The organism is Stenotrophomonas sp. YJH_SMC_43 (genome assembly GCF_059372535.1).
Genome location: NZ_JCAFVQ010000002.1, coordinates 896443 through 952054, shown reverse-complemented (window position 1 = coordinate 952054; position 55612 = coordinate 896443). Strand labels below are relative to the sequence as shown.

57 protein-coding genes (2 of these 57 running past the window's edge) are annotated in these 55612 nt (G+C 66.8%); 15 read left to right on the top strand and 42 right to left on the bottom strand.

The features are described 5' to 3' along the window. The 4 genes from AC5QAH_RS10900 to AC5QAH_RS10885 form a co-directional block, all read right to left on the bottom strand. Positions 1-1762 carry the 5' portion of an efflux RND transporter permease subunit gene (locus tag AC5QAH_RS10900; protein ID WP_019338348.1) on the bottom strand. The gene continues 1409 nt to the left of window position 1, outside the view, so the window shows 1762 of its 3171 coding nt (coding positions 1-1762); it begins with the start codon at positions 1760-1762; its stop codon lies beyond the left edge, outside the window. 112 nt (positions 1763-1874) lie between these two features. Further along, positions 1875-3098 (bottom strand): efflux RND transporter periplasmic adaptor subunit, encoded by a 1224-nt coding sequence (locus tag AC5QAH_RS10895; protein ID WP_005409110.1) that lies wholly within the window; start codon positions 3096-3098, stop codon positions 1875-1877. A 91-nt stretch (positions 3099-3189) separates the two neighbouring features. Beyond that, a complete protein-coding gene (locus AC5QAH_RS10890; protein WP_019338346.1) occupies positions 3190-3960 on the bottom strand; it encodes an SDR family NAD(P)-dependent oxidoreductase in 771 nt (256 codons plus the stop codon). Beyond that, on the bottom strand, positions 3957-4184 hold the full coding sequence (locus tag AC5QAH_RS10885; protein WP_010484401.1) for a hypothetical protein: 228 nt from the start codon (positions 4182-4184) through the stop codon (positions 3957-3959). Before AC5QAH_RS10885 ends, AC5QAH_RS10890 begins: the two co-directional genes overlap by 4 nt. Positions 4185-4331: 147 nt before the next feature. Here AC5QAH_RS10885 and AC5QAH_RS10880 point away from each other — a divergent pair, with 147 nt between their 5' ends. Then, complete coding sequence (locus tag AC5QAH_RS10880) at positions 4332-5363, top strand: LysR family transcriptional regulator (protein WP_005409107.1); 1032 nt, start codon at positions 4332-4334, stop codon at positions 5361-5363. A 330-nt stretch (positions 5364-5693) separates the two neighbouring features. Here the strand turns inward: AC5QAH_RS10880 and AC5QAH_RS10875 are convergent, their stop codons facing one another. The 6 genes from AC5QAH_RS10875 to AC5QAH_RS10850 form a co-directional block, all read right to left on the bottom strand. Next, positions 5694-6389 (bottom strand): YiaD family glycine zipper/OmpA-like lipoprotein, encoded by a 696-nt coding sequence (locus AC5QAH_RS10875; RefSeq protein WP_053442840.1) that lies wholly within the window; start codon positions 6387-6389, stop codon positions 5694-5696. A 139-nt stretch (positions 6390-6528) separates the two neighbouring features. After that, positions 6529-7944: a cryptochrome/photolyase family protein gene (locus tag AC5QAH_RS10870; RefSeq protein ID WP_043399254.1), complete on the bottom strand. Its 1416-nt coding sequence runs from the start codon at positions 7942-7944 to the stop codon at positions 6529-6531. An 89-nt stretch (positions 7945-8033) separates the two neighbouring features. Continuing rightward, the gene (locus AC5QAH_RS10865) at positions 8034-8648 is read right to left on the bottom strand and encodes an inorganic diphosphatase (RefSeq protein WP_043399251.1); all 615 of its coding nucleotides are present in this window, start codon (positions 8646-8648) and stop codon (positions 8034-8036) included. 10 nt (positions 8649-8658) lie between these two features. Beyond that, positions 8659-10008, bottom strand: coding sequence for a metallophosphoesterase (locus AC5QAH_RS10860; protein WP_241875284.1), 1350 nt, complete (start codon positions 10006-10008; stop codon positions 8659-8661). 14 nt (positions 10009-10022) lie between these two features. Then, a complete protein-coding gene (locus AC5QAH_RS10855) occupies positions 10023-11138 on the bottom strand; it encodes an NHL repeat-containing protein (protein ID WP_099560538.1) in 1116 nt (371 codons plus the stop codon). Next, a complete protein-coding gene (locus AC5QAH_RS10850; protein WP_495232370.1) occupies positions 11138-13651 on the bottom strand; it encodes a TonB-dependent receptor in 2514 nt (837 codons plus the stop codon). The genes AC5QAH_RS10855 and AC5QAH_RS10850 overlap by 1 nt, the downstream gene beginning before the upstream one ends. 215 nt (positions 13652-13866) lie before the next feature. Here AC5QAH_RS10850 and upp point away from each other — a divergent pair, with 215 nt between their 5' ends. Continuing rightward, on the top strand, positions 13867-14499 hold the full coding sequence (gene upp, locus AC5QAH_RS10845; RefSeq protein WP_004153184.1) for a uracil phosphoribosyltransferase: 633 nt from the start codon (positions 13867-13869) through the stop codon (positions 14497-14499). Positions 14500-14558: 59 nt separating this feature from the next. On the opposite strand, the gene AC5QAH_RS10840 is transcribed toward upp, so the two are convergent. Continuing rightward, positions 14559-15038 (bottom strand): SRPBCC family protein, encoded by a 480-nt coding sequence (locus AC5QAH_RS10840; RefSeq protein ID WP_495232338.1) that lies wholly within the window; start codon positions 15036-15038, stop codon positions 14559-14561. Next, the gene (locus AC5QAH_RS10835; RefSeq protein WP_224329208.1) at positions 15010-15444 is read right to left on the bottom strand and encodes an ArsR/SmtB family transcription factor; all 435 of its coding nucleotides are present in this window, start codon (positions 15442-15444) and stop codon (positions 15010-15012) included. The genes AC5QAH_RS10840 and AC5QAH_RS10835 overlap by 29 nt, the downstream gene beginning before the upstream one ends. 57 nt (positions 15445-15501) lie before the next feature. Here AC5QAH_RS10835 and AC5QAH_RS10830 point away from each other — a divergent pair, with 57 nt between their 5' ends. Further along, positions 15502-15795 (top strand): PsiF family protein, encoded by a 294-nt coding sequence (locus tag AC5QAH_RS10830; protein WP_019338338.1) that lies wholly within the window; start codon positions 15502-15504, stop codon positions 15793-15795. An 84-nt stretch (positions 15796-15879) separates the two neighbouring features. On the opposite strand, the gene AC5QAH_RS10825 is transcribed toward AC5QAH_RS10830, so the two are convergent. The 6 genes from AC5QAH_RS10825 to rsmD form a co-directional block, all read right to left on the bottom strand. Continuing rightward, positions 15880-16767, bottom strand: coding sequence for an MBL fold metallo-hydrolase (locus AC5QAH_RS10825; RefSeq protein WP_495232337.1), 888 nt, complete (start codon positions 16765-16767; stop codon positions 15880-15882). Between the two features lie 120 nt (positions 16768-16887). Beyond that, positions 16888-18618 (bottom strand): gamma-glutamyltransferase, encoded by a 1731-nt coding sequence (gene ggt / locus AC5QAH_RS10820; protein WP_495232336.1) that lies wholly within the window; start codon positions 18616-18618, stop codon positions 16888-16890. After that, positions 18615-18896 carry a YfhL family 4Fe-4S dicluster ferredoxin gene (locus AC5QAH_RS10815; protein WP_010484376.1) on the bottom strand — a complete coding sequence of 94 codons (282 nt, stop codon included), beginning with the start codon at positions 18894-18896 and terminating at the stop codon, positions 18615-18617. The genes ggt and AC5QAH_RS10815 overlap by 4 nt, the downstream gene beginning before the upstream one ends. A gap of 132 nt (positions 18897-19028) precedes the next feature. After that, positions 19029-19520, bottom strand: coding sequence for a hypothetical protein (locus tag AC5QAH_RS10810; RefSeq protein WP_010484374.1), 492 nt, complete (start codon positions 19518-19520; stop codon positions 19029-19031). A 60-nt stretch (positions 19521-19580) separates the two neighbouring features. Beyond that, positions 19581-20090, bottom strand: coding sequence for a pantetheine-phosphate adenylyltransferase (gene coaD / locus AC5QAH_RS10805; protein ID WP_010484372.1), 510 nt, complete (start codon positions 20088-20090; stop codon positions 19581-19583). Between the two features lie 26 nt (positions 20091-20116). After that, positions 20117-20725, bottom strand: coding sequence for a 16S rRNA (guanine(966)-N(2))-methyltransferase RsmD (rsmD, locus tag AC5QAH_RS10800; RefSeq protein ID WP_495232369.1), 609 nt, complete (start codon positions 20723-20725; stop codon positions 20117-20119). A gap of 626 nt (positions 20726-21351) precedes the next feature. Between rsmD and htpG the strand changes: the two genes are divergently transcribed. Beyond that, entirely contained in the window at positions 21352-23241 is a 1890-nt protein-coding gene (htpG, locus tag AC5QAH_RS10795) for a molecular chaperone HtpG (protein WP_495232335.1), read from the top strand. 168 nt (positions 23242-23409) lie between these two features. Here htpG and AC5QAH_RS10790 read toward each other — a convergent pair whose 3' ends face one another. Beyond that, on the bottom strand, positions 23410-23709 hold the full coding sequence (locus tag AC5QAH_RS10790) for a hypothetical protein (protein ID WP_043402581.1): 300 nt from the start codon (positions 23707-23709) through the stop codon (positions 23410-23412). 129 nt (positions 23710-23838) lie between these two features. Here AC5QAH_RS10790 and ftsY point away from each other — a divergent pair, with 129 nt between their 5' ends. The 3 genes from ftsY to AC5QAH_RS10775 all read left to right on the top strand — a co-directional run bounded on the left by ftsY (position 23839) and on the right by AC5QAH_RS10775 (position 26638). After that, positions 23839-25155: a signal recognition particle-docking protein FtsY gene (ftsY, locus tag AC5QAH_RS10785; RefSeq protein ID WP_043402579.1), complete on the top strand. Its 1317-nt coding sequence runs from the start codon at positions 23839-23841 to the stop codon at positions 25153-25155. 83 nt (positions 25156-25238) lie between these two features. Then, positions 25239-26363, top strand: coding sequence for an A/G-specific adenine glycosylase (gene mutY, locus AC5QAH_RS10780; protein ID WP_495232334.1), 1125 nt, complete (start codon positions 25239-25241; stop codon positions 26361-26363). Positions 26364-26368: 5 nt separating this feature from the next. Continuing rightward, a complete protein-coding gene (locus AC5QAH_RS10775; RefSeq protein WP_071305403.1) occupies positions 26369-26638 on the top strand; it encodes an oxidative damage protection protein in 270 nt (89 codons plus the stop codon). Between the two features lie 67 nt (positions 26639-26705). Here the strand turns inward: AC5QAH_RS10775 and AC5QAH_RS10770 are convergent, their stop codons facing one another. From AC5QAH_RS10770 to AC5QAH_RS10725, 10 genes are all read right to left on the bottom strand, one after another. Continuing rightward, on the bottom strand, positions 26706-27155 hold the full coding sequence (locus AC5QAH_RS10770; protein WP_019338334.1) for a DUF6491 family protein: 450 nt from the start codon (positions 27153-27155) through the stop codon (positions 26706-26708). A 221-nt stretch (positions 27156-27376) separates the two neighbouring features. After that, on the bottom strand, positions 27377-28090 hold the full coding sequence (lolD, locus tag AC5QAH_RS10765) for a lipoprotein-releasing ABC transporter ATP-binding protein LolD (protein ID WP_005409083.1): 714 nt from the start codon (positions 28088-28090) through the stop codon (positions 27377-27379). Continuing rightward, positions 28083-29324, bottom strand: a complete 1242-nt coding sequence (locus tag AC5QAH_RS10760; protein ID WP_159360021.1) for a lipoprotein-releasing ABC transporter permease subunit — start codon at positions 29322-29324, stop codon at positions 28083-28085. Before AC5QAH_RS10760 ends, lolD begins: the two co-directional genes overlap by 8 nt. A 23-nt stretch (positions 29325-29347) precedes the next feature. Further along, entirely contained in the window at positions 29348-29797 is a 450-nt protein-coding gene (locus tag AC5QAH_RS10755; protein WP_159360020.1) for a hypothetical protein, read from the bottom strand. Next, the gene (locus tag AC5QAH_RS10750) at positions 29748-29996 is read right to left on the bottom strand and encodes an FAD assembly factor SdhE (RefSeq protein ID WP_159360019.1); all 249 of its coding nucleotides are present in this window, start codon (positions 29994-29996) and stop codon (positions 29748-29750) included. Before AC5QAH_RS10750 ends, AC5QAH_RS10755 begins: the two co-directional genes overlap by 50 nt. Positions 29997-30069: 73 nt before the next feature. Beyond that, the gene (locus AC5QAH_RS10745; RefSeq protein WP_025878815.1) at positions 30070-30855 is read right to left on the bottom strand and encodes a succinate dehydrogenase iron-sulfur subunit; all 786 of its coding nucleotides are present in this window, start codon (positions 30853-30855) and stop codon (positions 30070-30072) included. Positions 30856-30921: 66 nt separating this feature from the next. Next, positions 30922-32712, bottom strand: coding sequence for a succinate dehydrogenase flavoprotein subunit (sdhA, locus tag AC5QAH_RS10740; protein WP_099559280.1), 1791 nt, complete (start codon positions 32710-32712; stop codon positions 30922-30924). 31 nt (positions 32713-32743) lie between these two features. Next, positions 32744-33130 (bottom strand): succinate dehydrogenase, hydrophobic membrane anchor protein, encoded by a 387-nt coding sequence (gene sdhD / locus AC5QAH_RS10735; RefSeq protein ID WP_005409077.1) that lies wholly within the window; start codon positions 33128-33130, stop codon positions 32744-32746. Beyond that, complete coding sequence (sdhC, locus tag AC5QAH_RS10730; RefSeq protein WP_005409076.1) at positions 33127-33519, bottom strand: succinate dehydrogenase, cytochrome b556 subunit; 393 nt, start codon at positions 33517-33519, stop codon at positions 33127-33129. The genes sdhD and sdhC overlap by 4 nt, the downstream gene beginning before the upstream one ends. Before the next feature lie 56 nt (positions 33520-33575). After that, complete coding sequence (locus AC5QAH_RS10725; protein WP_005409075.1) at positions 33576-33746, bottom strand: DUF1674 domain-containing protein; 171 nt, start codon at positions 33744-33746, stop codon at positions 33576-33578. Positions 33747-33785: 39 nt separating this feature from the next. Here AC5QAH_RS10725 and ygfZ point away from each other — a divergent pair, with 39 nt between their 5' ends. After that, positions 33786-34661, top strand: coding sequence for a CAF17-like 4Fe-4S cluster assembly/insertion protein YgfZ (gene ygfZ, locus AC5QAH_RS10720; protein WP_049453353.1), 876 nt, complete (start codon positions 33786-33788; stop codon positions 34659-34661). A gap of 103 nt (positions 34662-34764) precedes the next feature. Here the strand turns inward: ygfZ and AC5QAH_RS10715 are convergent, their stop codons facing one another. Then, positions 34765-35847 (bottom strand): ABC transporter ATP-binding protein, encoded by a 1083-nt coding sequence (locus AC5QAH_RS10715; protein WP_272774465.1) that lies wholly within the window; start codon positions 35845-35847, stop codon positions 34765-34767. A 352-nt stretch (positions 35848-36199) separates the two neighbouring features. Between AC5QAH_RS10715 and zwf the strand changes: the two genes are divergently transcribed. The 5 genes from zwf (at position 36200) to eda (ending at position 42199) form a co-directional block, all read left to right on the top strand. Then, the gene (gene zwf / locus AC5QAH_RS10710; RefSeq protein WP_010484333.1) at positions 36200-37636 is read left to right on the top strand and encodes a glucose-6-phosphate dehydrogenase; all 1437 of its coding nucleotides are present in this window, start codon (positions 36200-36202) and stop codon (positions 37634-37636) included. After that, positions 37633-38640, top strand: coding sequence for a glucokinase (glk, locus tag AC5QAH_RS10705; protein ID WP_010484331.1), 1008 nt, complete (start codon positions 37633-37635; stop codon positions 38638-38640). Before zwf ends, glk begins: the two co-directional genes overlap by 4 nt. Beyond that, a complete protein-coding gene (gene pgl, locus AC5QAH_RS10700) occupies positions 38637-39359 on the top strand; it encodes a 6-phosphogluconolactonase (RefSeq protein WP_100448311.1) in 723 nt (240 codons plus the stop codon). Before glk ends, pgl begins: the two co-directional genes overlap by 4 nt. A 58-nt stretch (positions 39360-39417) precedes the next feature. After that, on the top strand, positions 39418-41334 hold the full coding sequence (gene edd / locus AC5QAH_RS10695; protein WP_010484327.1) for a phosphogluconate dehydratase: 1917 nt from the start codon (positions 39418-39420) through the stop codon (positions 41332-41334). Between the two features lie 205 nt (positions 41335-41539). Beyond that, positions 41540-42199 (top strand): bifunctional 4-hydroxy-2-oxoglutarate aldolase/2-dehydro-3-deoxy-phosphogluconate aldolase, encoded by a 660-nt coding sequence (gene eda / locus AC5QAH_RS10690; protein ID WP_495232333.1) that lies wholly within the window; start codon positions 41540-41542, stop codon positions 42197-42199. Positions 42200-42494: 295 nt separating this feature from the next. Here the strand turns inward: eda and AC5QAH_RS10685 are convergent, their stop codons facing one another. The 3 genes from AC5QAH_RS10685 to ispG all read right to left on the bottom strand — a co-directional run bounded on the left by AC5QAH_RS10685 (position 42495) and on the right by ispG (position 45339). Continuing rightward, positions 42495-43142: a response regulator gene (locus tag AC5QAH_RS10685; protein ID WP_004153112.1), complete on the bottom strand. Its 648-nt coding sequence runs from the start codon at positions 43140-43142 to the stop codon at positions 42495-42497. Positions 43143-43343: 201 nt separating this feature from the next. Continuing rightward, positions 43344-44093: a phosphatase PAP2 family protein gene (locus AC5QAH_RS10680; RefSeq protein ID WP_010484323.1), complete on the bottom strand. Its 750-nt coding sequence runs from the start codon at positions 44091-44093 to the stop codon at positions 43344-43346. Beyond that, positions 44074-45339: a flavodoxin-dependent (E)-4-hydroxy-3-methylbut-2-enyl-diphosphate synthase gene (gene ispG, locus AC5QAH_RS10675; RefSeq protein ID WP_010484321.1), complete on the bottom strand. Its 1266-nt coding sequence runs from the start codon at positions 45337-45339 to the stop codon at positions 44074-44076. Before ispG ends, AC5QAH_RS10680 begins: the two co-directional genes overlap by 20 nt. A gap of 114 nt (positions 45340-45453) precedes the next feature. On the opposite strand from ispG, the gene AC5QAH_RS10670 reads away from it, so the two are divergent. Continuing rightward, positions 45454-46680, top strand: coding sequence for an ATP-binding protein (locus AC5QAH_RS10670; protein ID WP_049453348.1), 1227 nt, complete (start codon positions 45454-45456; stop codon positions 46678-46680). Continuing rightward, positions 46677-47240: a response regulator transcription factor gene (locus AC5QAH_RS10665; RefSeq protein ID WP_005409063.1), complete on the top strand. Its 564-nt coding sequence runs from the start codon at positions 46677-46679 to the stop codon at positions 47238-47240. The genes AC5QAH_RS10670 and AC5QAH_RS10665 overlap by 4 nt, the downstream gene beginning before the upstream one ends. Before the next feature lie 21 nt (positions 47241-47261). Here the strand turns inward: AC5QAH_RS10665 and AC5QAH_RS10660 are convergent, their stop codons facing one another. From AC5QAH_RS10660 to pcnB, 9 genes are all read right to left on the bottom strand, one after another. After that, positions 47262-50159 carry a type 2 lanthipeptide synthetase LanM gene (locus tag AC5QAH_RS10660; RefSeq protein WP_049453346.1) on the bottom strand — a complete coding sequence of 966 codons (2898 nt, stop codon included), beginning with the start codon at positions 50157-50159 and terminating at the stop codon, positions 47262-47264. 82 nt (positions 50160-50241) lie between these two features. Next, entirely contained in the window at positions 50242-50448 is a 207-nt protein-coding gene (locus AC5QAH_RS10655) for a DUF6229 family protein (RefSeq protein ID WP_010484314.1), read from the bottom strand. A 315-nt stretch (positions 50449-50763) separates the two neighbouring features. Then, the gene (pgi, locus tag AC5QAH_RS10650) at positions 50764-52278 is read right to left on the bottom strand and encodes a glucose-6-phosphate isomerase (RefSeq protein ID WP_495232332.1); all 1515 of its coding nucleotides are present in this window, start codon (positions 52276-52278) and stop codon (positions 50764-50766) included. Continuing rightward, positions 52275-52655: an aspartate 1-decarboxylase gene (gene panD, locus AC5QAH_RS10645; protein ID WP_005409061.1), complete on the bottom strand. Its 381-nt coding sequence runs from the start codon at positions 52653-52655 to the stop codon at positions 52275-52277. Before panD ends, pgi begins: the two co-directional genes overlap by 4 nt. Positions 52656-52742: 87 nt before the next feature. Next, positions 52743-53240: a hypothetical protein gene (locus AC5QAH_RS10640; protein ID WP_049453343.1), complete on the bottom strand. Its 498-nt coding sequence runs from the start codon at positions 53238-53240 to the stop codon at positions 52743-52745. Between the two features lie 66 nt (positions 53241-53306). Further along, the gene (panC, locus tag AC5QAH_RS10635) at positions 53307-54146 is read right to left on the bottom strand and encodes a pantoate--beta-alanine ligase (protein WP_010484306.1); all 840 of its coding nucleotides are present in this window, start codon (positions 54144-54146) and stop codon (positions 53307-53309) included. Then, entirely contained in the window at positions 54143-54958 is an 816-nt protein-coding gene (panB, locus tag AC5QAH_RS10630) for a 3-methyl-2-oxobutanoate hydroxymethyltransferase (RefSeq protein ID WP_019338322.1), read from the bottom strand. Before panB ends, panC begins: the two co-directional genes overlap by 4 nt. A gap of 34 nt (positions 54959-54992) precedes the next feature. Next, positions 54993-55478: a 2-amino-4-hydroxy-6-hydroxymethyldihydropteridine diphosphokinase gene (gene folK, locus AC5QAH_RS10625; protein WP_495232331.1), complete on the bottom strand. Its 486-nt coding sequence runs from the start codon at positions 55476-55478 to the stop codon at positions 54993-54995. A gap of 3 nt (positions 55479-55481) precedes the next feature. Beyond that, positions 55482-55612: the end of a polynucleotide adenylyltransferase PcnB gene (gene pcnB, locus AC5QAH_RS10620; RefSeq protein ID WP_029550838.1), read on the bottom strand. 1243 nt of this gene lie beyond the right edge of the window; only the last 131 of its 1374 coding nucleotides appear in the window; the start codon falls outside the window, past its right edge — the gene reads right to left on this strand; it ends in the stop codon at positions 55482-55484.

Below are 55612 nucleotides of genomic sequence, written 5' to 3'. Positions count from 1 at the left end.
CTTCCGGCAGCTTCACACCCGCGATCAGGTACAGCTTGTCCTGGGTCGGGATGAAGCCCGGCGGCACCAGCTTGAAGATCACGCCGGTACCGACCAGCAGGATCGCGTAGACCACGAACACCGCACCGCGACGGCCGAGGATGCGGGCCACGCCACGCTCGTACTTCTCCGAGCTGGACTTGAAGAAGCGGTTGAACGGACGGAACACCCAACCGAACAGGCGGTCGATCAGGCGGCTCGGGCCGTCCTTCGGGGCACCGTGGGCCTTCAGCAGGCGCGCGGCGAGGGCCGGCGACAGGGTCAGCGAGTTGATCGCCGAGATCACCGTGGAAATGGCGATGGTGACCGCGAACTGCTTGTAGAACTGGCCGGTGACACCGGACAGGAACGCCATCGGCACGAACACGGCGCACAGCACCAGCGCGATCGCCACGATCGGGCCGGAGACCTCGCGCATGGCCTGGTGGGCCGCTGCGGTGGGCGACAGCCCTTCCTCGATGTTGCGTTCGACGTTCTCCACCACCACGATCGCGTCGTCGACCACGATGCCGATCGCCAGCACCAGGCCGAACAGGCTCAGCGTGTTGATCGAGAAGCCCAGCAGGTACAGCGCGGCAAAGGTACCCACCACCGACACCGGCACCGCGATCAACGGGATGATCGAGGCACGCCAGGTCTGCAGGAACAGGATCACCACCAGCACTACCAGGGCGATGGCTTCCAGCAGCGTGGAGACCACGGCCTTGATCGAGTCACGCACGAAGATGGTGGTGTCATACACGGCTTCGTACTTCACGTCGGCCGGCATGGTCTTCTGCATCTCGTCCATCGTCGAGATGACCTGGTCGCGGATTTCCAGCGCGTTCGCACCCGGCGACTGGAAGATACCGATACCGACCGCGTTCTTGCCGTCCAGCTGCGAGCGCAGGGTGTAGTCGCCCGCACCCAGCTCCAGGCGGGCCACGTCGGACAGGCGCACGATCTCGCCATCGGTGCCGCTCTTGAGCACGATGTCGCCGAATTCCTTTTCGGTCTTCAGCCTGCCCTGGGCGTTGATCAGGGTCAGGAACTTGCTGTCCGGCAGCGGTTCGGCGCCAAGCTGGCCGGCCGACACCTGCACGTTCTGCTCGCGCATGGCGCGCACCACGTCGCTGGCGGTCAGGCCGCGCGAAGCCACCTTGTCCGGGTCCAGCCAGGCGCGCATGGCGTAGTCGCCGCCGCCGAAGATCTGCGCGTCACCCACGCCCGGAATACGCGCCAGCGCATCCTTGACGTGCAGGCGCGCGTAGTTGCGCAGGTACAGGGTGTCGTACTTGCCTTGCGGCGAGGTCAGGTGCACCACCATCAGGAAGGTCGGTGACTGCTTCTGCGTGGTCACGCCCTGCCGGCGCACGTCCTCGGGCAGGCGCGCCTGCGCCTGCGCCACGCGGTTCTGCACCTTCACCGCCGCTGCGTCCGGGTCGGTGCCCGGGCGGAAGGTGACGGTCATCTGCAGCACGCCGTCCGAGCCGGCCACCGACTTCAGGTACATCATGCCCTCGACGCCGTTGATCGCTTCTTCAAGCGGCGTGGCGACGGTCTCGGCAATGACCTTGGGGTTGGCGCCCGGATACACCGTGCGCACGACCACCGACGGCGGCACCACTTCCGGGTACTCGCTGATCGGCAGGATTGGAATCGTGATCAGGCCTGCGGCGAAGATCACGATCGACAGCACCGCCGCGAAGATCGGCCTGTCGATGAAGAAACGGGAAAAGTCCATGGAGGAATTCCTGGGAAAGGCATTCGGCGGGCAACAGCCGCCCTGCCCCTCGTCACGTTGACGAAGGCAGGAACGGCTGCCGCTGGCGCCGGCAGCTAAGCGGGGACGCGGATCAGTGCTTCAGGGCGGCGGTGGCATCGCGGCCCGGTGCCGGCGCCGGCTGTGGCTGCATCGCCACCGCCTTGGCCTGCACCGGCATGCCCGGCATGAAGACCTTCTGCACGCCGTCGATGATCACCTTGTCGCCCGCGGCCAGGCCGTGTTCGACAATGCGCAGGCCATCAGCGGTGCGACCGAGCTGGATGTCGCGGCGCTGGGCCTTGCCATCCTTGTCGACCACGTACACATACTTGCGGTCCTGGTCGGTCAGCACGGCCTTGTCGTCGATCAGCAGGGCCTGGAACTGGCCGCTGCCGAGCAGCTGCACGCGGGCGAACAGGCCCGGCGTGAACTGGCGGTCGGCGTTGTCCAGCAGTGCGCGGACGCGGATGGTGCCGGTGCTGCGCGCCACCTGGTTGTCGAGGAAATCGACCTTGCCCGAGTGCGGATAGCCCTCTTCCCCGGACAGGCCGACCTTCACCGGCAGCTCGCTGTCCCGCTCGCTCGGGCGCTCGCCCTTGCGCGCCATCTGGGCGTAGCGCAGGAAAGTGCTCTCATCGGCATCGAAGTAGACGAACACCGTGTCCAGCGAGACCAGCGTGGTCAGCACGCTGGCGCTGTCGCCGGCGGTGACCAGATTGCCAGCGGTGACCATCGCGCGGCCGGCACGGCCGTCGATCGGTGCCCGCACCTTGGTGAACTCCAGGTTGAGCCGGGCCGCGTCCAGCGCCGCCTGCGCGGCCTGCACCGCAGCACCGGACTGGTCGGCCGCCGCACGACGCTGTTCGGCGGTCTCGGTGGAGATCGCCTGCTGCTCGGACAGGCGCTTGGCACGCTCGGACTCGCTGCGGGCCAGCGTAGCCTGGGTGCGGGCACGGGCCAGTTCTGCGGCAGCGCGATCGTACTCGGCCTGGTAGCTGCGCGCGTCGATGGTGAAGAGCACTTCGCCCTTCTTCACTTCCTGGCCTTCGACGTAGTTGACCTTGTCGATGTAGCCGGACACGCGCGGACGCAGTTCAACGCTCTGTACCGCTTCGACGCGGCCGCTGAATTCGTCCCACTGGCTGACCTGCTTGACCAGCACCGGCGCTGCGCTGACCTGCGGCGGAGGCGGTGCGCCGGCTTCTTCGGCATGGCCGCCGCTGCAGGCCGCCAGCACGGCCGCGGCGAGGATCGACACGCCGACCATCGCGATGCGATGGCCGAAACGATGTGGGGTGGTATTGGGGGAAGTCATGGCATGCATCCGTACGGAGGGGTGGTACAGCTAGATGAGAACGTGTTGCAAAAATCGGCGCCGCATACTGCGACCTCAACCATGGTCGAGGTCAAGCGACGCCTGCGGTATCGCGCCACAAAGGGGGAACTTCCAAGTGCAGCAGGCCACGCGGCAGCTCGGCATCGCTGCTGTCACAGCGGACGATGGCGCGGTTGTCGCGGCAACCATCCAGCAGCGAGACCACGCGACGGCCGACCAGCAGCGAGCTGGGCCACTCGATGCAGGCATTGGCCGCGTTGGCCGGGGTACAGACGGGGCTGCAGACTTCCAGCATCTGCGCGCGCACGCCCAGCGCCTGCGCTTCCTGGTGCACCACCTGCGCGTACATGCGCAGCGCAGCGGTGGTAATCGAGGTCTCGCCGTAGCCCGCCCACGGCTTGGCGTTGGCCGGGCTGCCGATCATCACGTAGCGTCGTGCGTGCACGTTGTCCTGCAGCAGCGGCAGCAGGTGACGCACCGCGTGCACGTGCGGCATTAGGTCGGCCTGCATCGCGCCCAACAGTTCATCGCCGTTGCGGTCGGTCACCCGGCCGCGACGATAAGGACCACCCATTGCGGCGATCACGGCGGCCAGCGGACGCGGGCGATGCGCGATGCGTTCGGCCAGTGCGCGCGCCGAGCCGTCATCGCTGAGCGAACCCAGCAGCGTCTCCAGGCCCGGCTCGTCGGCGAACTGCTCATGCAGCGCCGCCAGCCGGCCCGGATCGCGACCGACCACCAGCACCGGGCTGCCGGCTTCCAGCAATGCGCCAACCACGCCCTGGCCGACGGCACCGGTGCCGCCGAGGACCAGGACTTCGGGCGTCAGCATCCCATTCACGGGACATTTCCTCCCAAATCCGGGATAGTCCCGATTCGACGCAGCCGGTCGCCCTTGTGCGGGACCAGACGGATGGCACCGCCACGCTGCTGACGCATGGGCGCGGTAAACTCACGAAAGTCCTTGTGTACCAAGGAACTCGGGCGGACTTCAACGGTCATTGCCAGGTCCAGGCTGCTCTGGCCGGCGTTCCGGAGACGGGCAAGAATGTTGCGCAGGCTCATGGCGGACGGGCTCCAATTAACGAATGGCGCCACGATAGACCTCAAACCTTTACTTGATTAGTCCTGATTAAGGGGAATAATCATCCCGCTCCCGGTCCAATCGTTCTGTCACGATTGTCCCATCCCCGACGTCCAGGATCCCAGACCATGTCCCACGATCTCAACGAGACGCTGATCTTCGTCAAAGTGGTCGAGCAAGGCAGCTTCATTGCCGCTGCCAAATCGCTCGGCCTGCCCAAGACCACGGTCAGCCGCAAGGTGCAGGAACTGGAGACGCGCCTGGGTGCGCGCCTGCTGCACCGGACCACGCGCCGCCTCGGCCTGACCGAAGCCGGTTCGATCTATCACGAACATTGCCAACGCATCGCACGCGAGCTTGAAGAAGCCGAGAGCGCAGTGAGCCAGTTGCAGTCCGGGCCGCGTGGCTGGCTGCGCTTCACTGTGCCTTACTCGATCGGCATCACCTGGATTGCGCCGCTGCTGGGCCAGTTCCATGCGCAGTATCCAGAGATCCGCCTGGACATGCATATGGGCAACGAGAAGCTGGACCTGATTGCCGGCGAAGCCGATCTGGCGCTGCGCGTGGGTGCCCTGCCCGATTCCAATCTGGTCGCGCGCAAGCTCGGCAGCCTGCGCACGCAGGTGTTCGCCAGCCCAGCCTACATCGAACGTTATGGCGAGCCGCTGCATCCGGAAGAATTGCAGTTCCATCGCATCCTGGCGATGCGCAAGCCGTACCACACCGGCAACTCGCCGCGCTTCACCTGGCAGCTGGGCGAGAACGGCGGCGAGCTGCGCGACTTCCCTGTTACCCCGCTGATGACCGCAAACGACATGTCTGCGCTCAATGGTGCGCTGGTGTGCGGCGAAGGCCTGCTGCTGACCGGCGACGTGATGGCCAAGCCGTTCGTTGAATCGGGCATGGTGCGCCGCGTGCTGGCCGGCTGGACCGGCCCGGAAGTGGACTTCAACGCCGTGTTCGCCGGTGGCCGCCTGGTCTCGCCGAAGGTGCGTGCGTTCGTCGACTTCCTGGTCGAGAAGCTCAACTTCGACGCCAACTACATGCTGGCGCAATGCCCGGGCGCGAAGCTGGCACAGCAGCAGAAAGAAAAGGAAGACGCTGCGCTGGAAAGCAGCGGCAAGCGGATCCTGGAGAAGGTGGCCGCTTCGGCGGCATGACCGAGGGTATCCACGCGTGGCGTGGATCTACCCGGGCGCGCGATGCCGCTTTCTGTAGCGTCGAAGGTAGCGGCAGGAGCCGCTACCAACGTCGCTTGCGACGGCCCGACGGGTGCCGGTCAGGACGACCGGCATAGCCATGCTCGACTGCCTTTCGAACGGCGCCGACCAAAGTTGGCATCTACCAGAAGAGGTAGCCGAGCGTGGCTCGGCTCTACAGGCGCTATCGGCGTGCCGAGCAATGCTCGGCACCCACAAAAATGCCGCCTGCAAGGGCGGCATTTTCGTTCCGGCCGATGGCCGGAACGGCTCAAGCAGTAACGCATAGCGTTACTGCTTGAGCGGAATCACACGGATTTCGACACGGCGGTTCTTGGCGCGGCCGGCGTCGGTGCTGTTGTCGGCAATCGGGTACGCCTTGCCGGCGCCCAGCGTTTCGATACGCACGCTCTGCACGCCCTGGCCGATCAGGTACTGCGCGACCGAGTCGGCACGTTCCTTCGACAGGCGGTTGTTGACCGCGTCGCTGCCGATGCTGTCGGTGTGGCCGACCACTTCGATCATGGTCTGGTTGTAGTCACGCAGGGTGCCTGCCACGCCGTTGAGCGAACCATAGAACTGCGGCTTCAGGGTCGACTTGCCGAAATCGAAGGTGATGCCGTCCGGCAGGTTGAGCATGATGTTGTCGCCCTGGCGCTGCACATCGATGCCGGTATTGGCGGTGCGCTCGCGCAGTGCGCGTTCCTGGCGATCCTGGTACTGGCCGACCGCGGCGCCGCTGAGCGCGCCGATACCAGCACCAATCAGGGCATGCTGGCGGCGCTCGGTGGCGCTGTCGCCGGTCAGCAGGCCGGCGGCCACGCCGATGGCGGTACCGATCAGGGCGTTGCGGCCGGTGCGGTTCTGCTGCTCGGTCGGGTTGCCGTACTGGTCACTCTGTACGTAGGAGCCGCCGGTGGCGCAGGCCGACAGGACGGCCGCACTCATCAGGGCCAATGCGACGTTGCGGGTGGTGTTGCGGATCATGAGGTTCTCCTTGGTTTCCGGTTGGCCGGCGGCCTGCGGGCGCAAAGAGAATAAACAGCCCGATGCGATGCCGGAATGATGATCGGGCACGTCGACAGGGCCGCGTTCAGCTAACTGACCGGATCACTCAACCCGCACTTTACCCCGCTCCTGACTGCCGGTAGGCAGCCAGCGCGGCATCGCGGCCAGCCGCCAGATCCACCAGCGGCGTACGCGGATAGCCCGGGGCATGCGCCGCCAGCAACTGTGGATGCTGCCACGGCGCGAAGCGCGCCTTCACCGGCAGCGCCGCCAGTTCGGGCACCCAGCGGCTGATGTAGCGGGCCTGCGGGTCGAACTTCTCGGCCTGGGTGACCGGGTTGAACACGCGGAAGTACGGTGCGGCATCGGCGCCGGTCCCGGCCACCCATTGCCAGCCCATCGTGTTGTTGGCCAGGTCGGCATCGACCAGGGTGTCCCAGAACCAGCGCGCGCCGTGAAGCCAGTGCGCACGCAGGTGCTTGCACAGGTAGCTGGCAACGATCATCCGCACCCGGTTGTGCATGTAGCCGGTGTGCCACAGCTCGCGCAGGCCTGCGTCGACGATCGGCACGCCGGTGTTGCCGCGCTGCCAGTCGTGCAGCTGCGCGTCACTGGGCGTTGCCCATGGGAAGCGATCGAAACGGGGGTTGAGATTGTCGGTGGGCGTCTTCGGGAAGTGATGCAGCAGGTGGTAGGCGAAGTCACGCCAGCCCAGCTGGCGCAGGTAGCCGTCGATGTCGGCGTCGGTGCCGGCACTACGCAGCCCTTCCAGCGCATGGGCAATCCGCCAGGGGGCGATTTCGCCGAAATGCAGGTGCGGTGACAGCCGCGAGGTACCGACACGGTCCGGCAGGTCCCGCTGCTCGCGATACCCGCGCAGGGCACCATCTTCAAAGACGGACAGTGCTTCCAGCGCACCGGCTTCACCCGGCTGCCAGTGTTCCCAGAAGCCGGTATCCCAGTCCAGCGTCGGTGCCAGCTGGAGATCATCCAGTGCGAGGCTGTCGACCGCGTGTGCCGCCAGTGCCTTCGCTGCGGCCTGCAGCGAAGGCAGGCGCCAATGACTGAGTACGTTGCGCCAGTACGGCGTAAATACCTTGTACGGCTGGCCCTGCTGGGTGGCGATGTCCCAAGGCTCGAACAACAGGCTGCCATTGCAGCTCTGCGTGTCGATGCCCTGCTCGCGCAGCATGCGCTTGATGGTGGCGTCGCGTGGCTGGGTGGCCGGTTCGTATTTGCGGTTCCAGTAGACCGCCCCGGCGCCGGTCTGCTCGATCAGCAACTGCAGGGCCGGCAGGCTGTCACCACTGCGCAGCACCAGCGAGGAACCCCGCGTGCGCAGGTCCGCATCCAGCGCGGCCAGTGAACGGTGGCGCCACGCATCGGAGGCGGCACCCGGCGCCCACCCGCCTTCTTCGTGCGGCGCATGGATGTAGACCGGCACCACGTCGTGACCGGCATCCAGCGCGGCCTGCAGGGCCGGATTGTCCTGCAGCCGCAGATCACGGCGGAACCATACCAACGCTACCGACACAGGCACTGCCTTCGTTGTGGAAGGCGCACATGATAGCCAGCGGTGGTGAAGGAGATGCGCGCGCCCGGCCATCCAGGCATGGCGTGGGTCTACTGCTTGAATCGCTCCATCGCTTCACTGATCAGCCCGCGCGCCTCGGCGGCGTTGCCCCAACCGTTGAGCTGCACCGGGTTGCGCCCGGCCGGCAGGTCCTTGTAGACCCGGAAGAAGGCCTCGATGCGCTGCCGTTCGATCTCCGGCAGATCGGCCAGATCGCGGATGTTGGCGTAGCTCGGATCAACCTTGTCGGTGGGCACCCCGATGATCTTCTCGTCGTGCTCGCCGCCGTCGATCATCTTCAGGTAGCCGATCGGCCGGAAGCGCACGATCACGCCCGGATGCAGCGGTTCGCGGGTCAGCACCAGTGCATCCAGCGGATCGTTGTCACCGGCCAGGGTGCGCGGCATCGAACCGTAGTTGGCCGGATAGGCGACCGGCATCGACTGGAAGCGGTCCACATGCACCAGGCCGTCTTCCTTGATCTCGTACTTGGTGAAGCTGCCGGCCGGAATCTCCACCGCCAGATTCACTTCCTGCGGGGCCTGCTTCGGCTGCGCCGCCAGGAACGGATGCAGCACGCTATCGGCGGCGGTCACCGCCGTCGCGAGCAGGAGCAGGGCCCCGCCGATGGCAGCCATGGGGACAAGACGGCGTACGGTTTTCATCTGGATTTCCTCATTCCCAGCAGCGATCAGCGCGGCCCTTGGCAGTCTGCGCGCGCGGGCAGTCACGCGGCGTGATGCGGCCTTCGGTCAGCTCCGTGCGCTGCTTGCCACCCTTGGCATCACGGCGCAGTTCGAAGGCATCGTAGAGACGGCCAGTCACGGTGCGTGCTTCATAGCGCAGGTGCTGCGGATCGATGTTCAACACCTGGAACAGCTGGGTGTCTTCGGCCACCGGGTCCATCGTCCTGCGCGCTTCGTCGGAAAGGCGATACTGCTTCGGCCCCGCCACGGTGACCACATACTGCGGCGTCGCGGCCTGCCCTTCACCACGGCGACCATAGGTGTGATCGTGGCCCTGCAGCACCAGGTCGACGTTATGGCGGCGTACCACCGGCAGCAGCACGTCACGCAACGCGGCGTTCTCGCGTCCTTCGCGCGGCGAGTAGAACGGCTGGTGCAGCAGCACGATGGTCCACGGCTGCGGATTTCCGCCCAGTACCTTGTCCAGCCACTGTGCCTGTGCCTTGGCGGTGCCCAGGTCGAGTGCCGAAGTGCCATCGACCACGGCCACGCGCACGCCCTGCGCATCGAACCAGTAGCTGGTCTGCTGCGCGGCGCTGGCGCCATTGCCCGGCAGCGCAAACGTCACCGGCCAATGCTTGCCCAGCACGCGGCGTTCCTGCGGGGTGTCCTCGAACTCCTCGAAATACTCGTGGTTGCCGATGGCCGGGGCCACCAGGGTTTCCTGCGCCAGCCAGCTGGTCGCAGCAAACCACTCGCCCCACTCACTGTCATCCATGTTGTCGCCGCCGCTGACCAGGTCGCCGGCAAACAGGCTCATGCGCGCCTGCGGTGCGACCTTCTGTGCGGCGCGCACTACCCGGCTGACATGGCTGACGTTCTTGTTCTGGGTATCACCGAAGTACAGCAGGGTCAGCGGCTGGTCGGCCGCGGCCAGTGTGCGCAACTGGTTCCAGGCGCTCCAGCTGCCGTTGCCCTGCACGCGGTAGACGTACTGGGTATCCGGCTGCAGGCCGCTGATGTCGGCGCGATGATGATGCGACAGACCATTCTCGGTCTGTAGCGAATGGGTCGTTGCGCGCACCTGGCGGATGCCCTCGATGGCCGGCGAATCTCCGGCGAGGGCAATCTCCAGCAGCGGTGCCTGCACGCTGCCGTCGGTACGCCAGGCGACAGCGAATCCATGGCTGGGATCGACCGCCGGCGAGGCGACGATGCGGTCAGGTACCGTCGTTGCTGCGTAGTGGCGGCTGCCCGCCGGCACCTGGGTATTCGGTTCGGCCGCTGCGAACGACAATGACGGCAACGCCAGCAGCAAGCTCAGCGCCAGCGTACGCATCACGCAGTGCCCGCTCATGCGCCACACTCCAGCGGCAGCGCCAACTGCTTGGCGATGCTCTCCCAGTCGAACGCAACCACGCCCTGGTCGTCGTGCACGGCATACAGCGCACCGTGCGGGAAGCGCGCGCTGGGTTGCTGCATCATCCAGATGCCATCGGTGTTGGCCACGGTATTGCCCTGGAACGCACCGACCGGCTTCAGCGTATGCCGGTCGAACAGGTGAAACACGCTGCGCTGCTTGCCCTGTTCGGTAGTGATCCACCAGCCGTCCTTGCCACAGGTGCGCAGGGTCACGCCTTCGGCCTGGGCCTTGAACACGTCGCGACCGAAGGTGGTACCGGTGAAGCGACCTGACAGGGTGTAGACCTTGAACTCGCTGGCGTAGCTCTCGTCCTCTTCGGCAATCAGCAGGCGGTCGTTTTCCGGGTCGCCCCAGATCGATTCGACTACGCGTAGTGCACCGGCTTCGCTGGTGTCACCGATGCTGGCGACGAGCTTCGCCTCGACCTTCGCATCGTCGCGGCTCACGTGGTATTGGCGCACGCGCTTGTCCAGTTCCGCCAGCGGCGGCAGGATGTCACGGCCCTGCGCATCCTCGCCGTTGTCCCAGGAATCGGTGACGTAGACGCTGTAGCCATCGGCAAGGCGGTCGACCCACAGCCCGTACGGCTTGCGCAGGTCCTCCGCAGCGAACGTCGCCAGCGGTGCGAAGTCCGGCAGGCTCAATACCTGCACGCGATGATTGTCGCGCTCCACGATCCACAGCAGATCGTCGATCACCGCGATGCCGTTTGGGCGGTCGAACTGCCCCGGTGCGGTGCCGCTGCTGCCCACGTCACGCAGGTGCTGGCCGGTGCTGCCGTCGTAGACCACCAGCTTGTCGGTGGCCTTTGCGGTGGCGATCAGCCACAGCCTGCCATCCGGAGCGCGCCAGGCCGCAGGCGAGTCGATGTTGTCAGCCGGGGTCATCGGCGAAAGGAAGGCCTCGGCGATGGTGGTCACCGCTCGCTCGCCGCTGGCCTTCGCTGACGTCGCGGCCATGGCGGGGTCATTGCCGGTGGCCGGCGTGCAGCCGGCAGCCAGCGCTACCGCCAGCGCGGTGGCCAAGGCAGTGATGCGACGCCCCATCACAGTGCCACCTTCAGGCCCAGCGCGTAGGTGCGGCCATACTCTTCCATCTGCAGGGTGCGCGAGCGCGTGCCCTGGTACAGCTCAAGCGGCTTGTCCAGCAGGTTCTGCGCTTCGAGGTACATGCTCACGCGCGGGGTGAACTTGTAGTCCAGCGAGAAGTCGAGCTGAGTGTTCGGCGCGACGTAGATGTCGAAGGCGCGGCCCTTGCCGATGCTGTCCAGGTACTCGCTGCGGTACACCGCCGCCAGCCGCGTACTCAGACCGTACTTCTCATAGCCGATGTGGGCACTGTAGACGTGCTTGGAGGCGCGCGGCAGGGTGAAGTCCTCGCCTGGGCGGTCCTTGATGCCGGCATCGAACTCGGTATCCAGCCACGTGCCACTGGCGCCGACCAGCAGGCCATCCAGGCCCTCCGGCAGGAAGGCCAGCTGCTGCTGCCAGTTGAACTCGGCACCGCGCACGGTGGCCTTGCGGCCGTTGATCGGCTGGGTCACGTCCAGGCCGCCGTAGGCCGGATCATTGGTGCGCACGGTCTCCACGATGTAGCCATCGATCGACTTGTGGAACAGGCCCAGCGAGACGATGCCGCTACTGCCGATGTACTTCTCTACCGACAGGTCGATGTTCTTCGACTCGTACGGGTCCAGTTCCGGATTGCCCAGGCGCACTTCCTCGTCACCGCGGCTGTAGCCCACGCGCGGTGAAATGTCACCGAACGAGGGGCGCGACACGGTCTTGTTGGCCGAGGCGCGCAGCACCCAGTCATCGGCCGCGTCATAGCGCAGGTGCAGGCCCGGCAGCACGTTGGTGTAGCTGCTGTTGGCCACGCGCGGGGTGACGGTGAAGCTGCGGCCGTTGGCGGCCACGTCCACCTGGTTGCCGACTGCCTTGAACTGGGTGTTTTCCACGCGAACACCGCCGATGATGCGCAGCGCGTCCACATCCCAGGTGCCCATCGCATAGCTGGCGAAGATGTCTTCGCTGGCCACGTAGTCCTCTTCCAGCGAGGTCATCGCGTTGCCACCGACGTCCTGCGGGCGGGCACTGTACTGGCCGCCATTGGCCGCCCAGAAGGCACGCATCGCGGCCGAATCCATGCCATCACCCAGGTTGCCGTGGCGGTGTTCGGGCGAGGAGGTGCTCCAGCTCGACAGCGCCACCTCCGGGCCGACACGCAGTTCGCGCTCATCCACATTGACGTCGCGGTCGCGCCAGCGGCCCAGCAGGCCGAATTTGATGCTGCTGCTGTCGCCGTCGAAGCGCACGTTGACCTGCGCGCTGTGCTCCTTGTCGTTCACCTGCTTGGGCGAAAGCACGAAGCGGTCGAACGCGTAGTTGCTGCTGTCCAGCCACTGCGGATTGTCGAAGCTGTAGCTGGGCAGGCGGCTGCTCTGGTCCAGGGTGCCGTTGAAGGCCTTGCCGTTGAGCTTGAAGCGCGCCTCCATCTCGTCATTCACCCGCTCTTCGGTACGGGTGTAGCCAACCCTGTAGTCGACCACGGCGTTGGTCAGCTTGTTCTCGCCCCCCAGGCTGGCCGCGAAGGTGTTTTCCTTCTTGGTTCGGTAGCGCATGCGCTTGTCGATGGAATCCTTCGGCATGCCATCCAGGCGGTACTGGTCGGTGCCGGTCTTGACCATCTTGGCGTCGTCGAAGTTGAAGATCACACGCTGGCGGGTTTCGGCATCGTCGAACTGGCTGTACAGCGTGCGCAGGTAGTACTTGCTGTCTTCGTTCGGGCGCCAGTCGAGGTTGAGGTTGGCGCCGATGCGCTTGCGCTCGATCTCGTACTTGCGGTGCTGCAGGTTGATCGCGGTGACGTCGCCAGGTGCGGCGTCATCCTCGCCGTCATACTCCACTTCGGTGTTGTCCGACTCGAACTTCCGCTTCTGGTAGTTCACGCCCAGGGCCACGCCGAAGGTGTCGTTGAACACTTCGCTGTAGTTGAAGGCGGCCTTGGGGCTGGTCTCGCCGGACAACTGCTGGTGGCTGCCTTCGATCTTGCCACGCAGGCTGCGACCGTCGCGGTCGAAGGCCGAGGCCGATTCCACCAGCACGGCGCCGCCGATGGCATCACCGGGCATGTCCGGGGTCGGCGACTTGACCACGCGCAGGCGTTCGGTGGAGTCGGACGGGATCACGTCCAGCGGCGCGGCGCGGCTGGAATCCTCCGGCGTGCCCACTGCGATACCATCCACGCTGACGCTGTTGAGATTGGCATCCAGGCCACGGATCACCACGAAGCGGCCCTCGCCCTGGTCGCGGGTGACGCTGATGCCCGGCAGCCGCTGCAGCGACTCGGCCACGTTCTTGTCCGGGTACTGGCCCAGCGCATCGGAGGACACCGCGTCTTCGATGGCGTCGCTGCTGCGCTTGAGGTCGACCGCGCGGATCTGCGATTCGAGCTGGGCGCGCACTTCGATGCGGTCCAGGTCGACCGCGTCCGACGCCACGGCGCCGGTGGCGGCTACCGCCTGCTGCCCGGCGGCATGCAGCGGTGCTGCGGCCCCCATTGCCAGGGTCAGCGTGATGGCAACGGCCAACGGAGTCTTGATATGCACTGGGAATCCCCATTCCTGTTAAGAATGGGTCTGCACGGTATGTCCGCAAGATTGCATGGCCGTGACATGCGCCTGCGCATTTCATGCTGGCCGTCTCCGGCCCCGGTTTGGGGTTGGCCGCCCAATCCGGCAAAATGGCGCCCTCTCTCCTTTTCCCCTTCCCGACCATGAAGATCGTCGAAGTGCGCCACCCGCTGGTGCAGCACAAGATCGGCCTGATGCGCAACGCTGCGCTCAGCACCAAGGATTTCCGCGAACTGGCCAACGAGCTGGGTACGCTGCTGGCCTATGAGGCCACCGCCGACCTGGAAACCGAGCCGCACACCCTGCCCGGCTGGGCCGGCCCGGTCACCGTGCAGCGCATTGCGGGCGCCAAGATCACCGTGGTGCCGATCCTGCGCGCCGGCCTGGGCATGCTCAGCGGCGTGCTGTCGCTGATCCCGGCCGCCCGCGTCAGCGTGGTGGGCCTGCAGCGCGATGAGGAAACCCTGCAGCCGGTGCCCTACTTCGAGCGCCTGACCGGCCGCCTGGAAGAGCGCGACGCGCTGATCCTGGACCCGATGCTGGCCACCGGCGGCACGCTGATCGCCACCATCGACATGCTCAAGCGTGCCGGCGCCCGCCGCATCAAGGGCATTTTCCTGGTGGCCGCGCCGGAAGGCATCGAGGCGGTCAAGGCCGTGCACCCGGACGTGGAGATCTACACCGCGGCCATCGACGCCCAGCTCAACGACAAGGGCTACATCCTGCCAGGCCTGGGCGATGCCGGTGACCGTATCTTCGGGACCCGCGTCGGCTGATCCGGCGAACCGGGGTCAGCGCCCTTTCACAGCGGAAGGGATCTGACCCCAAGCGCGGCCTACAGGCCGGCCGCGAAGGCTTCCAGCTGGCTGATGACCGTGTTCCAGCCGTCGAAGAAGCCCAGCCGCTCATGCTGGTCACGCAGGGCCTTGTCCGGGTGCATCACCCGCGCGGTATAGCGGCAGCCCTGCCCGTCATCCTCCATCGTGATGACGGCGGTGAAGCCCAGCCAGGGTGACTGCGGTCGCCAGCCTGCGCCCAGCATCGAGGTGAACACCAGGCGCTGCTGCGGCACGATCTCCAGGAAACTGCCCGGATTGTCGCTGCTGCCACCATCGGGGCCCTGCATGAAGGTGTGGAAGGCCCCGCCGGGGCGCAGGTCGAATGCGCGTACCTCGGTGGTCCACGGCTTCGGGCACCACCACTGGCGCAGCAGTTCCGGATCGGTCCAGGCCCGCCACAGGGCGGCACGCGGTGCATTCAACACACGGCTGATGACCAGGTCGGTGTCAGGGTTGTTGCCTGCGTCTACGGCCATGGGCCTGCTCCTGTCGGTGAAGGGTTTCAACGAAATCGACCATGCGGTCGGCGCGCGCTTCCCATACGGCACGTTGTTCGGCCAGCCACTGCTCGGCCTCGCCCAACCGCGCCGGCACCAGTTCGCAGGTGCGTACGCGCCCCCGCTTGTGGCTGCGCACCACGCCGCTGCGCTCCAGCACGGCCAGATGTTTCATCAGAGAAGGCAAAGCCATCTCGAAGGGCCCGGCCAGCATCGACACCGTGCGCGGCCCCTGCCCCAGCACAGCCACGATCGCGCACCGGGTCGGGTCGGCCAATGCCTGGAAGACGTCTTGAATGGCGGGATCATACTTACCCATATGGCTAAGTAATACGCCGATCTGAACGTTGCCGCAAGCAGGCGCGGCAATGGCGTGGTTCTTCACGTGGCCTTGCAGGCTGGAAGCGAATGCTCCGCGCACCCGCCCCCCTTGGAGCTCCCGATGAAAGCCTCTTTCCTGCTGGCCGCCGTCCTGCTGGTCGGCCTGCCCCTGGCTGCCAATGCCACCACGCCGCAGCAGCAGCGCATGGCCGAATGCTCAGCCAAGAACAAGGGCTTGAAGGGGGATGCCTACAAGACTGCACAGAGCTCCTGCCTCAGCGGCCATGCCGCCGAGACCAAGGCCGCGACAACGCCGCAGGAACGCATGCGCAAATGCAACGCCGATGCCGGCACGAAAAAATTGACCGGTGATGCGCGCAAGACCTTCATGAGCAGTTGCCTGAAGGCATCGTAACGGTCGCATCCGGATGAAACGCCATCCACGCATGGCGTGAACCTGCCGCCATCAGTGAAGGCCGGGCGTTGCCCGGCCTTTCCATTACCCCAGGGCGCGTGCCTTCAGCTCGCCCTGTTCGTGCAGGGTCACGAAACGCCCCTTGTCATCCCTGCCCAGCTGCGCCAACGCCACCTGCGGGTCGTGGGTGAAGAACAGCCGCACGTTGCGCGCCAGCTTGTCTTCAAGGAACTGCCGCTTTTCGTCGATCAGCAGCTCGGCATTTCGGTCGTAGCCCATGGTGATCGGCACGTGTACCCATGAGCGCCCCGGGATCAGGTCGGCACAGAACACCACGCCACCGTGCGCACTTTCGCCGGCATGCGCGTGACCGACGATCTCGGCCAGCATCAGCCCCGGCGTATGCCCGTCGCTGTAGCTGAAGCGCACGCTGCGGCCGAGCGCCTTCGAGTACTCCCCGTCCACCACTTCCAGCCGGCCACTGGCCTGCAGCAGGCCCGGCAGTTCCGGAATGAAGCTGGCGCGGTCGCGCGGGTGTGGCTGCACGGCGCGCTGCCAATGCTGCGCGCCGACCACAAAGGTTGCGTTGGGGAACAGCAGCTCGGGCTCACGCCCTTCGCTCCACGCCGCCAGCAGGCCGCCGGCATGATCGAAGTGCAGGTGGCTGAGCACCACCACGTCGATATCCTCGTGCTCGAAGCCGGCTTCGCGCAGCGAATCGATCAGCACATGCTGGCTTTCCTTCACGCCGTAGCGCTCGCGCATGCGCGGGTCGAAGAACGCGCCGATACCGGTTTCAAACAGCACGGTTTTGCCTTCCAGCGGGCTGGCAAGCAGCGCACGGCAGGCCAGCTCGATGCGATTGAGCTCGTCCGGTGCCGCCCATTTTTCCCACAACGCGCGCGGCGCGTTGCCGAACATCGCGCCGCCATCGAGGCGCTGCGAGTTTCCACGAATTGACCAGAGTTTCATGTGTCGATTATCGGCGCCGGCTCGTTAAATAATCGCTAGAAGGGAAACAGAAAACCCCGCCGGCAAAGGCGGGGTTTCGATAATCAGCCGGATTGCCGGCCAGCAGCCGGCACGACCGGATCAGCGCGCCGGGACGACCTGGGCACTGCCCACCGGATTGCGCGGGTCGCTGCCGCCGAACAGCTTGTTCGACTTGCGGTCCCATTCCACGGTCTGCAGGTTGCCCCACACATGGCTGGACCCGCGGCCGCCTGCGACCACATTGCCCGGCAGGTCGATCTTGTGCCCCATCGCCTGCAGCTGCTTCACCGTCGCCGCGTCGAACGCATCGTCCTCGGCTTCGATCAGGTCCGGCAGCCACTGGTGGTGGTAGCGCGGCAGCGCGGCAACCTGCTGTGCATCCAGGCCGTCGTCGTAGCCGAGGATGCCCAGCAGCACCATGGTGATGATGCGGCTGCCACCCGGGGTGCCCAGCACCACGACCTTGTCGGCGTTCTCCATGAAGGTCGGCGTCATCGAGCTGAGCATGCGCTTGCCCGGCTTCGGCGCATTGGCTTCATAGCCCATCACGCCAAACGCATTGGGCGTGCCCGGCTTCAGCGCGAAATCGTCCATCTCGTTGTTCAGCAGCACGCCGGTGCCCTTGGGAATCAACCCCGAGCCGTACAGCAGGTTGACGGTCTGGGTGGCGCCGACGCGGTTGCCGTCGCGGTCGATGATGGAGAAATGCGTGGTCTCGTCGTCTTCCAGCGGCGTCGGATTGCCCGACAGCAGGTCGCTGGGCGTGGCCTTCTCCGGATGGATGGTAGCGCGCAGGCCCTGTGCGTAATCCTTGCTGGTCAGCACCTTCTGCGGGATCTGCACGAAGTCCGGATCGCCGAGGAAGAAGGTGCGGTCGCGGTACGCGCGACGCATCGACTCCACCACCAGGTGGGTACGGTGCGCCGGGTCCATCTTCCTGATGTCCCAGCCTTCCAGGATCTGCAGCATGCTGGCCAGCGCGATGCCACCGGACGACGGCGGCGGCGCGGTGGTGATCTTCCAGCCGTTGTAATTGAAGACGATCGGCTCGCGCTGCTTCACGCGGTAGCCGGCCAACTCTTCGGCGCTCCATTTGCCGCCAGCCTGCTTCACGCCTGCCAGCAACAGCTTTCCGGTCTGGCCCTTGTAGAAGCCATCGAAGCCATCCGCGGCCAGGCGCTCCAGCGTCTGTGCCAGCTCCGGCTGCTTGAACAGGTCACCGGTGGCGATCGGCTTGCCGTTGCGCAGGTAGACCTCGCGCGTGCCGGGATAGCGCTCCATCACTTCTCGGCGCGACGCATAGCCCTTGGCCATGCGGTCGTACACCGGGAAGCCTTCGCGCGCGATGCGGATCGCCGGCTGCAGCGATGCAGACAGCGGCAGCTTGCCGTGCTTGGCCGACAGCTCGACGAGCGCTGCAGGCAGGCCCGGGATACCGGCCGACCAGGCGCCGTTGACCGAACGATCACGGTCCAGGTTGCCCTGCTTGTCGAGGAAGGCCTGCGGAGTTGCCGCGGCCGGTGCGGTCTCGCGTGCATCCAGCATCACATCCTTGCCGGTGGCCGCGTCGTGCAGCAGGAAGAAGCCGCCGCCGCCCAGCCCGGAACTGATCGGCTCGACCACCGCCAGCGTGGATGACACCGCGACCGCGGCATCGAAGGCGTTGCCGCCCTGCGCCAGGATATCGATACCTGCCTGGGTGGCCAGCGCGTGGCCGCTGGCAATGGCTGCGCCATCGGGGCGCTCGGCACGGGCCGGGCTGTCGGCCCAGGCCATCGGGCTCAGCAGCAGGCCGAGCAGCAACAGGGGGCGGACGATCAACGTCTTCATTCGGATGGGGGCTCCGCGTAGAGTTCGGGGTGATCGTGCTGCAGCTGGCGCAGCTTGGCCAGCAGCTGGTCTTCCGTTTCCACGATCTCCGGGTCCGGGTCGATGCACTCGACCGGGCAGACGACCACGCACTGTGGCTCGTCGAAATGACCGACGCATTCGGTACAGCGCGCAGGGTCGATCACGTAGATGGTTTCACCCATCGAAATGGCCTGGTTCGGGCAGGCCGGCTCGCAGACGTCGCAGTTGACGCAGAGCTCGTTGATTTTCAGCGACATGGCGATACTCCTCGCCCGCGCCTTGGGACAAAGGACCGGCCAGCGCGGGCGCGCGGGCCGGTCAGGTCATCAGCGGCACCCTTGCGGGGTGCCGCCCGGGCCATGCCGGAGCATGGCCGCCATGGCTCGGTATTACTTGGCTTCGACGAAAATGTACTCGGCGCCGGTCGGCTGGACCGCCGCCTGCACGCGGGCGTTGTCGGCCGACTGGCCGATGAAGACGACGCGCACGCCCTTCATCGAATCCGGCGCCACGTCCTTGAACACAGCCTGGATCATGTCAGCCATCTTGCCCGAGGCCGACGAACCGAAGGCCAGCATGTTGCCCGGCTGCACGCCACGGGCCACGGCCTGGGTCGCGCTCTCGGTCTGGCGCTCGTACTTGGCCTGGAAGTCCGGGTCCGATTCCGGCGAGAGGTAGTACAGGAACGGGCTGTTGCTGATGTTGCCCATGTTCTGGATGGCCACTTCCTGCAGGTACTTCTTCCAGCCTGCATCGTCGTCCTTGGACGGCGCGACCAGGGCCTGCTTGGCCTCGTCGACCGGAGCGGCCTCTTCCTTCTTGCAGGCGGTGAAGGCCAGGGCCAACGAAGCGATCAGCATCGCGCGCATGGTGGTGTTCATGGGTTTCCTCCCGGAATGGTGCGTGGTGTTGTACGTAATGGGGTGCGGGTACAGCGGGGCTTACGACTGTGCGGCCTTCGCTTCGCGGACCTTGCGCAGGGCTTCGAGCACCGCGGCCGGCACGAAACCGGACACGTCGCCGCCCAGGCGCGCGATCTCGCGGACCAGCGAGGACGAAATGAAGCTGTGCTGCTCGGCCGGGGTCAGGAACAAGGTCTCGACCTCCGGAATCAGGTGGCGGTTCATGCTGGCCATCTGGAACTCGTACTCGAAGTCGGACACCGCGCGCAGGCCGCGCAGCAGCACCCCGCCCTGGACCGAACGTACGAAATGGGCCAGCAGGGTATCGAAGCCGATGACCTCGACGTTGCTGTGGTGGCCGAGTGCGCCACGTGCCAGCTGCACGCGCTGCTCCAGCGGCAGCGCCGGGCCCTTGGACGGGCTCTGCGCCACGCCGACCACGACCTTTTCGAACAGCGGCGCGGCCCGGCTCACCAGGTCGATATGACCGTTGGTGATGGGGTCGAACGTGCCGGGATAAACGGCAATGCGGCGGTTGGCCACGGTCATGGGCGGTTGCAGATGTTCAGATGAGGTCAAAGTGTAGCAGTGGCGCGACGGTACAGGGCAAAGCGCACCTCGCGGGTACCGCCCTCGCGGTGCAGCAGCCAGTCCGGCGGCAGCGCCGGCGCGTGACCGGCCGGCGACTCCAGGTACAGCCAGGCGTCGGCAGCCAGGTGCCGGGGCAGCTGCGCCAGCACGTCCTGCCACAGGCCATCGGCGAACGGCGGGTCGATGAAGACCAGGTCGGCCTGCTGCGCCGGCGCGCCCTGCAGCCAGCGCAAGGCATCGGCCTGCACCACGGTGATCTGGTCGCTGGCCTGCAGCTTGGCCACGGCCGCGGTCAGATTGCGTCCCAGCTGCGCGTCGCGCTCGACCAGAGTGGCGTGGGCGGCGCCGCGCGAGACCGCCTCCAGGCCCAACGCGCCACTGCCGGCGAACAGGTCCAGCACCCGCGCGCCGCCCAGTCTGGGCATCAACCAGTTGAAAAGGGTCTCGCGCACGCGGTCGCTGCTGGGCCGAAGCCCTGGCAGGGTCGGCACCGGCAGGCGGGTATTGCGCCAGCGCCCGCCGATGATGCGGACCTGACCGTCATTGCCCCCACGGCCGCTCACCGGCGCCCCCGGCGGGAGGTATTCGAGAATTTCAGCATGAGCGGGATTGTAGTTCGGCCGGGCGGCGCCCGGCACCCGCAGAAGCCACAGCAACGGCCGAAGCAACTTCAAAAGCTGGTTCCCTGGGGGTTGGCGGGGTGGGTCAGGTTGTGGGGGACGCCGTGAACCCGTCCATGGGGGCTTGGCCGCGGCATCCATGCCGCGGACACCCCCACAACCTGACCCACCCCGCCTTCGACAGTTTCCTGCAATCTGCCGAAGGGCTCTTGGGGTCAGATCCGTTTTCCGTGGGAAAACGGATCTGACCCTGGATTGGATTTCGATATCTGAGAGATTTCATCCACGCATGGCGTGGATCTACTGGCTGCCAGCCAACTGTCGAAGGCGGGGCACTGTGGGATTGCGGGGTGTGAGCGGCATGGATGCCGCGCCCAAGCCCCCATGGATGGGTTTACGGCGTCCCCGCAAACCCACAGTGCCCCGCCATCCCACGGAATGCCCGCTCTTGCCGTTGCTGTTGCAGTTGCGGTTGCTTCGGCTTCTGCAGGTGCAGGGCTGCAAGCCCTGCCGAACAACCCCTTGATTTCGGGACAATCAGCCATACCCCTTGGCGAGGCCGCACGCGCTGGCGCGGCATTGCACATGGAGCCCTATCGATGACCGACACCATCCAGACCGAAACCCTTGGCTTCCAGACCGAAGTCAAGCAGCTGCTGCAGCTGATGATCCACTCGCTGTATTCCAACAAGGAGATCTTCCTGCGCGAACTGGTCTCCAACGCCGCCGACGCCGCCGACAAGCTGCGCTTCGAGGCCCTGACCCAGCCGGCTCTGCTGGAAGGCGACAGCGAACTGCGCGTGCGCGTCAGCTTCGACCCCGCCGCCCACACCATCACCATCGAAGACAACGGCATCGGCATGAGCCGCGCCGAAGCCATCGCCCACCTCGGCACGATCGCCAAGTCCGGCACCGGCGACTTCCTGCGCCAGTTGTCGGGCGACCAGAAGAAGGATTCGCAGCTGATCGGCCAGTTCGGCGTCGGCTTCTACAGCGCCTTCATCGTCGCCGACGAAGTGGAAGTGACCTCGCGCCGCGCCGGCCTGGCTGCAGGCGAAGGCGTGCGCTGGACCTCGCGTGGCGAAGGCGATTTCGAAGTGGCCACCGTGGACAAGGCCGAGCGCGGCACCCGCATCGTGCTGCACCTGAAGGACGGCGAGCATGACTTCGCCGATGGCTGGCGCCTGCGCAGCATCCTCAAGAAGTACTCGGACCATATCGGCCTGCCGATCCAGATGCCAAAGGAAGGCGAAGAAGGCGCCGCGCTGGAATGGGAAACCGTCAACCGCGCCAGCGCGCTGTGGACCCGCCCGCGCACCGAGATCAGCGACGCCGAGTACACCGAGTTCTACAAGCACGTGGCACATGACCACAGCGACCCGCTGGCGTGGAGCCACAACAAGGTTGAAGGCAAGCTGGAGTACACCTCGCTGCTGTACGTGCCCGGCCGCGCGCCGTTCGACCTGTACCACCGTGACGCGCCCAAGGGCCTGAAGCTGTACGTGCAGCGCGTGTTCGTGATGGACCAGGCCGAGCAGTTCCTGCCGCTGTACCTGCGCTTCATCAAGGGCGTGGTCGATTCCAACGACCTGTCGCTGAATGTCTCGCGCGAGATCCTGCAGTCCGGCCCGGTCATCGATTCGATGAAGGCGGCGCTGACCAAGCGCTCGCTGGACATGCTGGAAAAGCTGGCCACCGACAAGCCGGAGCAGTACGCCACGTTCTGGAAGGAATTCGGCCAGGTGCTGAAGGAAGGCCCGGCCGAGGACTACAACAACCGCGAGAAGGTGGCCGGCCTGCTGCGCTTCGCCTCCACCCGTGGCGAGGCCGATGCGCAGACCGTGTCGCTGGCCGACTACATCGGCCGCATGACCGAAGGCCAGGACAAGATCTATTACCTGACCGGCGAGAGCTACAGCCAGGTGCGCAACAGCCCACACCTTGAAGTGTTCCGCAAGAAGGGCGTGGAAGTACTGCTGCTGACCGACCGCATCGACGAGTGGCTGATGGGCTACCTGACCGATTTCGACGGCAAGGGCTTCGTCGACATCGCCCGTGGCGACCTCGACCTGGGCGCGCTGGAAACCGAAGCGGACAAGCAGGAGCAGGAAGCGGCAGCGAAGGACAAGCAGGGCCTGGTCGAGCGCCTGAAGACGGTGCTGGGCGATGACGTGGCCGAAGTGCGCGTGTCGCACCGCCTGACCGATTCGCCGGCGGTGCTGGCCATCGGCGAACAGGACCTGGGCCTGCAGATGCGCCAGATCCTGGAAGCCAGTGGGCAGAAGGTGCCGGACAGCAAGCCGGTACTGGAGATCAACCCGGGTCATCCGCTGATCGCCAAGCTGGATGCCGAAGCCGACGGCGCACGTTTCGACGACCTGGGCCGGGTGCTGTTCGACCAGGCCGCACTGGCCGCCGGCGACAGCCTGAAGGACCCGGGCGCCTATGTGGCGCGCCTGAACAAGCTGCTGCTGGAGCTGTCGGCCTGATCGAGGCGGTGGTCGCCGGGCATGGCCCGGCGGTGCCTTGGTAGAGGCCCACCTTGGTTGGCGCCCCAATAGCGTGCCAACCAAGGTTGGCACCTACCAGGGCGGGTCAAGCATGCCAACCAGGGGTGGCAGCCACCAGGGGCGGCGGTTCGCGCCTGCCGAGGGGGTTCAGGCTTCGCGATCCAGCAGCGAGCCCAGCATCTGGTCCTGGCGGCGGATCACCGTGGCATTGGCGGCGAAGGCCACCACCTCGGCTTTCGCTGCCAGAAGATCACCCAGCGGCGCGGCGGCATCGGTGCCGGTGGGAATCACCGAGGCCTGCACCCCACCCTGCTCGGCGGCACTGCGCTGCAACTGGAGGCGCCGGGCATCGGGGGTCGCCAGGTTGGCCACGTTGTGCGCGGCCACCTGCACGCCCTGCTGGGCCGCACGCATCCCGCCGAGGGCGATTCCCATCACGTTGTTCATGGCGGTCTCCGGGCCGCACTGCGCAGCCCTCCGGACCGGTTAACGGCCGGCAGGCCGCGACCTTGAGTCCACATCGGCCCGACAGGCCCGAGTGGTAGCATATCCCTCTGATTTCAGCGCCTTTTGCCAATGCTCAGTTTTTTCCGCCGCAAGAAGCCCCAGGATGCCCCCGCAGCGGAGGCACCCAAGACCCAGCACTACTCGGCTGAAGAGCTGGCGGCGGCGTTCCCGTCGGCCGCACCGGTCGAGGACAAAGAGCCTGCACCGGTAGCCGTACCGGCCGCGCCTGCGCCGGTCGAGCCGCCGCCGGTAGCCGTCGTTCCGGTCGCTGTCGAGCCTACCCCTGTGGTTCCGGCGCCGGTCGTTCCCGCTCCGAGCGCTCCGCAACCGGCTGCCCGGATCGACGTCGCCCCGGTGGCGGCCCCGGCCATCGAACCGGCACCCGCACCACTGCCTGAGCCCACCCCGGCACCGGTCACCGACGACCTGCCTGCCGCCGCCTCGGTTGACGCCGTTCCGGCGCCTGCCGGCAAGCCCGGCTGGCGCGAACGCCTGCGCAACAGCGTCATCGCGCGCAGCTTCGGTGGCCTGTTCTCGCGCAACCCCAAGCTCGACGACGACCTGCTGGACGAGCTGGAAACCGCACTGATCACCGCCGACGTCGGCGTGGGTGCCACCACCGACCTGGTCGAGGGCCTGCGCAAGCGCATGAAGTCGCGCGAGTTCGCCGACGCCAATGCACTGCTGGCCGCGCTGCGCGCCGAGCTGATCGCAATCCTGCAGCCGGTGGCCAAGCCGCTGGTGATCGACCGCAACGCCAAGCCCTTCGTGGTGCTAACCGTCGGCGTGAACGGCGTTGGCAAGACCACCACCATCGGCAAGCTGGCCAAGCGCTTCAAGGACGATGGCCACAGCCTGATGCTGGCCGCCGGTGACACCTTCCGTGCCGCCGCCGTGGCCCAGCTGCAGGCCTGGGGCGAGCGCAACGGCGTGGCCGTGGTCGCGCAGGGGCAGAACGCCGATGCCGCTTCGGTGGCGTTCGACGCGCTGCAGGCCGGCAAGGCCCGTGGTACCTCGGTGCTGATCGCCGACACCGCCGGCCGCCTGCACACCCAGTCCGGCCTGATGAACGAGCTGGGCAAGATCCGCCGCGTGCTGGGCAAGATTGATCCCACAGCACCACACGAAGTGCTGATGGTGATCGACGGCACCACCGGCCAGAATGCGCTGTCGCAGCTGCGCCAGTTCAATGCCGCGGTGAACGTGACCGGCCTGGTAGTGACCAAGCTGGACGGCACCGCCAAGGGCGGTGTGGTGTTCGCGCTGGCCCGCGAGTTCGGCATTCCGATCCGCTTCGCCGGCATCGGCGAGCGTCCGGAAGACCTGCGCGTGTTCGACCCGGAAGCCTTCGTCGACGCCCTGCTGCCCGAAGCGCTGGGCGCCTGATACACCCGTGCAGCCACCCATGGGGCGACTCTACTGCAGCCAGGTAGAGCCACCCCACGGGTGGTTGCCTCTCTGGAACACCGATGCCCCGCCAGCCGCACGCCAGCGCCGGAACCACGCAGACCGACGACTTCGTCGCCCGCCTGCTGCACTGGTTCGACGACCACGGCCGCCACGACCTGCCCTGGCAGCACCCGCGCAGCCCTTATCGGGTCTGGCTGTCGGAAATCATGCTGCAGCAGACCCAGGTGGCCACGGTCATCCCGTACTTCCAGCGGTTCCTGCAGCACTTCCCGACCCTGCCCGACCTCGCCGCCGCCAGCAACGACGCGGTGATGGCGCAGTGGGCCGGGCTCGGCTACTACGCCCGTGCACGCAACCTGCATGCCGCTGCAAAGCGCTGCGTGGAACTGCACGACGGCGACCTGCCGCGCGATTTCGATGCATTGCATGCCCTGCCCGGCATCGGCTGCAGCACCGCTGGTGCGATCCTCAGCCAGGCCTGGAACGACCCGTTCGCGATCCTCGACGGCAACGTCAAGCGCGTGCTCAGCCGCTACCACGGCATCGAGGGCTTCCCCGGCCTGCCGACCGTCGAGAAGCAGTTGTGGGCCATTGCCGAGGCGCACGTGGCGCAGGTGCCGGCCGGGCGCATGGCCGATTACACCCAGGCACAGATGGATCTGGGCGCGACCGTATGCAGCCGCGCCAAACCGGCCTGCGTGATCTGTCCGCTGCAGGACGCGTGCTTGGCGCGCCGCGAAGGCCGCACTGCTGAACTACCCACGCCCAAGCCCAGCAAGACCCTGCCCGAGCGCGAAGCAGTGGCCCTGCTGCTGCGCGACGCCCAGCAGCGCGTGCTGCTGCAGAAGCGGCCGGACACCGGCATCTGGGCGCAGCTGTGGACGCTGCCGCAGGCCGACGCCGGCAGTGTGCTGCAGGACTGGTTCGATGCGCATGTTGAAGGTTCGCTGGAAGACGCCGAGGAGCTGCCCGTGCTGCAGCACACCTTCAGCCACTACAGGCTGCATCTGCAGGTACTGTCGCGGCAGGTGCACGGCCTGCGCGTGGAAGAACCCACGCTGCGCTGGGTCGCGAGCGATGAACTTCCCGCGCTGGGCCTGCCTGCGCCGATCCGCAAACTGCTCGACGGCGCCACGATCAAGACGTCGAAACGAACCTCCAAGAAATCCCGCAACCACGAGTGAGTGCCATGCCCCGAACCGTCTTCTGCCAGTACGAACAACGCGATGCCGAAGGTTTGGACTTCGTGCCCTACCCCGGCGAGCTGGGCCAGCGCATCTTCAACAACATCGGCAGGCAGGCCTGGGCCGCCTGGCTGGCCCACCAGACCATGCTGATCAACGAGAACCGGCTGTCACCGCGCACGCCGGAGCATCGCGCGTTCCTTGAAGGCGAACTGGTCAAGTTCCTGTTCGAGAAGGACGCGGAGAAGCCCGCAGGCTTCGTTCCGGAAGCCTGACCTGCCGGTAGCGCCGGGCCATGCCCGGCGTCCAGGCATCCGCCGGGCATGGCCCGGCGCTACCCGTTTATTTCCCGGATTCCTCGCGCTCCTGCACCTGCGCCTGGCGCAGCTCCTGTTCGGAAGCACGCAGCGCCTTCACGTCCAGCTTGCGGATGCTGTTGATGAAGCACGGCATGCGCGGGCCGCCGGTGGGGTCGCGCACCAGCACCTTGTCAAAGCGCGCCGAGACACGGTTCATCTGGCTGGTCAGGCCGATGGCGGTGGCATACGGCAGGTCCTGGCAGGGGCCTCTCAGCTCCAGCAGGTAGGCCTCGCTGGGTCGCGTCCACACCGCCAGCGCGCTGTCACCCAGCTCGGTCCAGCCATTGAGGGTGCCGAAGAACTGCATGTCGTTCTGCGGCGCACCGGCGTGGGCACGGTAAAGGTCAAGCTTCTCGGCGCTGCTGAGCCGGCCGGTGGTGGCACAGGCGGCCAGGGCCAGGCAGAGGCCGGCCAGCAGAAGCGGGGTCTTCATGGCGATCTCCTCGGGGAACTGTCGCCATCATGCGCCTGGCCTGGCAATGCCGGCGCGACGGCCGACGGCCCCATTCAGGCGCCGGTCGGCGGTCGACCAGGGTCGACCTCTGCCAAAGCGGGTCCAGAACGTCGGATTCCGGTAGTCGCCAACCTTGGTTGGCGCTTGCCCTGCAGGATCAGCCGACCAAGGTCGGCTTCTACCAGAGTCCGTCCGACCGCTCAGACGTCGGCGTGGGCCAGTGCATGCAGGCGCCCTTCGCGCAGTTCCAGCACCCGGTCCAGGCGACGCGCCAGGCTGCGGTCATGGGTTACCAGCACCAGGCTGGTGTGACGTGCACGATTCAGCTCCAGCATCAGCTCGAACACCGTTGCAGCCGTGCGGTCATCCAGGTTGCCGGTCGGCTCGTCACCGAGCACGCAGGCCGGATGATTGACCAGTGCCCGCGCCACCGCAGCACGCTGGCGCTCACCACCGGACAGCTCGCCCGGCTTGTGGTCCAGGCGATGGCCGAGGCCGACCGCTTCCAGCAGCGTGGTGGCCCGGCTGCTCGCTTCTGCGACCGCAGTGCCAGCCAGCAGTACCGGCATCATCACGTTTTCCAGCGCGGTGAACTCCGGCAGCAGGTGATGGAACTGGTAGACGAAGCCCAGCGCCTGGTTGCGCAGCAGGCCGCGCGCGGTGTCCGACAGCGCCGACATGCGCTGGCCGGTCACATAGACCTCGCCGGCGGTGGGAATGTCCAGGCCACCCAGCAGGTGCAGCAGCGTGCTCTTGCCGGCGCCGGAGGCACCGATGATCGCCACCGTCTCGCCGGCGGTCACGGTCAGGTCCAGGCCATCGAACACCGGGGTCTGCATGCGCCCTTCGGCGTAGGTCTTGCCCAGTGCTTCGGCGCGGATCACTTCATCGCCGCGGTTGAAGACCTTATTCATAACGCAGGGCCTCCGCCGGCTGGGTGCGTGCTGCCCGCCAAGCGGGGTACAGGGTGGCCAGGAAGCTCATCAGCAGCGCGACCACGGTGATCGCCACCACGTCGCCGGTCTGCATGTCGGTCGGCAGGCCGGTGATGTAGTACACATCCTCCGGCAGCAGCTTGACGTTGAAGACGCTCTCGATGGCGCCGAGGATGCGCTCCAGGTTGAGGGTCAGGGTAATGCCGCCGATCAGGCCGGCCAGCGTGCCGAAGATACCGATCAGCGAACCCTGCACCATGAACACCTGCATCACCCCGCCAGGAGTCAGGCCAAGGGTGCGCAGGATGGCGATGTCGGCCTGCTTGTCGGTCACCAGCATGACCTGCGAGGACACCAGGTTGAAGGCACCCATGGCGATGATCAGCGACAGCAGGATGCCCATCACCACCTTCTCCATGCGCAGCGAGTGGTAGAGGTTGGCGTTCTGCTGGGTCCAGTCACTCACGCGGTAAGCACCGCCGAGGCTCTGCGCCAGGTCCACGCCCACTTCCAGCGAGCGGTCCATGTCGTGCAGTTTCAGCCGCACGCCGGTGGCACCATCGCTGCGCAGCACGCGCTCCAGGTCCTGCATGTTGGCAAAGCCGACGCCACGATCGACCTCGTTGTAGCCGGCCTCGAAGATGCCGCTGACGGTGAAGCGTTTCATCCGTGGCACCGCGCCGGCGGGCGTGCCCTGCACTTCGGCAAAGGTCACCAGTACCTGGTCGCCGACGTCCACGTCCAGCCAGATCGCCAGCTCCTTGCCCAGCAGCAGGTTGAAGCTGCCCGGCGTGAGGCTGTCATAGCTGCCCTTGGTGACCTTCTTGTCGATCACCGACACCTTCGGCTCCAGCGCCGGGTCGATGCCCTGGATGATCGCGCCCTGCACGCGCGGGCCGCTGATCATCGATTGGATCTCGATGTACGGCGCGGCACCGGCCACGCGCGGGTCCTTGCTGGCCACATCGACCACCCGCATCCAGTCCGGCATCGGCTCGCCGTCACGGCTGATGGTGGTGTGGGCGGTCATCTGCAGCAGGCGGCTGCGGATTTCCTTCTGGAAACCGCTCATCACCGCCAGGGTGGTGATCAGCACCGTGACGCCGAGCGCGATGCCCAGGATCGATGCCATCGAGATGAAGGAGATGAAGCCGTTGCGGCGCTTGGCGCGCAGGTAGCGCAGGCCAATGGCCACGGGAATGGGTTTGAACATGCAGGCACGCCGGTCAATTCAGCTTATGGTGCCATCGACCGGGGCCGACGGGAAACGCTACGTGCGGCCACGGCCAGTCGCAGTTCACGTCGCTGCCCGGAATCGAGCACATCCGGCCAGAACAGCAGGCGCCGGCGGCGCCGATCCTCACGCCAGAGCAACAGCAGCCAGGGGCCGCGCACGACCAGTTGTGGCGCATCGACGTCCTGCCCGGCCACCTGCAGCGGCTCGGACGGTACCGGCAGAAGCACCTGCACGCGTGGCCTGCGCTGGCGCCAGGCCAGTTCGGCCAACCCGATGCCCCAGGCCAGCAACACCGCGGGAATCAACAGCCGCGGCGGCAGATCCGATGCGCGCAGCAGCCAGGGTGCGGCCAGCAGCACCGCCAGCTGGGCGGCGGCCTGCAGCCGCGAGGGGCGCCACTCAAGGCTTGAGGGCGAGGATCTTCTGTATGAGGGGGATCGCGTGCGCATGTGGGCAGGCCTCATAACCCATGAACCAGCGCCACAACTTATCGTCCTCGCAGTCGAGCAGGAACAGGAAAACCTCGCGCTCTTCGGTCGGCGCAGTGCTCCATTCGTGGTCGAGGTAACGGCCGAACAGCTGGTCCAGCTCGCGCATGCCGCGGCGGCAGCGCCAGCGCAGCTTCTTCAGCAGAACGTCTTCTTCCATCGTGCTTCTCCAGACACAGCAAAGCCACGCATGGCGTGGCTCTACTGGGGTCATGCAACTACCCTGCGCCGTATCAGGCGCGGCGTTCCATCATCAGCTTCTTGATCTCGGCGATCGCCAGCGCCGGGTTCAGGCCCTTCGGGCAGGTCCGGGCGCAGTTCATGATGGTGTGGCAGCGGTACAGCTTGAACGGATCTTCCAGGTCGTCCAGGCGCGCACCGGTGTCCTCATCGCGCGAATCGATGATCCAGCGGTAGGCCTGCAGCAGGATCGCCGGGCCCAGGTAACGCTCGCCGTTCCACCAGTAGCTCGGGCAGCTGGTCGAGCAGCACGCGCACAGGATGCACTCGTACAGACCGTCCAGCTTCTTGCGGTCTTCCGGCGACTGCAGGCGCTCACGGTCCGGCGGTGCCGGGGTCTGGGTACGGATCCACGGCTTGATCGAGGCGTACTGCGCATAGAAGTGGGTCAGGTCCGGAACCAGATCCTTGACCACGTTCATGTGCGGCAGCGGGTAGATCGGCACTTCCTTCTTGCCGCAGTCCGAGATGGCTCGGGTGCAGGCCAAGGTGTTGGTGCCGTCGATGTTCATCGCGCACGAACCACAGATACCTTCGCGGCACGAGCGGCGGAAGGTCAGGGTCGGGTCGATCTCGTTCTTGATCTTGATCAGCGCGTCCAGGACCATCGGGCCGCAGGCGTCCAGATCGACATCATAGGTATCGGTGCGCGGATTGCTGTCGTCGTCCGGACTCCAGCGGTAGATCTTGAAGGTGCGCACGTTCTTGCCGCCGGTCTTGGCGGGGAAGTGCTTGCCCTTCGTGATCTTGGAATTCTTGGGGAGTGAAAACTCGGCCATGGCTGCTCTCGTTGGCTCAGGCGGCCCGCGCCCGAAGGCGCGGATTGCATGTTAGGCGGGGTCGGATCAGTACACGCGCGGCTTCGGCGGCACCACGGACACGTCATCGGTCAACGTGTACATGTGCACCGGACGGTAGTCGAAGCTGCACTTGCCCTTCTCGTCGACGCTGACCAGGGTGTGCTTCTGCCAGTTGACGTCGTCGCGGTCCGGGAAGTCCTCGTGCGCATGCGCGCCGCGGCTTTCCTTGCGCTGTTCGGCCGAGTTGATCGTCGCCACCGCGTTGAGCAGCAGGTTGTTCAGCTCGTAGGTCTCGATCAGGTCCGAGTTCCACACCAGCGAACGGTCGGAGACCTTCACGTCCTGGAACGAATCGAAGATCTTGTCCATCTTCTCGCAGCCTTCCTTCAGCGTCTGGCTGGTACGGAAGACGGCGGCGTCGGCCTGCATGGTGCGCTGCATGCGATCGCGGATGACCGAGGTCGGGGTATCGCCGTTGGCGTGGCGCAGCTTGTCCAGCAAGCCCAGCGCCTTGTCGCAGGCATCGGCCGGCAGCGGCTTGTGCGATGCGCCCGGCTTGATGGTCTCGGCGCAGCGGTTGGCCACCGCACGACCGAACACCACCAGGTCCAGCAGCGAGTTCGAGCCCAGGCGGTTGGCGCCGTGCACGGACACACAGGCCGCTTCGCCGATGGCGTACAGGCCCGGCACCACGGCATTGTCGTTGTCGCCGACCTTCTGCACCACTTCGCCGTGGTAGTTGGTCGGGATGCCGCCCATGTTGTAGTGCACGGTCGGGATGACCGGGATCGGCTGCTTGTGCACGTCGACGCCGGCGAAGATGCGGGCGCTCTCGGCGATGCCCGGCAGCTTCTCGTCGATCACGCCCGGGCCGAGGTGGGTCAGGTCGAGCAGGATGTGATCCTTGTGCTCGCCGACGCCGCGGCCTTCGCGGATCTCGATGGTCATCGAACGGCTGACCACGTCGCGCGAGGCCAGGTCCTTGTAATGCGGTGCGTAGCGCTCCATGAAGCGCTCGCCGCTGCTGTTGCGCAGGATGCCACCTTCACCGCGGACACCCTCGGTGATCAGGCAACCGGCGCCGTAGATGCCGGTCGGGTGGAACTGCACGAACTCCATGTCCTGCATGGCGATGCCGGCGCGCATGGCCAGGCCGCCACCGTCGCCGGTGCAGGTGTGCGCCGAGGTGGCGCTGAAGTAGGCACGGCCGTAGCCGCCGGTGGCCAGCACCACGCCCTGGGCGCGGAACAGGTGCAGCGTGCCGTCGGACATGTCCAGGGCCAGCACGCCGCGGCAGGCGCCTTCGGCGTCGAAGATCAGGTCGAGCGCGAAGTACTCGATCATGAAGCGCGCGTCGTGCTTCAGCGACTGCTGGTACAGGGTGTGCAGCATCGCGTGGCCGGTACGGTCGGCCGCCGCGCAGGTACGCTGCGCCGCCGGGCCTTCGCCGTACTTGGTGGTCATGCCACCGAACGGGCGCTGGTAGATCTTGCCTTCGGCGGTGCGCGAGAACGGCACGCCGTAGTGTTCGAGTTCGATGATGGCGGGGATGGCCTCACGGCACATGTACTCGATCGCGTCCTGGTCACCCAGCCAGTCCGACCCCTTGATGGTGTCGAAGAAGTGGTAGCGCCAGTCGTCCTCGCCCATGTTGCCGAGTGCGGCCGAGATACCGCCCTGGGCGGCAACGGTGTGCGAACGGGTCGGGAAGACCTTGGTCAGGCACACGGTCTGCAGGCCCTTGGCGGCCAGGCCGAACGTGGCGCGCAGGCCGGCGCCGCCGGCGCCGACCACGACCATGTCGTACTTGTGTTCGGTGATCTTGTAAGCGGACATCTAATCTGGATTCCTGTGTTGGTGCCTGGGCTCAGGCAACGCCGAGGGCGATGCGGCCCACCGCAAACACACTGACGATCATGCCGAGCACGGCGACGAACTTCACCGCGGTCTGCAGCACCAGGGCCAGCAGCGATTCGTGGATGTAGTCTTCCAGCACGACCTGCATGCCGAGCTGCGCGTGCCAGAACATGGCGATCAGCAGGCCGATCAGCGGCACTGCGTTCCACGGCTTGGCCACGGCGGCGGCGGCGGTCGCGTAGTCCGAGCCCAGCAGGCCCAGCACGAAGACCAGGAACCAGATGCCCAGCACCACCAGCGCGGCGGCGGTCAGGCGCTGGTGCACGAAGTGCTCGGTGCCGGTCTTGGCCGAGCCAAGGCCGCGCACGTTCTTCAGCGGGGTACGGAACTTGCTCACGCGGCACCTCCGAACATCACATAGGCCCACACCAGCAGGGTGATCACCAGGCTGCCGGTGACCGACAGCCAGCTGCTGCGGATGAAGGCGGGGATGCTGAAGCCGATGGCGAAGTCCTGCACCACGTGGCGGATGCCATTGCACAGGTGATAGGCGAACGACCATGTCCACGCGAACAGGAACACGCGGCCATACCAGGCCCCGGCATGGCCGGTGAAGCAGTTCCAGGACTCGGGCCCCATCATCAGGGCCAGCAGGCCGGCAGCGATGATGAGGGCACCAACAGACAGAAAGACGCCAGTGGCTCGATGCAGGATCGAGGTGGCCATCTGAATCTGCCAGCGATACACCTGAAGGTGCGGGGAAAGTGGGCGTTGTCTGGTCGCCATTCGCTGGGCTCGTTGTCTCGGCTGGGCGGCACACGGCCGCGTTGGCTCAATGCTGATCAGAAATCGATGCAGCGTCCGTTTTTCTCCCAATCGCCATACCGCACCGGATCAAGTCCGCCGCGGCCGCCGAATTCCTCTGCTTTTTCCTGTTCCACGGGCACGGGTGCCGCGGGGACCAGCGGGGCTTCAGATTCGTCGTCGGGAGTGGGGGTTGTTTGGCCTATCATGTTCGGTCTCGCAACGCACAAATTTTAGACCTCGTTCACGTGCCTGACAACCTGCCCCCTGCTTTCGTCGGATATCCGCGCCTGCCCGGCCACCAGTTGCTGAGCCTGCAGGGCACGGATGCGGCCGTTTTCGCCCACGCCCAGTTCAGCGGCGACGTCACTGCCCTGCCCCTGCTGCACTGGCAGTGGAGCGCCTGGCTGAGCGCAAAAGGCCGCACCCTGGCGGTGTTCCAGCTGCTTCGGCTGGCCGACGACCACGTGATGCTGGTGCTGGCCGACGGCGATGCCGATGCGATTGCGTCGCAACTGCAGCGCTTCGTGTTCCGTCGCAAGGTGAAGGTGCAGGTGCGCAGCGATCTGGCGGTGGCCGGCGCCTTCACCGCGCCCGAAGCCGCCAGCAACGCCGCGATTGCGCACGCCGCAGCGGACGGCTGGGAACTTGACCTGGGCAGCGATGCGCTGCCGCGCACCCTGCGCATTGGCGCAGCTGATGCATTTGCCGCCGGCAGCGAAACCGATGAGGCCGCTTTCGCCCTGGCCTGGCGCCAGGCCGACCTGCGCTACGGGTTGCCGCGACTGGAAGAAAGCCAGCGCGAAGTGTGGACCCCCCAGCAGCTGGGCCTGGACCGCCTGAACGGCTACAGCGTGAAGAAGGGCTGCTATCCCGGCCAGGAAATCGTCGCGCGCACCCACTTCCTCGGCAAGGCCAAGCGCGCGGTGCAGCTGCTGCATGCCGCAGCACCGGCGCAGGCCGGCGATGGCGTGCAACAGGACGGCGCAGCGCTGGGCACGATTGCCAGCGTGGCCGGTGAACTGGCGCTGGCGGTGCTGCCGCTGGAGGTTAGCGACGCCGAGCTGCAGGTGGGTGGTGCGGTGGCGCAGCGTGTGCCGCTACTGGATGGATTGGCGCGCTGAGATTCACGCCGGGCACGGCCCGGCGCTACCGCCGCCATGGTGGGTGCGGACCGTTGGTCCGCACCGCAACGAAGCAGCCGAGCGTGGGTTCGGCTCTACAGAGTCAGAGCCGCTCGCCGGTTTCCGGGTTGAAGAAATGCAACCCCTGCGGGTGGATCGCCACGCGGATCTGCTCGCCCACCGCCGGCAGCGCCTGCGGCGCCACGCGCATGGTCAGCGCATGCTGGCCACTGCTGAGGTTGACGAAGATCTCGTTGCCGACCGGCTCAATGCCTTCGATGCGCGCAGTGAACGCATGCGCATCATCGGCGGCCGCCGGCTGCAGGTGCTCCGGCCGCACACCCACCGCGATCGGCTTCTGCAACCACGCCGGATCGATCGTGGCCTGACCCAGCGGTACACGCCATTCGCCGTCGACCACGGTCACGCCACCGGCATCGCCCTGCAGCGTGCCACGCAGCACGTTCATCGCCGGGCTGCCGAGGAAACCAGCCACGAACAGGTTGGCCGGGCGGTCGTACAGCGCCATCGGCGTATCGATCTGCTGGATGATGCCGTCCTTCAGCACCACGATGCGCTGGCCCAGGGTCATCGCTTCAACCTGGTCGTGCGTCACGTAGATCATGGTGGTGCCCAGCTTGCGATGCAGCTGCGCGATTTCGGTGCGCACGCTGTGGCGCAGCTTGGCATCCAGATTGGACAGCGGTTCGTCGAGCAGGAACACCGCCGGCTCGCGCACCAGCGCCCGGCCCAGCGCAACACGCTGGCGCTGGCCGCCGGACATCGCCTTGGGCAGCTTGTCCATCATCTCGGTCAGGCCCAGCGTCTGCGCCGCTTCGGCGATGCGCTTGTCGATGGTCGCCTTGTCATGCCCGCGCAGCTTCAGGCCGAAGGCCAGGTTCTCGGCCACGGTCATGTGCGGATACAGCGCGTAGCTCTGGAACACCATCGCGATGTCGCGATCCTTCGGCGCCACGTCGTTGACCACGCGATCACCGATGGTCAGCGTGCCGCCGCTGATTTCTTCAAGGCCAGCCACCATCCGCAGCAGGGTCGACTTGCCACAGCCGGACGGACCGACCAGCACCATCAGCTCGCCATCGGCGACCTCGAAACTGGCGTCCTTCACCGCGACCTGGCCGTTGTCATAGACCTTGCGCACACCCTGCAACTGCACTTTTGCCATATCACCTATCCGGTCCGCCCGAAGCCGGGCTGTCTTTTGGGACTGCCTCGGCCCTCCCGATGGCAGTGATGATTGCGCGCTTGCGGCATGACGGCGAGCACTGCAATCGAATACAGTTGCCCATTCTGCCATGTAAACGTTTTCACGTGGCACTATCCGATAATCGGTGCGCACCGATCTGCGTCGGCGGTGGAACGAAGCTTCCGCCGGAGCAGTGGTTTCGAATGGAACGGTCTCCCGCTACCCCGGAGATCGCCCCTGACGAACCTCGGACAGGCAGTTGCGCGGATGTCCCCCGAACCCAGCCATGAAGCGATTGACAACGATGTCACCCGGATCTGAAACTCGAGCGATGCACGACACCCTCTTCCTGTTCGGTGCCACAGGTGATCTGGCCCAGCGCTACCTGTTCCCTTCGCTGCTTCGCCTGCTTGGCGACGGCCTGCTGCCGGAGGACTTCCGTATCCGTGCGCTGGCCCTGTCCGGGCATGACACCGAAGCCTTCCATGACATCCTGCGCCCGCGCCTGCAGCAGGCCATGCCGATGGCCACGCAGGACGACATCAGTGCCCTGCTGCGCCGCATCGACTACCGTTCGGTCGACCTGCGCGACGTCGACTCGGTTGCCGCCGCGGTCTCCGACCTGGTGCACCGCAAGTGCGTCAGCTACCTGGCCATCCCGCCGGGTCTGTACATCTCCACCTGCGAAGGCCTGGCCAAGGGCGGCGCACTTGCCGCACCGGCACGCCTGATGCTGGAGAAGCCGATCGGCAGCGACAGCGAGAGCGCCGAGGAGATCATCTCTACCATCGGCCAGTGGATCGACGAGGACCGCGTGTTCCGCCTCGACCACTACCTGGGCAAGGCGGCAGTGCAGAACCTGATCGCGCTGCGCTTCGGCAATACGCTGCTGGAGGCAGTGTGGAACCGCAACTACATCGAATCGGTGCACATCCTGGTGGCCGAGAGCGAAGGCGTGGATGGCCGCGACGCCTACTACGCCCGCTCCGGCGCGCTGCGCGACATGGTGCAGAGCCACATCCTGCAGCTGCTGTGCATGGTGGCGATGGAACCGCCGGCGTCGCTGGAAGCCGACCGCATCCGCGACGAGAAGGTCAAGGTGCTGCGCGCCCTGCGTCCGCTTGATGCCAAGCACGCCGCGCGTGACAGCATCCGCGGCCGCTACACCGCCGGCACCATCAACGGCCAGCCGGCACAGGCCTACCAGCCGCCGGAAGGCAGCGACGTGGAGACCTTCGCCGGTGTCACTGCGCACATCGACAACTGGCGCTGGAGCGGCGTGCCGTTCCACCTGGTCACCGGCAAGCGCCTGCCCGAGCGCACCACCCGCGTGGTGGTCACGCTGAAGCCGGTCACCCACTGGCTGTTCGAGCGCCCGCAGCGCGCGCAGGCCGCACCAAACCGCCTGGTGTTCCAGCTGCAGCCGCAGGAAAACATCGAACTGGGCCTGATGAGCAGCCTGGCCGGCCCGGAATGGGGCGCGCTGGAACTGCACCCGCTGGAGCTGGAGCTGTCGGTGCCGACCGGCCTGCACCGCCGCATCGCGTACGAGCGCCTGTTCCTGGATGCGTTCAACGGCAACCACACGCTGTTCGTGCGCGATGACGAAGTGCGCGCCGCCTGGGCGTGGATCGACAGCGTGGCCGATGCCTGGAAGGACGCCAAGCTGCCGCTGGAGCCCTACCCCGCCGGCCAATGGGGCCCGAGCAATGCGGGCGAGTTCCTGCCGCAGGGCGTGGACGCGCCGGACAGCGGAGCCTCGGCATGAGTGCCAGCTCGCAGCCGGTGCTGGTCGCCGACATCGGCGGCACCAACGCCCGCTTCGCCCTGGCCGACACCTCGCAGGACGCACCGCTGCAGAAGGACAGCATCCGCGAGTACGCGGTGGCGGAGTTCCCATCGCTGGGTGATGCCGCGCGCCACCATCTGGAACAGATCGGCGCCACCGCCAGCCGCGGCGTGTTCGCAGTGGCCGGTCGCGTTGATGGTGACGAAGCGCGCATCACCAACCATCCGTGGGTGATCTCGCGCAGCCGCACCGCAGCGATGCTCGGGTTCGACGAACTGCACCTGATCAACGATTTCGCCGCACAGGCGATGGCGATTTCACTGCTGCAGCCCGATGACGTGGTCCAGGTCGGTGGTGCCGCCTGGGTGCCGGGCAAGCCGGGCCAGCCGCGCAACTACGCGGTGATCGGTCCGGGCACCGGCCTGGGTGTCGGTGGCCTGATCCTGCGCCACGGACGCTGCTATCCGCTGGAAACCGAAGGCGGCCATGTCAGCTTCCCGCCGGGAACCCCGGAGGAGATCCGCATCCTGGAAATCCTGTCCGAGCAGTTCGGCCGCGTCTCCAACGAGCGACTGATCTGCGGCCCCGGCCTGGTCAACATCCATCGCGCGGTGTGCGAGATGGCCGGTATCGATCCCGGCCAGCTGCAGCCGGTGGACGTGACCGCCCGTGCCCTGCATGGCGATCCGCAGGCAATGCGCACCGTGGACGTGTTCTGCGCCGTGTTCGGCGCCATTGCCGGCGACCTGGTACTGACCCAGGGTGCCTGGGATGGCGTGTTCCTGACCGGTGGTCTGACTCCGAAGATGCTCGATTCGCTGCAGCACTCTGGTTTCCGCCAGCGCTTCGAACACAAGGGGCGGTTCTCTTCGATCATGGCGCGCGTTCCCTCGTTGGCCGTGATGCATCCCCACGCCGGATTGCTGGGCGCCGCCGCCTATGCCGCCGACGCCGAACGTGACGCACCTGGAGTTGCCGCATGAGTCCCACCTTCCACGACGACCGCATCGAGTTCATCAGCCACGGCGATGCCGATGGCTGGATCGAGGCAGTGGCCGCCGAGATGGCGCAGACCCTCAACCACGACATCAACGAAGTGGGCCGCGCCCGCATCCTGTTGTCCGGCGGCACCACGCCGGCGCCGGTCTACCAGGCGCTGGCCGAGTTGGACGTGCACTGGGACCGGGTGGAAGTGAGCCTGGCCGACGAGCGCTGGCTGTCGCCGCAGGATCGCGACAGCAACGCCTGGCTGGTGCGCGAGCACCTGCTCAAGCGCGCCGAAGGTGCGCATTTCGATCCGCTGGTACGGATCGGAAAGCCGCTGCCGGAATGCGTCTACACCGCCAACCTGCAGGCCCAGCACAGCCAGCCGCCGAGCCTGGTGGCACTGGGCATGGGCAACGACGGCCACACCGCCTCGCTGTTCCCGGGCTCGAAGGACCTGGCCCGCGCACTGGAAAGCCCCCTGCCCTACGCGGCACTGGACGCCACCGGCTGCCCGGGCGCGAACCAGTGGCCGCTGCGCATCACGCTGACCCCGCACGGGCTGGGCCAGTGCCGCCAGCGCCTGCTGCTGCTGCGCGGCAAGCAGAAGCTGCAGGTGCTGCGCCAGGCGCTGGACAGCAACGACGCCCAGCAGTACCCGATCCTCAATGCAATCAACCTGGACGGCGCGCGCCTGCGCGTGCACTGGGCTGATTGATGTCGGCGGCGGCGCCGCGCCGCCGCTTGCCTCTCGCCACCACGAACGCCGGTAGCCAATGAGCCTCCATCCGCAACTGCAAGCCATCACTGAGCGTGTCATCCGCCGCAGCGCCGCCTCGCGTGCCGCCTATCTGGCCGCGATCGATGCCTCCCTGCGTGAGGGCCCGTTCCGCAGCCGCCTGAGCTGCGGCAACCTCGCCCACGGATTCGCCGCCTGTGGCGGCACCGACAAGAGCCGCCTGCGCGGTGGCGTGACGCCGAACCTGGGCATCATCACCGCCTACAACGACATGCTGTCGGCGCACCAGCCGTTCGAGACCTATCCCGAGCAGATCCGCGAGATCGCCCGCGAGCTGGGCGCCACCGCACAGGTGGCCGGCGGCGTGCCGGCGATGTGCGACGGCGTCACCCAGGGCCGAGGCGGCATGGAACTGTCGCTGTTCTCGCGCGATGTGATCGCACAGGCGACCGCCATCGGGCTCAGCCACGACATGTTCGACACCACCGTCTACCTCGGTGTGTGCGACAAGATCGTGCCGGGCCTGCTGATCGGCGCACTGGCCTTCGGCCACCTGCCGGCGGTGTTCGTGCCGGCCGGCCCGATGACCCCGGGCATTCCGAACAAGCAGAAGGCCGAAGTGCGCGAACGCTACGCCGCCGGCGAAGCCACCCGCGAAGAGCTTCTGGAAGCCGAGTCCGCGTCGTACCACGGCGCTGGCACCTGCACCTTCTACGGCACCGCCAATTCCAACCAGGTGCTGCTGGAAGCGATGGGCGTGCAGCTGCCGGGTGCGTCGTTCGTCAACCCGGGCACGCCGCTGCGTGATGCACTGACCCGCGAAGCCACCGAACGTGCGCTGGACATCACCGCGCTGGGCGATGACTTCCGTCCACTGGGCCGGATCATCGACGAGCGCGCGATCATCAACGCGGTCATCGCGCTGATGGCAACCGGTGGGTCGACCAATCACACCATCCATTGGATCGCCGTGGCACGCGCCGCCGGCATCGTGCTGACCTGGGACGACTTCGACGAGCTGTCGCAGCTGATCCCGCTGCTGGCCCGCGTCTATCCGAACGGCGACGCCGACGTGAACCGCTTCGCTGCGGCCGGCGGCCCGGCGTTCGTGTTCGGCGAGCTGATCAAGGCGGGCCTGATGCACGGCGACCTCGTGAGCGTCGCGCGTGGCGGCATGGCCGACTATGCGCGCGAGCCGCAGCTGCGCGACGGCCAGCTGGTCTATCTGCCGGGCCTGGAACGCAGCGCCGATGACGAAGTAGTGCGCGGTGTCGACAACCCGTTCGAACACCAGGGCGGCCTGCGCCTGCTGCGCGGCAACCTGGGCAAGTCGCTGATCAAGCTGTCGGCGGTGAAGCCGCAGTACCGCACGATCGAAGCACCGGCGGTGGTGGTGGATGCACCACAGGTTTTGAACAAGCTGCACGCCGGTGGCCTGCTGCCGCAGGATTTTGTGGCGGTGGTGCGATACCAGGGCCCGCGTGCGAACGGCATGCCCGAACTGCATTCGCTGGCGCCGCTGCTGGGCCTGCTGCAGAACCAGGGCCGGCGTGTGGCACTGGTCACCGACGGCCGCCTGTCCGGCGCCTCGGGCAAGATTCCGGCGGCGATCCACGTGACGCCGGAAGCGGCGCGCGGTGGCCCGCTGGCCAAAGTGCGCGAAGGCGACATGATCCGCCTGGATGGCGAGGCCGGCACGCTGGAAGTGCTGGTGGATGCGGCGGAATGGGCAGCACGTCCGCTGGCGCCGAACACCGCGCCGGCCGCGCATGACCTGGGCCGCAATCTGTTTGCGATCAACCGTCGCATGGTGGGTCCGGCGGACCAGGGGGCGATTTCGATTTCGTGTGGGCCGGCGGCGGCCGATGGTGGGCCGTGGGATTACGACGCGGAGTACGAGCTGGGACATGATGCCGCGGCGGCGGCGGCACCGCATGAGGCGAAGGACGCCTGAAGCGAAAAGCCGCGGCAGGCTTCCCGGCCTGGGCAGTAGAGCGCCCTGGCCGGGACACGCCGTAAACCCATCCATGGGGGCTCGATCGCGGCATCCATGCCGCTCACGGTCCCCGCCAGGGCGCTCTACTGCCCTTGGACAATTCCCGGCGCGTCATCTGCGCTGCGGCCACTGAATCAAGAAGAGCAAAGGCAAGGGCAAAAGCATGGGTATCGAACAACATCAGGTGAAGGCGGCGGAGCTGTTGCATACGGCGGGCATCCTGCCGGTGGTGACGATTCATACGCTGGACCAGGCGCGGGCGGTCAGTGCGGCGCTGCTGGAAGGTGGCCTGCCGGCCATCGAGCTGACGCTGCGGACACCGGTGGCGATGGAAGCGCTGGCGATGCTCAAGCGCGAGCTGCCGGATGTGGTGGTGGGCGCGGGCACGGTGCTGACCGTGGATCAGATGCAGCAGTCGATCGATGCGGGCGCGGACTTCCTGGTGACGCCGGGTACGCCGCCGGCGCTGGCCGATGCATTGGCCGCTGCGCCGCTACCGGTGGTGCCGGGTGCGGCCACGCCGACCGAGCTTCTGTCGCTCTATGCGCGCGGCTTCCGCGTGTGCAAGCTGTTCCCGGCCACGGCCGTGGGTGGCCTGGCGATGATCAAGGGCCTGGCCGGCCCGGTCGCCGACCTGAAGCTGTGCCCGACCGGCGGCATCACCGAAAACACCGCCGCCGAGTACCTCGAGCAGAAGAACGTGGTCTGCATCGGCGGTTCGTGGATGGTGCCGGGCAACTGGATCGCCAATGGCGAATGGGACAAGGTGCGCGCCAGCGCCACCGACGCCGCCAAGATCATCAAGCGCGTGCGCGGCCACTGACAAGAGGATCGGGGTCAGAGCCCTTTCCCGTCGGGAAAGGGCTCCGACTCCAAGCTACGAGCGCGCAAAGCGCGCGACCCGCTCCCGCTCTTCCTTCTTCATTCCGCGGTGGACGCGCACGGAAACTGTCCGTGGCCGGGCGGATGGGTTGTGCAGGGGCGTGAGCCGCATGGATGCGGCGACCGAGCTTACAGGGACGTACTTGCAGCGTCCCCTGCTCAACCCATCCGCCCGGCCATCCCCCAGAATCCAACCGAACCACCACCGCGAGGGGCTCAGCCGTTGGCCGAATCCCTTACAGCGGCCGTGCCGGATCCACCAGCCCGTATTGGCTGGCCATCCGCGCCAACGCGATGTTGTCGTGGATCCCCATCTTCTCGAACAACCGCGCCTTATGCGTGTTCACCGTCTTCGCGCTCAGGCTCAGACGGCGGGCGATGTCTTCCTGGCGCAGGCCCTGGGTCAGCAGCAACGCCACTTCCAGCTCGCGCGGCGACAGGCTGTCGAACGGCGAACCGTTGCCTTCCACCGTCGATAGCGCCAGGTTCTGCGCGATGCTGGTACCCAGGTAGCGACGGCCACCGGCCACGTCGCGCACCGCGCGCAGCAGTTCCTGCGCATCGCAGCCCTTGCCGATGTAGCCGGCAGCACCAGCTTCGAGCAGCCGCTTCGGCAGCGGGCCATCTTCCAGCACCGACACGATCACCACGCGGGTATTGCGGTGGCTGCGCACGATGCGCTCAGTCACTTCCATGCCGCTCACACCCGGCAGATGCAGGTCGCACAGCACTACGTCCGGCAGCAGCTGGCGGACCTCGCGCAGCGCGTCCTCGCCGGTCTCGGCTTCGCCCACCACCTCGATGTCGGTTTCCCCCGACAGAATCATCTTCATCCCGGTGCGGACCAGCGCGTGGTCATCCACCAGGTAGACTCGAATCGTCATTCACGTACCTCTTCGAATGCGGCCATTGCAGGTCAAGCTAGGTGGGGTGCCGATACCCCTGCAAGCGCGTTCGGAATGCGACCCCGGCAATCTGCCTTGCGCATCACAGTACCGCGCGTTGTGCTTGCCCCCTGTCTTGCAGAACCTGCTGCAACGAAACAACTGATCTATCACGTAGACGTCCCTCAAGGGCCATCCACGTCAATCCCCCTGTGATGATGCTTCGCTGGCCTTCGCTGGCGGCGGGCCGTGACGTCGCCAGGGGTGCCGGCGACTGAACATGACCAGATAGCACCCTACCACCCAAACCAGCGCGGCACACCACCCGGCCAGGATATCGGAGGGGTAATGCACCCCCAGATAGACCCGGGACACGCTGACCAGCAGGCTGAATGCCGGCGCCAGCAGCAGCACCGGCCAGCGCCAGCGGGTGTTCCAGGCCAGCAGTACCAGGGTCACCGCCAGGGTCATCGAGCCCATCGCGTGGCCGCTGGGGAAGCTGAACGTCGATTCCGGCGCGATCGATTCCCAGAGGCTGGGGCGCTGGCGCTGGAAGAAGTGCTTGCTGCCCATGTTCAGTAGCGCCGAGCCGACGAAGCTGACCGCCACGAAGGTGGCCTCGCGCCAACGCCGGTAGCCCAGCAGCGCGCCGATGATCAGCACGTCGGCCGGGATCAGGAACCATTCGTAGCCCAGTTTGGAGATGAGCACGAAGAAGCGGTCCAGCAGCGGCGAATGCAGGCCATGCATCTGCCACAGCAGCGGCGCGTCGAAATGGAACGATTCAAACTCGTGCACCTCGTCAGCCAGGGCGACGAAGCCGGCCAGCGGCAGCAACACACCGCCGAACAGCAGGACCAGGCGCCAGGCGTTGCGCGCCATCCAGTGGCGGAAGCCGGAGGCGGACTCCGGTGCAGCGAGGATCGCAGGCTTATCCGGCGCTTCGGACATACGTGTGTTCGACGTAATCGTCGATCAGGGCGACGAACTCCTGGGCGATGTTGTCGCCACGCAGGGTCACCTTCTTCTCGCCATCGACGAACACCGGCGCTGCAGGCGTTTCACCCGTGCCCGGCAGCGAGATGCCGATGTTGGCATGGCGCGACTCACCCGGCCCGTTGACGATGCAGCCCATCACCGCCAGGGTCATGTTCTCTGCACCCGGGTGCTGGATCTTCCACAGCGGCATCTTCTCGCGCACGTGGTTCTGCACCACCTTGGCCAGCTCCTGGAAGAACTCGGAGGTGGTGCGGCCGCAGCCCGGGCAGGCCGTGACCAGCGGCGTGAAGGCACGCTGGCCGGTGGTCTGCAGCAGTTCCTGGGCGACGATCACTTCCTGCGTGCGCGACTGGCCCGGTTCCGGGGTCAGCGAGATGCGGATGGTGTCTCCGATGCCTTCCTGCAGCAGCACGCTCAGCGCCGCGGACGAGGCGACGATGCCCTTGCTGCCGATGCCGGCCTCGGTCAGGCCCAGGTGCAGGGCGAAGTCCGAGCGCTGGGCCAGGTCGCGATACACCGCGATCAGTTCCTGCACGCCGCTGACCTTGGCCGACAGCACGATGCGGTCGCGCGGCAGGCCGAGTTCCACTGCCTGCTCGGCCGAATCCAGCGCCGAGCGGATCAGCGCCTCGCGCAGCACGCGACCGGCGTCCCAGGGCTGTTCGCGCAGGTTGTTCTCGTCCATCAGCTTCGCCGCCAGGGCCTGGTCCAGCGAGCCCCAGTTGGCGCCGATGCGCACCGGCTTGTTGTAGCGGATCGCGAACTCGATCAGCTGGGCGAACTGCAGGTCCTTTTTCTTGCCGAAGCCGACGTTGCCCGGGTTGATGCGGTACTTGGCCAGCGCTTCGGCACACGCCGGTTCGGCGGTCAGCAACTGGTGGCCGTTGTAATGGAAGTCACCGATCAGCGGCACGTCGATGCCCATCATCGCCAGCTTGTCGACGATGCGCGGGATCGCCGCAGCGGCTTCAACGGTGTTGACGGTCAAACGCACCATTTCCGAACCGGCACGCCACAGCTCGGCCACCTGCTTCACGCTGGAGGCCACGTCGGACGTGTCGGTGTTGGTCATCGACTGCACCACCACCGGCTTGCCTCCACCTACGGTGACCCCGCCGATCTGCACGGCATGGGTCTGGCGGCGGGGCCAGGAGGTGGCATCGGAGGGGGGAGTCGGGCGGGTGACGGCGTCGTGCATGGGCGCATTCTACCGCCCGCTCCCGCATTCCGGGTGACTCGCATTCAGCCGGCGGCACGGCTGCGGCCGATTGTCGCAGGCACGGTCACGCGTGAACGCATAGGATGAGCGTGAATGACCGGTCCCGACGCCCCGTTTCTCCGAACCCTGTGCAGCCTGCGCTGGCTTGCCGTAGGTGGCCAGGCCGCCACCATCCTGGTCGCCACCTGGGTGCTGGGCCTGCCGTTGCCGCAGCTGCCGCTGTGGGCCGGCGTGGCCGTGCTGACCCTGTTCAACGTCTATACCCAACTGCGCCCGGAAGCGGCCGACACCGCGCCACTGACCGCGTTCGGCCACATCCTGGTGGACGTAATCATCCTGACCTGGATGGTGGGCTGGAGCGGTGGCATGGCCAACCCGTTCAGTTCACTGTTCCTGATCCTGATCGCACTGGCCGCCTTCGCCCTGCCCCTGCGCTGGGCGCTGGCGGTCGCGCTGGCCTGCCTGCTCGGCTACGCCGCCAGCGGCATCTTCGGCCAGTCGCTGCCGGATGGCTATTTCCGTGCGCAGGACCTCAACCGCTGGGGCGTGGTCGCCAATTTCCTGATTTCCGCCGCAGTGGTGCTGGCCTTCTCCACCCGCCTGGCACTGGCGCTGCGCCAGCGCGAACTGGAACTGTCGGCGCTGCGCGAACGCTTCGCCCGCAACGAGGGCATCGTCGCCCTGGCGACCCATGCCGCGTCGGTGGCGCACGAACTGAATACACCGCTGGCCACCATGACCCTGCTCGCCGACGACGTGGCCGAGCGCAGTGAAGAGCCGGAAGTGCGCGAGGACATGGAAACCCTGCGCGAGTTGCTGGTGCAGTGCCGCGAGCGTGTGCTGGCGCTGGCCGCACCGGCCTCGGCGGACGGCCCGGGCCGGGCGGTATCCACGGCCCAGCAGGTGCTGGAACAGTGGCGACTGGTGCGTCCGACCATCGATCTGCACCGCAACGACGATGCACCGCTGCGGCTGCCGCTGGATCCCGGCGTGGGCCATCTGCTGATGGTCCTGCTCAACAATGCCGCGGATGCCGGCGAACAGGCCGGCCGGCCGCGCGTGGACCTGGACCTGCGCATCGAAGGCAACGATCTGATCGGCGAGGTGCGCGACTACGGCCACGGCTTCAACGCGCGCGCCGCGGTGCTGCCGGGCAAGCTGTTCGGCAGCAGCAAGAGTGAAGGCATGGGGGTCGGCCTGGCCCTGTCCCATGCCACCATCGAACGCCTCGACGGCGAGATGTGGATGCGCCCGGCCCAAGGGGCCGGCAGCCGCGTCGGCTTCCGCCTGCCGCTGGCCCTACGCGAGGAAACCCCATGAGCGCCTCAACCCTCGGCCTGCTGGTCGACGACGACGAACTGTACCTGCGCACGCTGCAGCGCAGCCTGGCCCGCAAGGGGCTGGAAACGCAGACCGCGCAGGATGCCGCCAGCGCACTGGCGTTGGCCCGCCAGCATCCGCCCGCCTTCGCGTTGATCGACCTGAAGCTGGGCAGCGACTCCGGCCTGGCACTGATCCAACCACTGCGCGCGCTGCGCGCGGACATGCGCATCCTGCTGGTGACCGGCTACGCCAGCATCGCCACCGCCGTGGAGGCGATCAAGCTCGGCGCCGACGACTACCTGCCTAAGCCGGCCACGGTGCCGATGATCCTGCGCGCCCTCGGCGAGGAAGATGACGGCCCGGCCGACGATGGCGAAATGGAAGTGCCGGACGCGATGACGCCGATCAGCCGCCTGCAGTGGGAACACATCCAGCAGGCGATGCACGAGACCGGTGGCAACGTATCGGCGGCCGCACGCCTGCTCGGCATGCACCGGCGTTCGCTGCAGCGCAAGCTGGCCAAGCGACCGAGCCCGGAACGCGATCCCAGCCGTTGATCGCGGCCGGCCCCGTCCGGCTCAGACCTCGGCCAGCACCGCTCGGTCCTGCGCGGTACTGGAACGCGATGCCGGTGCATCGACCCGGGCCACTGTCGTCTCCTGCAGCAACGGCGACGGCAGCGCGCAGGCCGGATGCATGCGCAGGAAACCATAGATCGCACCTGCCAGGCCGATCATCAGGCCCGGAGTGAAGGCCGCGCGGGTCAGTCCGCCGACCATGCCCTGGTGCTCCTCGATTGAAGAAACGATCTCGATGGCCGCCTCATCCTGCGGATAGGGACATCCCTCCGGATCCAGCGCAGCCGCCAGCACCAACAGCTCCCGGGTGGACACATCGCCGTGGCACAGGGTGTGGCTGAACCCCCACTTGCCGCGCGCGTCGGCCACAGCCCGCCGCATGTCACGCAACTGCGCGGGATCGCCGGTGCGGGCATACAGATCCGCCGCCGCCAGACCGATACCAACGCTGCCATGGCACCAGGTCGGGAAGTTCTTCTGCCCATCCTGCAGGTGGATGTCACGCCAGTGCCCGGTATGCGGTTCGAACAGCGCCGCCTGGAACGCAAACGCTCCTTCAGCCAACTGCCGCCAGGCCGCTCGCTCAGGCACGCTGCCGGCATCCGAACGCGCCAGCCGTGCCAGCGCCCAGCCCATGCCCATCGCACCGTGGCCGAAGCCACCGATCGGCTCGCGGAACTGTGGCGTCGGCCAGCGTGCGCCGTCGGCATCGACGATCGCCGCTTCCTGCATGCGACGCCCCGCTGCGGCGGCCAGCTCCAGCCAGCGTGCGTTCCCGGTAGCCGCGGCCAGCGACAGCAACGGCAGGATCATGCCGGACACGCCATCAATCAGTTCGAACTTTGTCGCCTCCTGGAAGCCGCGACGCTCTGCGGCTTCCGCACAACGTTCCGCCAGCACCAGCAACGCCGGTCGCTGCAACAGGTCGTGCAATGCCAGCAATGTCCATATCTGTGAACCGGTTCCGACGAATCCACCATCGATCTCGGCGGGGTGCTGCTCACACATGGTCTGGAACACCGCAAGGGCGCCATCGATGGCCGGGCCCAGCCCCGCTACCGGGTCGGCACGCCCCTGCTCCACTTCCCGGTGATAAGCCGCCAATGCGAATGCAATACCTCCCAGCCCGAAATACAGGTCGGGCTGCACCGGCTGGACGGTCCATCCGGTACGGGTCACCTCGGGGGTGATCCAGGTCATCGAACCGTCCTCACCATGCACCGCCAGCCGCAGCAGGCTCTCCACCGCGCGCGCGGCCAGCGTACGACGGCGCGCGTCCAGGTCGTCCGCACGCGGATGCTGTGCGGCATAGCTGTAGCCGGATCGAGCCTCGGCGCGGGCCAGCGCATGCTGGTTCAGGTCGGTGGCCACCAGCGTGCTGCGGATGGTCACGTCTTCCAGGTCGATGCGCATCGCGCGCCAGTTGTCGGCGATGGCGCGGATACGGGCCGCATCCAGCTGCGAGGTGAAAATCGGAATATCGCCGTGGCGCAGGTCATCCACTTCGCCGCGGACGGTGTCCAGGTCCGATGGCGCAGCCGGCGACACCGCCGCATTGCGCACCAGCAGATCGATCGCGCGTTCAACCGCCTGGGCTTCGTTGTGCAGCGAGGCTGGATGCCAGAGCATCCGCCCGAGCTCTGCGTAGGCCATTGTCGGCCGCCGCACGTCGCGCACCTGACAGCCTTCGAAAGCCGCCAGGAGTGGCATCAGTTCGCCCTTGGCATCGAGCGCGCGCAGGCGCCCACTGGCGTCGATGAAGCCCTCGCTGATGTGGTCCCAGTACAACGACACATCGGGCTGCGCGCTGGGATGATTCTGCGCAACGGAGACCTCGGCCTCGACCATGCCCAACCGGGCCGGTTCCGTCCCGCCCTCGACAATCACCGGCACCTGCACCCGCGGCTGCTCGCCCGGCAGTGCGCCGGCTGCAGACAGATCCACGCCTTCCATGCCCAGGCCGGCAGTACGGAACGGCACGATTCCGGTACGCAGCACTGAATTGCGCATCAGCTTGACGGCGGTGTCGTACGCATCGCCAAGTCCTGATGGCTCGATTTCGATTACCCGGGAGAACACGCTTTCGGCGTCGACCACAACCGGCACCGGCCCGACCGCGATCAGGTTCTCCAGATGGATGTCGGTGCCACCCACCAGGCGCAGGATCGCCAGCCAATGGCCAAGACCGCGATAGTAGGCACGCAGTTCAACGTCATCGGCACAGTAGCGGTGCGCGGCGAAGGCGGCCCAGCCGTGGCTGCCACGATCAATCACCTTCGGCACGCATACGCGGTCAGGGCCGTCACCGAAGAGCGTGCACAACAGGCCGTCGAGCGTCGCATCGATGCGCAATGAGCGTGGCTTGTACATCACCGTGCCGCCTTCGAACTGCAGCCGTGCCACAGTCCGGCCGCCACAATGCAGGTCACCCCGTCCCAATGCAACGGCATGCAGCGTGCCCGCCGGCGCGCCCAGCAACCCCGCCAGCGCCGCACGATCACTGCCGATGCGCACAGCGAGCTCCACCACCGCCGCACATTGTCCTTCGAGCATGCGCGTCAGGCGCGGCAGCAGCACCGGATAGCGTCGCTGCAGATGCGTACGGAAGCCCTCGCTGGTGGCCAGGGCAACGAATTCGTCCAGCGCACCCGCACTGCCCAGCGGGCCGATGTCACCACTGCGTGCAGCGGCGTGCAGTTCCAGCAGCAGCACGCGGTTGAGCTTGAGCTGGGCATGCTCACGCAGCGCCGCGTCGCCCTGCGCGTGCAGCAGTTCGCGCTCACCGAGCTGCAGTGCAATGGCAGGGTCATGCAGGCCAGTCGCCAACGCGGCGCGCGCATGGGCAAGGAAATGTTCGGTGATGCGCGCAAACGCAGCCGCAGCCGGAGAAGCGGTCATTACGCCCCCTGCAAGGTATCGGGAAGTCTGTTCCAGTCGCCGGCACGCAGCTGCATGCCTCTGCGTGCCGGCTCGGGTTACATCAGCAACACAGGCAGTGGTTGATCACCGATACCGTGGTGGTGCACTCGTTGGTGCCCCCGGTGATCATGGTGTCCGAAGCTCCGGTGAGGGCCGCTTCGGTGGCTGCCGCACCGTAGATGAACAGCGAACCCGCAGGGTTGGCGCACCCATCCACATCGTCCGAGCCATTGAGCCAGCCGGACACAACATCGTCATTCAGATCCATTCGCAATCTCCTGTCATTCACAACATGAGGCGTTGAGGACATGGATCGATTCCACGTCCCTTCGGATACGGCCAGTCCCTGGCATCAACTTCATGCTGCGAGCGATACTGGATGACAGGTACAGCCGCCCGTGCACACTGCATTGGCACGCGATGCGCAGTCAAGCTGCGCTGCGGCAGGCACGCGGAAGCGCGGCATGTGCAGCACGGAAACAGGACGGAATGAGTGGCCGCGCAGCCTTCATGCGCGACCGGATCGAAGGCAACCGGAGAGGCATGGGATGGCCGGCTGGCGCCGGCCCATCCGCACCCCGTATCAGCCCTTCAGCCGCGCAAGAATCTCGCGGGTCATCGGATCGGCAACCGCCACATCCTCGCCCTGCAGCGCCGGCAGCAGGCCACTGGCCAGCTGCTTGCCCAGTTCAACGCCGAACTGGTCGAAGGCGTTGATGTTCCAGATCACCGACTGCACGTACACGGCGTGCTCGTACATGGCGATCAGCGCACCCAGCGCCTGCGGGGTCAGCGCGTCGAGCAGGATCAGCGTGCTCGGGCGGCCGCCCGGATAATCGCGGTGCGGGTCGTCGCTGCTCTGGCCGTTGGCCAGCGCCTCGGTCTGTGCCAGCAGGTTGGCCAGCAGCGCCTGATGATTGATCGTGTAGGGATCATCGTTGTGCACGCAGCCGATGAAATCGGCCGGCACGATGCTGGTGCCCTGGTGCAGCGCCTGGAAGAAACTGTGCTGCACGTCGGTGCCCGCCCCGCCCCACCACACCGGCACGGTGTCGGTGGTGACCGGCTGCCCATCACGCTGCACGCGCTTGCCCAGGCTTTCCATCACCAGCTGCTGCAGGTAGGCCGGCAGCAACGCCAGGCGCTGGTCGTAGGTCATCACCGCGTGCGTGGCATGGCCCAGCACGTTGCGGTTCCAGATGTCGGTCAGGCCGTGCAGCACCGGCAGGTTGCGCTCCAGCGGCGCATCCAGTGCATGCGCGTCCATCTGCGCGGCACCTTCCAGCAGTTGTTCGAAACGCTCGAAACCGATGGCCAGTGCAATCGGGAAACCGACGGCCGACCACAGCGAATAACGGCCACCGACCCAATCCCACATCGGCAGCACGCGATCGGCGGCGATGGCGAAGGCCTTGGCCGCACGCTCGGGGTTGGCGCTGACCGCGTACAGGCGCTCGCTGCCCCCCAGCCAGTCGTGCAGGATCTGCCCGTTGAGCAGGGTTTCCTGGGTACCGAAGGTCTTGGAAATGAGGATGCCGGCGGTCCTGGCCGGATCCAGCGTGGCCAGCGTGCGCTGCATGGCGGCGCCGTCCACGTTCGACACGAAATGCGCGCGCAGGCGCGCGCCGCTGACCGGGCGCAGCGCATCGGCGACCAGGCGCGGACCGAGATCGGAACCGCCGATGCCGACGCTGACCACGTCGGTGACGCCGCTGTCTTCCAGCGCGCGCACCAGCACGCCCATGCGCTGGCGGATCGTGCGCGCGGTGGCATAGGCCTCGGCGGCAACCGGCGCATCGACCACATCGCCACGCAGCGCGGTGTGCAGCGCGGCGCGACCTTCGGTCAGATTGACCTGCTCGCCACGGAACAGGCGGGTGATGGCACCGCCGACATCACGCTCGGCGGCCAAAGCCAGCAATGCCTGCAGCGCCGCGGCATCGTATTTCTGCCGGGCGAAGTTGACGTACAACGGACCGACCCGCAGCGCCAGATCCTGCACGCGGCCGGGTTCGGCGGCGAGCAGGCTGGGGATGCTTGCGCCCTTCAGGCGCTGGGCATGGGAATGCAGCGAGTCGAATCCGTTGTTCGTTGTCATGCGGCCTGGGTCGGGATCGTGTCGTTGGTGTGGGTGATCTGGTTCTTGCCATCAACGTACACCAGCTTCGGCTTGAAGCTGTCAGCTTCCTGCTCGGTCATGCTGGCGAACGCGGCGATGATGATGATGTCGCCGACCTGCACGTGGCGCGCGGCGCCACCGTTGAGCGAGACAACGCCGCTGCCGGCTTCGGCGCGGATGGCATAGGTCGAGAAGCGCGCACCGTTGGTCACGTCCCAGATGTGCACCTGTTCGAACTCGCGGATGCCGGTGGCAGCCAGCAGGTTGTCATCGATGGCGATCGAGCCTTCGTAGTTCAGCTCGGAATGGGTGACGGTGGCGCGGTGGATCTTGGTCTTGAGCAGGGACAGGTGCATGGGGGCGCTGCAACGGCAAAGGAAAGAGCGGATTCTAGCACCCGCTTGACCATCGTCAGGGGGCTGCAGCAGGACGCCGAAGGCTGTTCAGGTGCCCTCCCCCGGCGGCGGCGGCGCTGCGTGCCCGGAACTGCCTTCCAGAGACAGCCGGAACACCGTATGGAAGGCCAGCCCGGCGACCAGCCCGAAGCCTCCCGCGGCCAGCACCTGCAAGGCATAGCTGATCACATCGAAGGTATCGACGTAGCGCAGGCGCTGCAGCCAGGGCCCCTGGTTTTCCCCCGGCCAGGCGCAGGTGGCCATGGCCAGCGCGCCCAGCCCGAAGCCGACCAGCACGAAGCCGGCCCGGCGCAGGCGCTGCTGAGACTGCAGGATCAGCGCCATCGGCAGCAACACCGCGATGGCATTGCAGACGGCCAGTACGAACATCAGCCCACCACCGGTGAGCGCAGGCATCGGAGTACGCCTGAATTCGAGCGCGAACAACAGGCCGCCAAACAGCTGGGCCGGCAACATGCCTGCCGCCAGCACCGCCAGGATCGAGGCCTGGGCGAGGCGGCCGGTATCAGTGCTGGGGGCTTTCATTTCCGGTCTCCCGTCCGTGGGAAGTGCAGAGGCGCCCGTTGCGGGCGCCCCCAAGCCGCGTGCGGCTCAGAACTCCAGGTTGTCAATCAGGCGCGTCGTGCCCAGGCGCGCGGCGATCAGCGCCACGCGGCCACCGCCGTCGAAGGTCGGCTCGGCCAGCTCGGGCGTGCGCAGCACGGCGTAGTCGACCTGGAAACCGGCCGCCTGCAGCGCCGCCGTGGCGTCGGCCTCGATCTGCACCCGCGTGTGCCCGGCCACGTAGCCTTCGCGCATGCCCAGCAGCGTGCGGTGAATGGTCGTCGCAACCGGTCGCTGTTCGGCGTTGAGGTACTGGTTGCGCGAACTCTTGGCCAGGCCATCCTCGTCGCGCACGATCTCGGCACCGACGATCTGGACCGGGAACGACAGCTCGGCCACCATCTGCCTGATCACGGCCAGCTGCTGGTAATCCTTGCGGCCGAACACGGCCACATCCGGCTGCACCTGCAGGAACAGGCGCGCCACCACCGTGCACACGCCGTCGAAGTGGCCCGGGCGGCTGGCGCCTTCCAGCACTTCACTGACACCCGGCGCGTGCATCTGCGTGGTCTTGTCCACGCCCAGCGGATACATCGCCTCGACGCTGGGCAGCCACACCGCATCACAGCCGGCCTGCTCCAGCCCGGCCACGTCAGCCTCGGGCGTGCGCGGGTAGCGGCTGAAGTCCTCGTTCGGCCCGAACTGGGTCGGGTTGACGAAGATACTCGTCACCACCTTGTCGGCGTACTGGCGGGCCAGGGTCACCAGCGAATGGTGGCCACCATGCAGGTTGCCCATGGTCGGCACCAGCGCCACGCGCAGGCCCTCGCGCTTCCACTGGGCGATCTGCTCGCGCAGCGCGCCGAGCTCGTTGAAGGTCTGGATCATTGGGCGTAGGCGTGCTGTTCGTCGGGGAAGCTGCCGTCGCGCACGGCGTCGGCATAGGCGCGGGTGGCACCGGCCACCGAACCGCCTTCGGCAAGGAAATCCTTGACGAACTTGGGACGGCGATGGCCACTGTCCAGGCCGAGGAAATCGTGCAGCACCAGCACCTGGCCGTCGCACTGCGGGCCGGCACCGATGCCGATGGTCGGAACATCCACCGCCGCGGTCACTTCGGCGGCGACCGGGGTCGGCACGCATTCGAGCACCATGATGCTGGCGCCGGCAGCGGCCACGGCCCTGGCATCTTCCACCAGCTGGCGCGCGGCATCGCCACGGCCCTGGATCTTGAAGCCGCCCAGGCGCAGCACCGACTGCGGGGTCAGGCCCAGGTGCGAGCAGACCGGAATCTCACGCTCGACCAGGTAGCGGATGATGTCGACCTTGAAGCCGGCACCTTCGATCTTGACCATCTCGGCACCGGCCTGCAGCAGCTGCAGCGAAGCATCCAGCGCGCGCTCCGGGGTGGCATCGGCACCGAACGGCAGGTCGGCCACCAGCAGCGCACGCTGCAGCACACGGGCTACGGCGCGGGTGTGGTAGACCATGTCGGCCACGGTCACCGGCAGGGTCGAATCATGGCCCTGCACGACCATGCCCAGCGAATCGCCGATCAGGATCAGGTCGACGCCATTGGCATCGAAGGTACGGGCAAAGCCGGCGTCGTAGGCGGTCAACATGACCAGCTTCTGGCCATTGCGCTTGGCCTCGGCCAGGGCGGGAACGGTCCAGGGCTTGCTGTCTGCGTGGGTGCTCATGTGCTGATAACCGGGGGAGATAACCCGGGCATTATCACCCTATCGGCGCGATCCCGCAGGCATCCACCCGCATCACTGCATCCTGCACGCGGCCATGGCCGGGAATGGCCAGATCCGGCGCGATTTCGGCCAGCGGCACCAGCACGAAGGCACGCTCGTGCATGTAGGGATGCGGTACCTGCAGGCCGGGATGGTCGAGCACCCGCGCGCCATACAGCAGCAGGTCCAGGTCCAGTGCGCGCGGCCCCCAGTGCACCGCCGGATCGCGCACGCGGCCAAAGCCCCGCTCCAGCGCCAGCATCGCCTGCAGCAGCTCATCGGCCGGCAATGTGGTTTCGACCGAGGCCACCGCGTTGACGAACGGCGGCTGGTCTTCATTGCCCCACGCCGGCGTGGCGTACAGCCTCGAGGCCTGTCGCAGGCGCGTTCCTGGCAGGCCGTCCAGCGCGGCAATCGCCGCGCCCACGGTCGCGGCCGCGTCGCCAAGGTTGGCGCCGAGGCCGATCCAGGCCAAGGTCATCGCTTACTCGCCCGCCGCAGCAGCACCGGGACGTCGACGCCGACGGCGGCGCTTGCGCGGTGCCCCGCTCTCGTCATCGCCGTCTTCACTGTGCATCGCATCCAGCGACGACTCCAGCTCGCGACCGGACTGCG

Coding starts and splice junctions, on each gene's coding strand:
- upp (WP_004153184.1), top strand. CDS start 13,867: ATGAAGATCGTCGAAGTGCGCCACCCGCTGGTGCAGCACAAGATCGGC.
- AC5QAH_RS10850 (WP_495232370.1), bottom strand. CDS start 13,651: ATGGGGGCCGCAGCACCGCTGCATGCCGCCGGGCAGCAGGCGGTAGCC.
- zwf (WP_010484333.1), top strand. CDS start 36,200: ATGCACGACACCCTCTTCCTGTTCGGTGCCACAGGTGATCTGGCCCAG.
- AC5QAH_RS10750 (WP_159360019.1), bottom strand. CDS start 29,996: ATGGAAGAAGACGTTCTGCTGAAGAAGCTGCGCTGGCGCTGCCGCCGC.
- glk (WP_010484331.1), top strand. CDS start 37,633: ATGAGTGCCAGCTCGCAGCCGGTGCTGGTCGCCGACATCGGCGGCACC.
- ggt (WP_495232336.1), bottom strand. CDS start 18,618: ATGAAGACGTTGATCGTCCGCCCCCTGTTGCTGCTCGGCCTGCTGCTG.
- AC5QAH_RS10745 (WP_025878815.1), bottom strand. CDS start 30,855: ATGGCCGAGTTTTCACTCCCCAAGAATTCCAAGATCACGAAGGGCAAG.
- AC5QAH_RS10685 (WP_004153112.1), bottom strand. CDS start 43,142: ATGACGATTCGAGTCTACCTGGTGGATGACCACGCGCTGGTCCGCACC.
- AC5QAH_RS10655 (WP_010484314.1), bottom strand. CDS start 50,448: ATGGATCTGAATGACGATGTTGTGTCCGGCTGGCTCAATGGCTCGGAC.
- AC5QAH_RS10775 (WP_071305403.1), top strand. CDS start 26,369: ATGCCCCGAACCGTCTTCTGCCAGTACGAACAACGCGATGCCGAAGGT.
- AC5QAH_RS10770 (WP_019338334.1), bottom strand. CDS start 27,155: ATGAAGACCCCGCTTCTGCTGGCCGGCCTCTGCCTGGCCCTGGCCGCC.
- AC5QAH_RS10815 (WP_010484376.1), bottom strand. CDS start 18,896: ATGTCGCTGAAAATCAACGAGCTCTGCGTCAACTGCGACGTCTGCGAG.
- ftsY (WP_043402579.1), top strand. CDS start 23,839: ATGCTCAGTTTTTTCCGCCGCAAGAAGCCCCAGGATGCCCCCGCAGCG.
- AC5QAH_RS10790 (WP_043402581.1), bottom strand. CDS start 23,709: ATGAACAACGTGATGGGAATCGCCCTCGGCGGGATGCGTGCGGCCCAG.
- folK (WP_495232331.1), bottom strand. CDS start 55,478: ATGACCTTGGCCTGGATCGGCCTCGGCGCCAACCTTGGCGACGCGGCC.
- pgi (WP_495232332.1), bottom strand. CDS start 52,278: ATGACAACGAACAACGGATTCGACTCGCTGCATTCCCATGCCCAGCGC.
- AC5QAH_RS10860 (WP_241875284.1), bottom strand. CDS start 10,008: ATGCGTACGCTGGCGCTGAGCTTGCTGCTGGCGTTGCCGTCATTGTCG.
- AC5QAH_RS10895 (WP_005409110.1), bottom strand. CDS start 3,098: ATGACTTCCCCCAATACCACCCCACATCGTTTCGGCCATCGCATCGCG.
- AC5QAH_RS10715 (WP_272774465.1), bottom strand. CDS start 35,847: ATGGCAAAAGTGCAGTTGCAGGGTGTGCGCAAGGTCTATGACAACGGC.
- lolD (WP_005409083.1), bottom strand. CDS start 28,090: ATGAATAAGGTCTTCAACCGCGGCGATGAAGTGATCCGCGCCGAAGCA.
- AC5QAH_RS10680 (WP_010484323.1), bottom strand. CDS start 44,093: ATGTCCGAAGCGCCGGATAAGCCTGCGATCCTCGCTGCACCGGAGTCC.
- htpG (WP_495232335.1), top strand. CDS start 21,352: ATGACCGACACCATCCAGACCGAAACCCTTGGCTTCCAGACCGAAGTC.
- AC5QAH_RS10885 (WP_010484401.1), bottom strand. CDS start 4,184: ATGAGCCTGCGCAACATTCTTGCCCGTCTCCGGAACGCCGGCCAGAGC.
- AC5QAH_RS10660 (WP_049453346.1), bottom strand. CDS start 50,159: ATGACCGCTTCTCCGGCTGCGGCTGCGTTTGCGCGCATCACCGAACAT.
- AC5QAH_RS10880 (WP_005409107.1), top strand. CDS start 4,332: ATGTCCCACGATCTCAACGAGACGCTGATCTTCGTCAAAGTGGTCGAG.
- AC5QAH_RS10755 (WP_159360020.1), bottom strand. CDS start 29,797: ATGCGCACGCGATCCCCCTCATACAGAAGATCCTCGCCCTCAAGCCTT.
- pgl (WP_100448311.1), top strand. CDS start 38,637: ATGAGTCCCACCTTCCACGACGACCGCATCGAGTTCATCAGCCACGGC.
- AC5QAH_RS10865 (WP_043399251.1), bottom strand. CDS start 8,648: ATGAAAACCGTACGCCGTCTTGTCCCCATGGCTGCCATCGGCGGGGCC.
- sdhC (WP_005409076.1), bottom strand. CDS start 33,519: ATGGCGACCAGACAACGCCCACTTTCCCCGCACCTTCAGGTGTATCGC.
- AC5QAH_RS10725 (WP_005409075.1), bottom strand. CDS start 33,746: ATGATAGGCCAAACAACCCCCACTCCCGACGACGAATCTGAAGCCCCG.
- AC5QAH_RS10875 (WP_053442840.1), bottom strand. CDS start 6,389: ATGATCCGCAACACCACCCGCAACGTCGCATTGGCCCTGATGAGTGCG.
- AC5QAH_RS10640 (WP_049453343.1), bottom strand. CDS start 53,240: ATGAAAGCCCCCAGCACTGATACCGGCCGCCTCGCCCAGGCCTCGATC.
- AC5QAH_RS10825 (WP_495232337.1), bottom strand. CDS start 16,767: ATGAAACTCTGGTCAATTCGTGGAAACTCGCAGCGCCTCGATGGCGGC.
- AC5QAH_RS10760 (WP_159360021.1), bottom strand. CDS start 29,324: ATGTTCAAACCCATTCCCGTGGCCATTGGCCTGCGCTACCTGCGCGCC.
- edd (WP_010484327.1), top strand. CDS start 39,418: ATGAGCCTCCATCCGCAACTGCAAGCCATCACTGAGCGTGTCATCCGC.
- panB (WP_019338322.1), bottom strand. CDS start 54,958: ATGAGCACCCACGCAGACAGCAAGCCCTGGACCGTTCCCGCCCTGGCC.
- mutY (WP_495232334.1), top strand. CDS start 25,239: ATGCCCCGCCAGCCGCACGCCAGCGCCGGAACCACGCAGACCGACGAC.
- AC5QAH_RS10670 (WP_049453348.1), top strand. CDS start 45,454: ATGACCGGTCCCGACGCCCCGTTTCTCCGAACCCTGTGCAGCCTGCGC.
- AC5QAH_RS10665 (WP_005409063.1), top strand. CDS start 46,677: ATGAGCGCCTCAACCCTCGGCCTGCTGGTCGACGACGACGAACTGTAC.
- eda (WP_495232333.1), top strand. CDS start 41,540: ATGGGTATCGAACAACATCAGGTGAAGGCGGCGGAGCTGTTGCATACG.
- ispG (WP_010484321.1), bottom strand. CDS start 45,339: ATGCACGACGCCGTCACCCGCCCGACTCCCCCCTCCGATGCCACCTCC.
- panD (WP_005409061.1), bottom strand. CDS start 52,655: ATGCACCTGTCCCTGCTCAAGACCAAGATCCACCGCGCCACCGTCACC.
- AC5QAH_RS10830 (WP_019338338.1), top strand. CDS start 15,502: ATGAAAGCCTCTTTCCTGCTGGCCGCCGTCCTGCTGGTCGGCCTGCCC.
- AC5QAH_RS10840 (WP_495232338.1), bottom strand. CDS start 15,038: ATGGCCGTAGACGCAGGCAACAACCCTGACACCGACCTGGTCATCAGC.
- AC5QAH_RS10855 (WP_099560538.1), bottom strand. CDS start 11,138: ATGGGGCGTCGCATCACTGCCTTGGCCACCGCGCTGGCGGTAGCGCTG.
- coaD (WP_010484372.1), bottom strand. CDS start 20,090: ATGACCGTGGCCAACCGCCGCATTGCCGTTTATCCCGGCACGTTCGAC.
- AC5QAH_RS10810 (WP_010484374.1), bottom strand. CDS start 19,520: ATGAACACCACCATGCGCGCGATGCTGATCGCTTCGTTGGCCCTGGCC.
- panC (WP_010484306.1), bottom strand. CDS start 54,146: ATGATCCAGACCTTCAACGAGCTCGGCGCGCTGCGCGAGCAGATCGCC.
- sdhA (WP_099559280.1), bottom strand. CDS start 32,712: ATGTCCGCTTACAAGATCACCGAACACAAGTACGACATGGTCGTGGTC.